At 48.7% G+C, this 57,671-nt stretch carries 56 protein-coding genes and 1 tRNA gene (1 of these 57 running past the window's edge); 9 read left to right on the top strand and 48 right to left on the bottom strand.

Annotated elements, in window-relative coordinates; translation table 11 throughout:
* From COV06_00285 to COV06_00255, 7 genes are all read right to left on the bottom strand, one after another.
* Positions 1-181: the 5' end (the start) of a DNA primase gene (locus tag COV06_00285; GenBank protein ID PIR47829.1), read on the bottom strand. 1,655 nt of this gene lie to the left of the window's left edge; the window shows 181 of its 1,836 coding nt (coding positions 1-181); its start codon is at positions 179-181; its stop codon lies off the left edge, out of view.
* 51 nt (positions 182-232) lie between these two features.
* On the bottom strand, positions 233-544 hold the full coding sequence (locus COV06_00280; GenBank protein PIR47828.1) for a hypothetical protein: 312 nt from the start codon (positions 542-544) through the stop codon (positions 233-235).
* Positions 541-741 carry a hypothetical protein gene (locus tag COV06_00275; GenBank protein PIR47827.1) on the bottom strand — a complete coding sequence of 67 codons (201 nt, stop codon included), beginning with the start codon at positions 739-741 and terminating at the stop codon, positions 541-543. Before COV06_00275 ends, COV06_00280 begins: the two co-directional genes overlap by 4 nt.
* 95 nt (positions 742-836) lie before the next feature.
* Positions 837-1,277, bottom strand: a complete 441-nt coding sequence (locus COV06_00270; GenBank protein PIR47826.1) for a hypothetical protein — start codon at positions 1,275-1,277, stop codon at positions 837-839.
* Positions 1,278-1,407: 130 nt separating this feature from the next.
* Positions 1,408-1,914 (bottom strand): hypothetical protein, encoded by a 507-nt coding sequence (locus COV06_00265; protein PIR47825.1) that lies wholly within the window; start codon positions 1,912-1,914, stop codon positions 1,408-1,410.
* Positions 1,915-2,082: 168 nt separating this feature from the next.
* Positions 2,083-3,168 (bottom strand): hypothetical protein, encoded by a 1,086-nt coding sequence (locus COV06_00260; protein ID PIR47824.1) that lies wholly within the window; start codon positions 3,166-3,168, stop codon positions 2,083-2,085.
* Positions 3,071-3,745 carry a DNA-binding response regulator gene (locus tag COV06_00255; protein PIR47823.1) on the bottom strand — a complete coding sequence of 225 codons (675 nt, stop codon included), beginning with the start codon at positions 3,743-3,745 and terminating at the stop codon, positions 3,071-3,073. Before COV06_00255 ends, COV06_00260 begins: the two co-directional genes overlap by 98 nt.
* A gap of 486 nt (positions 3,746-4,231) precedes the next feature.
* On the opposite strand from COV06_00255, the gene COV06_00250 reads away from it, so the two are divergent.
* Positions 4,232-4,495, top strand: coding sequence for a hypothetical protein (locus COV06_00250; GenBank protein PIR47822.1), 264 nt, complete (start codon positions 4,232-4,234; stop codon positions 4,493-4,495).
* Between the two features lie 180 nt (positions 4,496-4,675).
* Here COV06_00250 and COV06_00245 read toward each other — a convergent pair whose 3' ends face one another.
* The 25 genes from COV06_00245 to COV06_00125 all read right to left on the bottom strand — a co-directional run bounded on the left by COV06_00245 (position 4,676) and on the right by COV06_00125 (position 31,194).
* Positions 4,676-5,632: a hypothetical protein gene (locus tag COV06_00245; protein PIR47821.1), complete on the bottom strand. Its 957-nt coding sequence runs from the start codon at positions 5,630-5,632 to the stop codon at positions 4,676-4,678.
* 386 nt (positions 5,633-6,018) lie between these two features.
* Positions 6,019-6,106 (bottom strand) — tRNA-Ser (locus COV06_00240).
* An 84-nt stretch (positions 6,107-6,190) separates the two neighbouring features.
* The gene (locus tag COV06_00235) at positions 6,191-6,940 is read right to left on the bottom strand and encodes a disulfide bond formation protein DsbA (GenBank protein PIR47820.1); all 750 of its coding nucleotides are present in this window, start codon (positions 6,938-6,940) and stop codon (positions 6,191-6,193) included.
* A gap of 86 nt (positions 6,941-7,026) precedes the next feature.
* Positions 7,027-7,785, bottom strand: a complete 759-nt coding sequence (lgt, locus tag COV06_00230) for a prolipoprotein diacylglyceryl transferase (GenBank protein PIR47819.1) — start codon at positions 7,783-7,785, stop codon at positions 7,027-7,029.
* A gap of 35 nt (positions 7,786-7,820) precedes the next feature.
* The gene (locus tag COV06_00225; protein PIR47818.1) at positions 7,821-8,252 is read right to left on the bottom strand and encodes a hypothetical protein; all 432 of its coding nucleotides are present in this window, start codon (positions 8,250-8,252) and stop codon (positions 7,821-7,823) included.
* Positions 8,253-9,659, bottom strand: a complete 1,407-nt coding sequence (locus tag COV06_00220) for an Asp-tRNA(Asn)/Glu-tRNA(Gln) amidotransferase GatCAB subunit A (GenBank protein PIR47817.1) — start codon at positions 9,657-9,659, stop codon at positions 8,253-8,255. It lies immediately after the preceding gene.
* 1 nt (position 9,660) lies between these two features.
* Positions 9,661-9,954: a hypothetical protein gene (locus COV06_00215; GenBank protein PIR47816.1), complete on the bottom strand. Its 294-nt coding sequence runs from the start codon at positions 9,952-9,954 to the stop codon at positions 9,661-9,663.
* Between the two features lie 8 nt (positions 9,955-9,962).
* On the bottom strand, positions 9,963-11,996 hold the full coding sequence (locus tag COV06_00210) for a hypothetical protein (GenBank protein ID PIR47815.1): 2,034 nt from the start codon (positions 11,994-11,996) through the stop codon (positions 9,963-9,965).
* Positions 11,993-12,766, bottom strand: coding sequence for a hypothetical protein (locus tag COV06_00205; protein PIR47814.1), 774 nt, complete (start codon positions 12,764-12,766; stop codon positions 11,993-11,995). Before COV06_00205 ends, COV06_00210 begins: the two co-directional genes overlap by 4 nt.
* 89 nt (positions 12,767-12,855) lie before the next feature.
* Entirely contained in the window at positions 12,856-14,013 is a 1,158-nt protein-coding gene (locus COV06_00200) for a hypothetical protein (protein PIR47813.1), read from the bottom strand.
* Positions 14,014-14,376: 363 nt separating this feature from the next.
* Positions 14,377-14,868, bottom strand: a complete 492-nt coding sequence (locus COV06_00195; GenBank protein PIR47812.1) for a hypothetical protein — start codon at positions 14,866-14,868, stop codon at positions 14,377-14,379.
* A 23-nt stretch (positions 14,869-14,891) separates the two neighbouring features.
* On the bottom strand, positions 14,892-15,281 hold the full coding sequence (locus tag COV06_00190; protein ID PIR47811.1) for a hypothetical protein: 390 nt from the start codon (positions 15,279-15,281) through the stop codon (positions 14,892-14,894).
* A complete protein-coding gene (locus COV06_00185; GenBank protein ID PIR47810.1) occupies positions 15,278-15,622 on the bottom strand; it encodes a hypothetical protein in 345 nt (114 codons plus the stop codon). The genes COV06_00190 and COV06_00185 overlap by 4 nt, the downstream gene beginning before the upstream one ends.
* Position 15,623: 1 nt before the next feature.
* Positions 15,624-16,778: a hypothetical protein gene (locus COV06_00180; protein ID PIR47809.1), complete on the bottom strand. Its 1,155-nt coding sequence runs from the start codon at positions 16,776-16,778 to the stop codon at positions 15,624-15,626.
* An 81-nt stretch (positions 16,779-16,859) separates the two neighbouring features.
* A complete protein-coding gene (locus COV06_00175) occupies positions 16,860-17,264 on the bottom strand; it encodes a ribonuclease H (GenBank protein PIR47808.1) in 405 nt (134 codons plus the stop codon).
* A 41-nt stretch (positions 17,265-17,305) separates the two neighbouring features.
* Complete coding sequence (gene recJ / locus COV06_00170) at positions 17,306-19,048, bottom strand: single-stranded-DNA-specific exonuclease RecJ (protein PIR47807.1); 1,743 nt, start codon at positions 19,046-19,048, stop codon at positions 17,306-17,308.
* Positions 19,049-19,180: 132 nt separating this feature from the next.
* Positions 19,181-19,690: a hypothetical protein gene (locus COV06_00165; protein PIR47806.1), complete on the bottom strand. Its 510-nt coding sequence runs from the start codon at positions 19,688-19,690 to the stop codon at positions 19,181-19,183.
* 2 nt (positions 19,691-19,692) lie between these two features.
* Positions 19,693-21,486 carry an elongation factor 4 gene (locus tag COV06_00160; protein PIR47805.1) on the bottom strand — a complete coding sequence of 598 codons (1,794 nt, stop codon included), beginning with the start codon at positions 21,484-21,486 and terminating at the stop codon, positions 19,693-19,695.
* A 419-nt stretch (positions 21,487-21,905) separates the two neighbouring features.
* The gene (locus COV06_00155) at positions 21,906-22,988 is read right to left on the bottom strand and encodes a tRNA 2-thiouridine(34) synthase MnmA (GenBank protein ID PIR47804.1); all 1,083 of its coding nucleotides are present in this window, start codon (positions 22,986-22,988) and stop codon (positions 21,906-21,908) included.
* Between the two features lie 53 nt (positions 22,989-23,041).
* The gene (locus COV06_00150) at positions 23,042-25,129 is read right to left on the bottom strand and encodes a hypothetical protein (GenBank protein PIR47803.1); all 2,088 of its coding nucleotides are present in this window, start codon (positions 25,127-25,129) and stop codon (positions 23,042-23,044) included.
* Between the two features lie 33 nt (positions 25,130-25,162).
* Positions 25,163-26,704, bottom strand: a complete 1,542-nt coding sequence (locus tag COV06_00145; GenBank protein ID PIR47802.1) for a hypothetical protein — start codon at positions 26,702-26,704, stop codon at positions 25,163-25,165.
* Positions 26,705-26,815: 111 nt separating this feature from the next.
* Complete coding sequence (secF, locus tag COV06_00140) at positions 26,816-27,706, bottom strand: protein translocase subunit SecF (protein PIR47801.1); 891 nt, start codon at positions 27,704-27,706, stop codon at positions 26,816-26,818.
* 3 nt (positions 27,707-27,709) lie between these two features.
* Positions 27,710-29,194 carry a protein translocase subunit SecD gene (secD, locus tag COV06_00135; protein ID PIR47800.1) on the bottom strand — a complete coding sequence of 495 codons (1,485 nt, stop codon included), beginning with the start codon at positions 29,192-29,194 and terminating at the stop codon, positions 27,710-27,712.
* A gap of 94 nt (positions 29,195-29,288) precedes the next feature.
* Entirely contained in the window at positions 29,289-30,590 is a 1,302-nt protein-coding gene (locus tag COV06_00130; GenBank protein ID PIR47799.1) for a hypothetical protein, read from the bottom strand.
* Complete coding sequence (locus tag COV06_00125; GenBank protein PIR47798.1) at positions 30,565-31,194, bottom strand: hypothetical protein; 630 nt, start codon at positions 31,192-31,194, stop codon at positions 30,565-30,567. The genes COV06_00130 and COV06_00125 overlap by 26 nt, the downstream gene beginning before the upstream one ends.
* 111 nt (positions 31,195-31,305) lie before the next feature.
* Here COV06_00125 and COV06_00120 point away from each other — a divergent pair, with 111 nt between their 5' ends.
* Complete coding sequence (locus COV06_00120; protein ID PIR48093.1) at positions 31,306-31,362, top strand: hypothetical protein; 57 nt, start codon at positions 31,306-31,308, stop codon at positions 31,360-31,362.
* Between the two features lie 39 nt (positions 31,363-31,401).
* Here the strand turns inward: COV06_00120 and COV06_00115 are convergent, their stop codons facing one another.
* The 6 genes from COV06_00115 to murC form a co-directional block, all read right to left on the bottom strand.
* Positions 31,402-34,071, bottom strand: coding sequence for a preprotein translocase subunit SecA (locus COV06_00115; GenBank protein PIR47797.1), 2,670 nt, complete (start codon positions 34,069-34,071; stop codon positions 31,402-31,404).
* Between the two features lie 96 nt (positions 34,072-34,167).
* Positions 34,168-34,497 (bottom strand): hypothetical protein, encoded by a 330-nt coding sequence (locus COV06_00110; GenBank protein PIR47796.1) that lies wholly within the window; start codon positions 34,495-34,497, stop codon positions 34,168-34,170.
* A 213-nt stretch (positions 34,498-34,710) separates the two neighbouring features.
* A complete protein-coding gene (gene raiA / locus COV06_00105) occupies positions 34,711-35,163 on the bottom strand; it encodes a ribosomal subunit interface protein (GenBank protein PIR47795.1) in 453 nt (150 codons plus the stop codon).
* Positions 35,164-35,432: 269 nt separating this feature from the next.
* Positions 35,433-36,422 carry a UDP-N-acetylenolpyruvoylglucosamine reductase gene (locus tag COV06_00100; protein PIR47794.1) on the bottom strand — a complete coding sequence of 330 codons (990 nt, stop codon included), beginning with the start codon at positions 36,420-36,422 and terminating at the stop codon, positions 35,433-35,435.
* 68 nt (positions 36,423-36,490) lie between these two features.
* Positions 36,491-37,003 carry a hypothetical protein gene (locus tag COV06_00095; protein ID PIR47793.1) on the bottom strand — a complete coding sequence of 171 codons (513 nt, stop codon included), beginning with the start codon at positions 37,001-37,003 and terminating at the stop codon, positions 36,491-36,493.
* Between the two features lies 1 nt (position 37,004).
* A complete protein-coding gene (gene murC / locus COV06_00090) occupies positions 37,005-38,396 on the bottom strand; it encodes a UDP-N-acetylmuramate--L-alanine ligase (GenBank protein ID PIR47792.1) in 1,392 nt (463 codons plus the stop codon).
* Positions 38,397-38,562: 166 nt separating this feature from the next.
* On the opposite strand from murC, the gene COV06_00085 reads away from it, so the two are divergent.
* Positions 38,563-39,780, top strand: coding sequence for a serine hydroxymethyltransferase (locus COV06_00085; protein PIR47791.1), 1,218 nt, complete (start codon positions 38,563-38,565; stop codon positions 39,778-39,780).
* A complete protein-coding gene (locus COV06_00080; protein ID PIR47790.1) occupies positions 39,768-40,583 on the top strand; it encodes a bifunctional 5,10-methylene-tetrahydrofolate dehydrogenase/5,10-methylene-tetrahydrofolate cyclohydrolase in 816 nt (271 codons plus the stop codon). Before COV06_00085 ends, COV06_00080 begins: the two co-directional genes overlap by 13 nt.
* On the opposite strand, the gene COV06_00075 is transcribed toward COV06_00080, so the two are convergent.
* The 3 genes from COV06_00075 to COV06_00065 are packed head-to-tail and all read right to left on the bottom strand — an operon-like array spanning position 40,580 to position 42,431.
* Positions 40,580-41,005, bottom strand: a complete 426-nt coding sequence (locus COV06_00075; GenBank protein ID PIR47789.1) for a hypothetical protein — start codon at positions 41,003-41,005, stop codon at positions 40,580-40,582. The genes COV06_00080 and COV06_00075 overlap by 4 nt on opposite strands.
* Before the next feature lies 1 nt (position 41,006).
* Positions 41,007-42,164 carry a hypothetical protein gene (locus tag COV06_00070; protein PIR47788.1) on the bottom strand — a complete coding sequence of 386 codons (1,158 nt, stop codon included), beginning with the start codon at positions 42,162-42,164 and terminating at the stop codon, positions 41,007-41,009.
* Positions 42,165-42,209: 45 nt separating this feature from the next.
* Complete coding sequence (locus tag COV06_00065; GenBank protein ID PIR47787.1) at positions 42,210-42,431, bottom strand: hypothetical protein; 222 nt, start codon at positions 42,429-42,431, stop codon at positions 42,210-42,212.
* A 124-nt stretch (positions 42,432-42,555) separates the two neighbouring features.
* Here COV06_00065 and dnaB point away from each other — a divergent pair, with 124 nt between their 5' ends.
* The 4 genes from dnaB (at position 42,556) to rplU (ending at position 45,599) form a co-directional block, all read left to right on the top strand.
* Positions 42,556-43,977 (top strand): replicative DNA helicase, encoded by a 1,422-nt coding sequence (gene dnaB, locus COV06_00060; GenBank protein PIR47786.1) that lies wholly within the window; start codon positions 42,556-42,558, stop codon positions 43,975-43,977.
* A gap of 319 nt (positions 43,978-44,296) precedes the next feature.
* Positions 44,297-44,584, top strand: coding sequence for a hypothetical protein (locus COV06_00055; protein ID PIR47785.1), 288 nt, complete (start codon positions 44,297-44,299; stop codon positions 44,582-44,584).
* Positions 44,584-45,183 (top strand): recombination protein RecR, encoded by a 600-nt coding sequence (locus tag COV06_00050; GenBank protein PIR47784.1) that lies wholly within the window; start codon positions 44,584-44,586, stop codon positions 45,181-45,183. Before COV06_00055 ends, COV06_00050 begins: the two co-directional genes overlap by 1 nt.
* 110 nt (positions 45,184-45,293) lie before the next feature.
* Positions 45,294-45,599 (top strand): 50S ribosomal protein L21, encoded by a 306-nt coding sequence (rplU, locus tag COV06_00045; GenBank protein ID PIR47783.1) that lies wholly within the window; start codon positions 45,294-45,296, stop codon positions 45,597-45,599.
* A gap of 34 nt (positions 45,600-45,633) precedes the next feature.
* Here rplU and COV06_00040 read toward each other — a convergent pair whose 3' ends face one another.
* The 7 genes from COV06_00040 to COV06_00010 all read right to left on the bottom strand — a co-directional run bounded on the left by COV06_00040 (position 45,634) and on the right by COV06_00010 (position 56,416).
* Positions 45,634-46,518, bottom strand: a complete 885-nt coding sequence (locus tag COV06_00040) for a hypothetical protein (GenBank protein ID PIR47782.1) — start codon at positions 46,516-46,518, stop codon at positions 45,634-45,636.
* A 39-nt stretch (positions 46,519-46,557) separates the two neighbouring features.
* On the bottom strand, positions 46,558-47,022 hold the full coding sequence (locus COV06_00035) for a hypothetical protein (GenBank protein ID PIR47781.1): 465 nt from the start codon (positions 47,020-47,022) through the stop codon (positions 46,558-46,560).
* A gap of 26 nt (positions 47,023-47,048) precedes the next feature.
* Entirely contained in the window at positions 47,049-48,125 is a 1,077-nt protein-coding gene (locus COV06_00030) for a hypothetical protein (protein PIR47780.1), read from the bottom strand.
* On the bottom strand, positions 48,122-50,860 hold the full coding sequence (locus COV06_00025; GenBank protein ID PIR47779.1) for a hypothetical protein: 2,739 nt from the start codon (positions 50,858-50,860) through the stop codon (positions 48,122-48,124). Before COV06_00025 ends, COV06_00030 begins: the two co-directional genes overlap by 4 nt.
* Before the next feature lie 2 nt (positions 50,861-50,862).
* The gene (locus tag COV06_00020) at positions 50,863-51,240 is read right to left on the bottom strand and encodes a hypothetical protein (protein PIR47778.1); all 378 of its coding nucleotides are present in this window, start codon (positions 51,238-51,240) and stop codon (positions 50,863-50,865) included.
* A 70-nt stretch (positions 51,241-51,310) separates the two neighbouring features.
* Positions 51,311-55,219 (bottom strand): hypothetical protein, encoded by a 3,909-nt coding sequence (locus COV06_00015; GenBank protein PIR47777.1) that lies wholly within the window; start codon positions 55,217-55,219, stop codon positions 51,311-51,313.
* A gap of 72 nt (positions 55,220-55,291) precedes the next feature.
* Positions 55,292-56,416, bottom strand: a complete 1,125-nt coding sequence (locus COV06_00010; protein ID PIR47776.1) for a tRNA guanosine(34) transglycosylase Tgt — start codon at positions 56,414-56,416, stop codon at positions 55,292-55,294.
* A 163-nt stretch (positions 56,417-56,579) separates the two neighbouring features.
* Here COV06_00010 and COV06_00005 point away from each other — a divergent pair, with 163 nt between their 5' ends.
* Positions 56,580-57,485, top strand: coding sequence for a hypothetical protein (locus COV06_00005; GenBank protein ID PIR47775.1), 906 nt, complete (start codon positions 56,580-56,582; stop codon positions 57,483-57,485).
* The last annotated feature ends 186 nt before the right edge of the window (positions 57,486-57,671 follow it).

Here is a 57,671-nt window from a genome sequence, read left to right as displayed (position 1 = left end):
TGTCACACCCAAAACAATGCCAAATTTGCTTTTGACGATTCACATAAAACGACGGGGTCTTTTCTCCATGGAACGGGCAGCACGCCTTAAAACTGCCCTGTCCGGCGCCTTTGAGCGTGAGATACTCCCCTACCACGTCCACCACGTCCAACCGTTCTCGAATTTCTTCTTTGGGTTCCATGCCCCTATCTTATCACACCAAACAAAAAAGAAACGCTTCTGCATGCGATTATTATTGTAGCCATTTATCTAATAACGTTTTTCGATCAATCACGGCGCGTTTTATGGCTCGTGTCTGATCGTCAAAATAGGCAGTTCGTATTTCCTTCAAAACATCTTCCAACGTAAACCCTGCGCGGACAAAGAGCCCAGGATGTTCTGCTACTAATGCAGAGGTCGCCGAAACGATCCGTACCTCCGGGTCTTTATCAACAATTTGAGCAAGCTTTCGCATCTCATCCCGATAGAGAGAAAGCTTATTCTCTACGGTTTTACCTTGAGATGCATGTAGATGAATTTCTGGTCCGCTCCGCCCGTAGGTCATGAGACGATTAAAAACATAGGCGCCCGTGCCAGCTCCTCACGATCTTGGATGGTCCCGCAGGCCTGCATCGCCTGTTTTGTTTCCTCAATAACCGACTTAGGTAAAATCTCTCGGTCAATCCTATCAGCCGTCTTCTCTATTGCTGCGAGCGCTGTCGGAACAATCTGTGCTACGTCCTCCGATACCGAACAAAGCAAATTGACCGAGTCCTCAGCTTGCCTGTAAAACTCGGATCGTTTTTCTTGTTTTTGTATCCCCTCTTGCGAAGGCGATGACTCAAGAGACGTACAGGCTATCGCGTGACACTGATCACTGCATCCTGCTCTGTAAATTGTGCTTCGACGGTGATTCTCCCAGTATCAATCTTACTCATCATATATCCCGCTCCATTAGGATTCGTCTTCTGCGGCTCCTCAGGTATAGAGATTAGATATTCCTCTCGTAAAGTCAACGCACTTAAATCTATCAAATCCGTACAATCTCGGCCTTTTGCACAAATCTCTGTTGCTGTAGTTGTAATGTTTTTTGGCAATGAACCTTCGTGTTCAAGGGAATACTGATACACTGCGTTAGCAATCGTGCTCACATCGGTGCGGCGTTGAGTATTTCGTGTATCACTTAATTGTTTTTCCGGGTTAATGGCCAGAATCACAATTCCAACTATAATGCCTATTGCTACAACAACGAGAAAAATTTCGAGTAATGTAAGCCCATTTTGGAATCGAATATGCATAGACTCTCATTACAATATTTCTATAAGCTCATGCTATCAACTTCAACGTGTCCGGTAAAGACAAACCTGTGCACGAAAAACAAACACACAAGAACCTCGTGGCTCTTGTGTGCGATACATAAATGATTGATTAGTTGTTGATCGGAGCCTTGAATTGATGCGGACGTCCCATACCGCCGCGTCCTTCACGGGCTCGCATTCCCTCTAACGGAATGTTTGGAAGACCAAGCTCATCGGCAAAGGCCTTCATATCTTCTCGGTGACTCTCTATAGCATCCTTTCTCTCTTGCGGCGTTGCATCTTTAAGACTCTTTTGGAGTGCTTCCATCTCCTGATGTTTTGCCTGCAGCGCGTCAACTTGCTCCTGTGTGAGTTTGCCATCTGCGACAAGCGCATCTAGACGTTCCTGCGACTGTGCGCGCATCTCATCTTGCATCCTGGCATGCTGTTCTTGGAACACTTGCTGCACGTCGGCTACATCTACGTGAAACCGTTGTGCGATTGCCTCTTGAAGTCCGGCAAACCGATTTGCCGAATCCAGAGGCGCAGCAGCGAACGTAGATGCGACACCAATGGTGCCCATACCCATGACTGCCACCAACGCCGCTGCCATAAATAACGCATTTTTTTGCTTCATAATCGATGATCAAGAATTAGGGTGACATGTCATCTGCAGAGGTGTGCACAAGCAGGGTGAGAAGCAGAGCGTACGTTCTCCGCAAAAACCAATCCGTGCACCGTCCGTGTTCTGCACACTGTCGACGTATTCCTCACTTACAACTCTATCCAATCTCCCATGAAGAAATTATGAAGTCCTGTGGATAGGTAGAGACACGCGAACCGTGGTTCCTATTTGAGGTTTACTTTGTACTTCTATCCGCCCGCCATGAGCTAAAATCGTTCCACGTGCAATAGCCATCCCAAGGCCGCTTCCGCCCGTTTTACGCGATCGACTCTTCTCAGTTCGATAAAATCGATCAAACACATGCGCTACCTCTCGCTTGTTCATTCCCAATCCCGTGTCACACACTTCTACCACGCAGGATTGTTTCTCTTGCACGAGTCGCACCGTCACACTTCCCTCGTTTGCATTATAGGCAATCGCATTTTTGATAATATTTGTGAACACCTGCATGAGTCCCGCCTCGTCTCCCAACACAACGAGCGACGTATCGGCGCCCTCATCAAACGCTAGCTGGATGGATTTTTCGCGCGCAAGTGGCAAAAGGCGCGATACAGCCTTAGCGAGCAACGGTGCAAGCGCAACCTCTTCCTGTTTGAGCGATTCTGTATCCATCTCTTGCATCTTTGAAAGTCGGAGAAGATCATCCACAAGGCGTGTCATGCGATCCACCTCCTCCAAGTGGCTGTCAATAACAGCGTATACATCCGTCGAGTGCTTTTGTGTTCGTTGATTCTCCAACTCAACCTTGAGAATCGCCAGCGGTGTACGCAGCTCATGCGACGCATCACTCACAAACTGTTTTTGTTTGTCATATGCCTCTTGGATTGGTCGGAGTGTGATCCCTGCTAACCCGTAACTCAACAAGCCCGCTAACAACAGTAAAATGCCGTTGACCAGCACAATCGTGTCCTGAAAATCCGATTGAATCATCCGGTAATTAGGCGTAGGTGGTAGGCGACGTTGCACAACCACTTCTACTTGTTCTCCCTCTATGGCAAACCGCTGTTGCAGGCGACCAGAAAAAATAGACCGGCTCAGCCCACCGGAGATCAACAGAATCACCGCCAAAATAAGGACGTAGACCGCCGTGAGCGCAAACCGCGCGCGGCTAAACAGCGGGCTCAGCAATCCGATACCCCTTTCCCCAAACGGTTTCAATCCGTTTTGCATACGCTTTTGGTAATTTTTTGCGAAGGTTTTTAACATGGACGTCTACCACGTTACTAAATGAATCGAAGAAACGATCCCACACATGCGACAAAATGTCTTCACGCGTGACCACCAACCCCTTATTACGCAGGAGATATTCCAACACACCGTACTCGCGCAGCGTAAGGTCGATCTCCTTGTCTTTAATGCGCACTTTTTGTGATCGTGTGTCGACCTGTAAATCTTCCAACACAAGCACGTCCTGTGTGGCTTGCTTGGGTCGACGTAGCAAGGTGCGAACACGCGCCAGTAACTCTTCAAACGCAAAAGGTTTTGCTAAGTAGTCGTCTCCTCCCAAATCCAATCCCGCCACCTTATCTGGTACTGTGTCACGTGCCGTAAGGAATAAAATAGGCGTTTGGATGCCGTACCCGCGGAGATTTCTGCACACCTCTAACCCATCGCGACCGGGCAGCATGACGTCTAACACAATAAGATCATACCCCTCCACACGCGCGAGTTGCTCGCCCTCCACGCCGTCCATCGCCGATTCTACGGTATATCCCCGCGCCTGCAGACCCGTTACTAGGCCTTTATTGAGTTTTGGTTCGTCTTCCACCACTAAGAGTTTCATACCGTGTGAGTGTAGCGGAGAATTGATGAAGAAACAATGAAGCTCCGGTCACAAAGCTCATGCATTGACAAAAGGCTATATTCTTGAAAAAATTAGCACGCCAAACAAGCTCTGAATCCCCCAAAATAGTGGGATCGAAGGAGGAAGAGATGTCAGAAACAGTTGTTCGCATCGATTGCCACGGTTGCGATACCGATGGCGGAACAAAAGAAAAGGAATACATCAACTAACACTGCGTATGCGGTTACGGCTTGCTCCGTACCTCCGCATGCCTCCACCCATGTTTGCCAGTGGTAAGCACTTCGTGTACATTTTACCCTGTTTAGATATTGTATATGTTGGAATGTTAGCCAACATCGCTTTGCTCGTTGGCTAACGTGCCGCGGCACGTTGTGCGATGTAATGAAAAGTTTTTTAATTTTGCGGTAGCAAAATATCGCCAAATTAATTTTAATTTTTGGTTCTTGGTTTCAAGAATGTAAAACTATGTCAACAATAGAAATAGTAGGATTCTCGGCAGCGCTGCTTGGAGCCATTCACATGGTTCCTCAATTTATCAAGTCCATTACAACAAAAAGCGTAAAGGATGTTTCGTTCTTCATGATTGTTATCTATTTTTTTGCTACCGGCCTTTGGGCAATTTATGGTTATATGATAAATAGCCTCCCGGTGCTACTTGGGGATGGGTTTAATTTTTTAGTGACACTTGCTCAGTTGGTAGTAAAAATAAAATACGAAAAAAATGGATAAAAATTTCCGCGCCATCACACAATTGCGTGTATGCAGTTCCGCTACGCTTCACCAATATTTGCTACGCAAACATCGTATACTCGCACACGGTAAATGAAGTATACTTTTCCTTTTACGGGCAAAGTCCTTTGTTTTACAATAAAATGCAAATTGCATTTTCTTTTTTGATAGAGGGGAAAACTACTGAACCAAAATATTATCTAAAGCAGACAAAAAATCTTGCAGAACTTTCGGCTGTTCCATATCGATCCTAATATATTTATCATCAATATAAAGATCTGCCCCTGCCCGCAATTTAATACCTCTTTGCTCTAATCGTTGCTTGCAGTCAGAACCTGTTGTTGTCAGAAGCTCTATACAAGCAAAATTGGAATTAGATGGATGATAAACTGCAAAATCATTGCTCCAGGCATCTAAAATTTTTTGCGATGTTCTAATTTTTTCATGCGTCTCGCTTTCAGCGGTCACATCATTCATGCGAGCTATTGCTGTTTGCATACCATGTAGGTTTGTGGCATGAGCAAATGGATGTATTCGATCAGCAGTACTTTTTCTCAGAGCTACAATAGCCCAGCCACGATCTCTTACCAGTCCTCGCTTTTTTGACAAAGAATCAACAACAACTATATCTATTCTATCATCATGTTTATTTAATAGTTCTCTCGGTAAACAGTGAGAAGGGGTACCAATTAAAGTGATATCTATAAGAACTCTGGTTTTATCTGACACAGCCTCCAATATTTGGCCTAAATCAGCCTCAGATAATACTCGGCCTGAAGGATTATTGGGCACAGATAAATAAAATAAACTCGGTGCATTTCTTCTTAACGCTTCGACAACTTTATCAGTCGGGTAATTTATGCCATCAGAAGGAACGGATCTCAATCCAAAACCATATAACTTCAACATCCTCACAGCATCGAAATATTCCATGGAAGAAACCAATGCATCAGTTGGTTTTCCATCAGCATGAGCCAATGTACACGAAAACACGGCGTCCAATGCTCCTGTTGCACCATTTGTAGGAATAACTAAACCGGAATCAACCCGATAGTGATCAGAAAAAATCTCTCGAAGAGCTTTAAAACCACTCGTCAATTCAGCATAATCAGGGTGATATGTTAAATCAATCTTCATATTGCAGATTAGATGCAATATAAACACAAAGAACCAAACCAATCAAGCTTTTCACCATCCGTTCTTTATAAGGAGTTTTGACTCGCACAATTCACCTCTTTAGTTCTCCTCGTGTGCTCGCCAAAACAAATCCAATTTGCATTTATTATTGAAAAGCAGTTTTGCTATCGCAGAAAAAAGAAAAAAATATACATCGTACAACAAGGACTATGAGGTTCACTCACTTCACTTTGTTCCGTTTATTCTTACAAGTTTTGAACGTTAGCCAATATGTCCGTCAACAAGCGGCGATTGTCTTTGACCGTCTGAACCCGTCGCGCATGCCGCAGGGCATACGCTCTTACCCCTCACCAACCAAAAAAACGAGGCAAGCTCGTTCTTTTGGTTGGCGGAGAGGGGGGGATTCGAACCCCCGATACCTTGCGGTATACCACCTTTCCAAGATGGCGCACTAGGCCACTATGCGACCTCTCCAAATGCGTGGCGACTATAGCGTATTTCCACGCTCTTGTCCATAAAACCAAAACCCTGCGCCTAAACGCAGGGTTTTTAGAACTCTTAAAGCAATCCTTGAATAATGGATCGGATCTGATCTTCTGGAACCGCTCCTGGAATGAGCTGTCCGTTGATAAACGTTCCCGGTGTTCCGGTTACGCCAGACGCCGCTCCCCCGCTTTGTTCGTTGTTAATGCGATCGTTAAACTCTCCCGACACAAGACACGTGGAAAACTTCTTAGCATTAAGGCCAATGTCGGCTGCCAACTTCTCGTATGTAGCCTGTCCAAGCGTGGACTGATTCTCAAATAACGCATCGGTCATATCCCAAAACGCCTCGTTTCCACCAAGATCCCCCGCACACAACGCTGCCGTCGCCGCAGGCATCGCTTGTTGGTGAATACTTGTGAGTGGGAACTGTCGGTAGACCCATGCAACATCGTCGCCAAACTCATCCATCATCGCTTTGAGCGTTGGGTGGTGACGGCTGCAGAATGGACACTCGTAGTCCGAGTACTCAATCATCACGACCTTCGCCTTGCTCAAATCACCGCGAACGTAATCGTCCTTGGTAATATCAGGAACAGGTGCACCTGCAGGCGCGGCTCCGTTATTGGTTGGCTGTGCTACAAGAGGTGCGGCGTCTGCAGCACGTCCGCTTCCAGATGCTGCGAGCAACCCCGCTCCGCCCGTGCCTCCGGCGAGAACAAAGATAAATGCCGAGACAGCGATACCGCAAGCGATACCAAATGCGAACATGGTTTTTGGAGGACCATCCAGAAATCCTTGTTCTCGTGGGGTGTTTTCTTCCATAGGGATGTTTATTTATTCAGTTACGGGTGTATCTTATCACGCGCACGCCGTTGACTCAAGACATGGGAGACGCGCAATTCTCAAAGTTATCCACTTTTTTTACGCGTTGATTGCACACATTTCCAGATCCCCCACAGTCCAAGTCCAAACATGGCAACGGACACATATTGCGCTGGCGTGAGACCAAAATAGCGTGTGTCGATAGTCCGATAAAAATCCAGCCAAAATCGCACTGCTCCATACCAGACCCCAAACACGGCCAAGTACGCGCCCACCGGTAGCCTGCGTCGACTCATCCACCAAAACACGAGCGCCATCGCAAATCCATTCAACGAGAGATACAGACCGTGATCGTGCCGCGCCACGCCGTCGGGATATTGCACAGCAAGAATAAAATCCGACGCCGTCCCGGGATGGTCATGGATCAAAAAGCATCCAATACGCCCAATTCCTAACCCAATAGGCAGGCCAAAAATCGTGGCATCTGCATAGCGCCACACGTCCACATGATGCTTACGCAAATACCAGTAACTCATTAAACAGGCGCCAATAAATCCACCCATGACAGAAAACCCTCCATGCCACACACGGAAAAATTCCAACGGATCCTGCAGCGTCGCCCCAATCTCATACACAAACGAATGCACTACACGCGCGCCCACCATGGCAGCAATTACGGCATAGGTTCCAAGATCGTAGACAATTTTTTTGTTAAGCCCGAGCTTCTCGGCGCGCTTTCCCGACACCCAAAGTCCCACAGCAATACCCAGTGCAACCATGGTGCCCCAAACTTGGATTGGGAGCGGACCCAGGTGAATCACAGTTTGTGTAAAATATGGAATCATAGTGTTTCTTACTGTCTTAATCGGATCGTCACGTATCAATTCAACACACCCAGTCGTTTGAGAGCTCGATGATAGGTTTCCACGGTGCGTCCGGCCGTTTGTGCATCAATCGGGGTCGAGGGTTGCTCCTGCAGTCGTTGCGCAAAACTCGAGGCCTCGGGAATCCCTTCAAAACGCGTTTCATACTCCCGCACGCTTTCCAAATGATCCTCAATTGGCTGTCCCTCGTACAACATTTCTTTCACCACAAAATGCAAAAGCTTATCTGCCTCAATCACCGCAAATCGTAATTGATCACTCGCAAGCATACGATCCACCTCGTGCAGTTTCTTTTTGACCGCCTCGCAATCCACCGCATCTAATCGCAATTGATCATCCATGCCTTGCAGATGTGACTGAAACCCAATCGCCACCCCAATAACAATGAGGATCATGGCAAGCAATACGATTGCGGCGATAAGAAGCATTTAGACGTTGTTTTGATACCAATAGCCCATGTCCAACACGGTGGCGTCTGCGTTTCTAGGACCCATGATCTGCAATCCAACCGGCAGATCATCCACGTTACCGCAGGGGACAGATAATCCAGGGATGCCCGCCAAATTGGCGACAACTGTGTAAATGTCCGCCAGGTACATGGTCACCGGGTCGTCCATCTTCTCCCCTAGCGGCCAGGCAACCACCGGACTCGTTGGCCCCATAATCACATCTACCTCCTCCCAGGCATTGTCCATCGCGTCACACAGCGTCTGCCGTGCCGCAATGGCTTTTTTGTAATAGGCGTCCACATGACCCGCTGAGAGCACATACGTTCCAAGCAGAATGCGACGTTTAACCTCTGTTCCAAATCCCGCCGTACGTGTTGTGGCGACTTGCTCCTCGATTGTCTCTCCCGCAACCACAGATCCATATTGCAATCCATCGTATCGATTGAGATTGCTGGATAACTCTGCTGTGGCAATGATGTAATACATGGCAAGTGCGTACTCCAAAATTGGAAGGTTGAGCTCCACAATCGTCGCCCCACCCTCCTCAAACACCGCAATCGCCTCTCGCACACGTTTTACAAGCGCCGGATCTAAATTTTCATCAAAAAACTGCTTTGGAACGCCAATACGTTTACCCTTGACGCCATCAGAAAACTCCGGAAAGGCAATCTCTCCCTCCACGGTCGTAGCGTCCTTATCATCCTTACCGGCAATTACGCGCATAACCTCCGCAACATCCTCCACGTTGTTTGCAAACGTTCCAATATGATCAAGACTCGAGGCATAGGCCATCAACCCATAGCGAGAGATGTACCCATACGTTGGCTTAAACCCGACCACACCGCACATTGCCGCCGGTTGTCGTGTAGACCCACCTGTCTCGCTTCCAAGAGCCGCTGGCACAAACTCGGCCTTAACAGCAGCAGCTGACCCACCGGAGGAACCACCTGCGATACGCGTAAGGTCAATCGGATTCTTAGTCACTCCATACGCACTTGATTCCGTAGACGATCCGCACCCAAACTCATCACAATTGGTACGCCCCATCAAAATGGCATCCGCGGCCTTGAGCCGTGCAATCGCCGTTGCGTCATAGGCCGCTGTGTAGGATTCCAAAATAGCAGATCCTCCTGTGGCCGTTTTGCCCTGCATAAGAATATTGTCCTTAACGGCAATCGGAATCCCTGCAAGGGACCCTAGCGACTCCCCGCGTGCACGACGTGCGTCAATCTCATCCGCTTGCAACCGTGCATCCGCACCAAACACTTCTAAAAACGCACCAACGTTGTGATCCTGCGCCTCAATACGCTCCAAATAGCTGTCTACCACCTGTCGCGCCGTCATGGTCCCCTGCTCCATGTTTAATCTCAATTCTGCAATGGTCATACTAAGTGCGATCAATCACGGCGTGTGCCTCGAGTAAGTTATCGGACGTGGTGCTTGGGAAATTTTCTATCACCATTTTTCTCTCTGCAGGCGCTGCAGGAATGATTATATCCTCCCTGTACGATTCTGCGGCAACCACAGTGCGCGCAAACTCAACAGAATCCAATTTTAATCCTTGGAGCTTGTCGACATAGGATAGAATGCTCCCAATATCGTCCTGCAATCTCTCGCGTTCACTTGCATCCACGTGGAGCGAGGCGAGTTGTAAAAGTGTGTCAAACTGTTTGGTATCCATAGCTGTAATTACGTAGACAATGAGGCCAGCATAGCCGAAAATTGCTTCTCATTCAACACGGCCACACCAAGTTGCTGCGCTTTGGCGAGTTTAGATCCCGGATTCTCACCTGCAACAACGGCGGTCGTTGCCTTACTCACCGAGCCTGTTACCTTCCCGCCAAGCTGTTCAATAGATTCCTTGGCCTGCGTGCGTGTCATGGTCTCAAGCGTTCCTGTGAGCACAAACGTTTTATCTGTGAGTGCTCCGCGTTCTCTTCTTTTGGCCGGTACAATCACCCCACCATGTTCTCTAAACGTGTTCACCAAAGTTTGATTGTCTTGCCGGGCAAAGAATTCCACAATCGCATCGGCCACCGTCTCTCCCACATCCTCTACCGCCAGCAGTTCCTCTCGCGTTGCCTGCTGCAATCGATCAAACGTTAAGAACGTCTGTGCCAGCCTGCGCGCCGTCTCCCCCCCAACGTGCTTAATTCCAAGTGCCGTAATAAAACGATGTAAGGGAACCGTTTTCGCCACATAAATTGCCTGGATGGCATTCTCTGCACTCACCTCCGCAAACCCCTCCAACGTCAATAATTCATCTTTTGACATTCCGTATAGATCGGCAAAATTCGCTATTATCCCTCGCTCCAAGAGTTGCGCAATGGTTTTCTCCCCCAATCCATCTATGTCCAACACCTGCTTGCCCACCGCATAGGCTATTGCCTGCAGGCGTCGATCAAATGCATGAGGGTCCGCACAGTACAGCGCCACCTCTCCAGGTTTTTTATATACCGCTGATCCGTTGATCTGCGTCGGAGCCTTAATCTGCATCTCCTTGCCGGTTCGCATCTTGGTCAAAACGGCCACAACTTTTGGAATAATATCGCCCGCTTTTTTAATCACGACCGTGTCGCCGATTTTAAGACCTAGTCGCTCAATCTCATCCATATTATGAAGCGACGCGTGCTGTACCGTGGTACCCGCCACAAACACAGGTTCTAATTCCGCAACAGGTGTTACCGCTCCCGTGCGCCCTACAGACCAGACCACATCCAACAAACGAGTGGTTGCCTCCTCCGCGGGAAACTTCCATGCCACGAGCCCACGAGGTGTTTTGCCAATCACGCCAAGCTCACTATAGACATCGTTATTATTGACGCGTATCACCATCCCATCGATCCAAAACGGCATCCGCGCACGCCCCTTTTGTAAGGTTGCAAACATCCGTTCCACACCCGTGCGATCCGCAACTCGTTCACTATAAGGAGTCGTTGCAAACCCAAGTGCATTCAATAACGCCATCTCCTCCTCGTGCGTTGTCTGCCCCATGTCTGTAATTAAATCCCACGCCACAAATCGCAATGGACGTGAGGCGGCAATCGTTGCATCCAATTGGCGAATGCTCCCAGCTGCCACGTTACGCGGATTGGCAAACAGTGCCTCTCCCGTTTGTTCTCGTTCTTTGTTGAGTTGATTAAAGGCCTTTACGGGCATAAACACCTCCCCGCGCACAATGAGCGTCTGCGGTAAGTTTTTGAGGATTGGGTGTGCTTTTTTTTGTGCATCAATCGGTGTTCGCAACGATAATGGAATAGATTCAATGGTGCGAATATTATGCGTCACATCCTCTCCAACACGGCCATCACCACGAGTTGCGCCAAGGACGAGTTGTCCATTTTTGTATTCAAGCGAGACGGCGAGTCCGTCGAGTTTTGGCATGCAGTACAAATCGAGCTGGTTTGTATCGACACGCTCGCACACACGTGTATACCAAGCAGAAAATTCCTCAGTAGAGAACACATCTTCCATGGAAAGCATGCGTGCCGCATGTTCCACTTTTTGAAAGATATTTAACGCCTCCCCGCCCACCCGCTGTGTGGGAGAATCTGGCGTAATTAAGTCGGGATACGTTTGCTCCAACGTGTAAAGCTCATGCTTGAGACTATCCAGGGCGGCGTCAGAAATTCCCGGTGTATCTAACACATGATAGAGATAGCGCTCGTGCGCAATCTCCTCTCGTAATTTTTGTATTCGTGTCTGAGCCTCTTTGTGCGTCATACTAACAGTTGTAATAATAGATCACCCCAGACCAGCATAATAAATGTTGCAATCGCTAGGAACGTTCCAAATGGTACTTGATCGTTAAACGTGTGACGTCGCGTGAGCAATAAACCAATCCCTACAATCGCTCCAAGAATATAGGCCAATAACACCGCACCGATTCCGTGTGTAAATCCAAGCATCGCCCCAATCACCAGCCCCATACGTACATCGCCCGCGCCCAGTATGCGCCCCTTAGAAAAAACGTATTGAATTAAAAAGAACAGAAACAATACAAGCATAGCAAGACACAATTCGTATCCAGAACTGCCGAGGCTAATATTTGCAATTAATGCAAACACCATGGCGGGCAACGTGTAACGATCCAAAATCAACTCGTACTTAAAATCGTAAACAAAGACAATGAGAAGAAAAAGGGAGAAAATGATGTCTCGCACGGCATAGACCCAGGTAATATTCGTGGCGATATCGGGAGTCCATGTACCCGTTACATAGCGCCATACGTGAAACAGCACAAGCAGAACGATCGACACCTCAATCAAGGGATACTGCCACGCCACATAGGCACGGCAAGATCGGCAGCGATATTGCATACGTAAATCACCGACGATTGGTATGAGATCACCAGGTGTTCTTGGAACCTCACACACCACACAGGCTTTTTTTGGTCGCATCCACACCCATTCACTGTGTGCCCGAAAAATGAACGCCGACAGGAGACCTGCGAGAAGAATACCCACCAATAAGGCTATTATGTACACAATCATAGGGGTAGTTTAGCAAAGTTTGAGCGGTTAGGATAGACGCTTTTTAACAAAATGAATGAGGGGCCGGAGCCCCTCGACGTTGATTCCCCTTAGGGGATAGGAAACTCGAACTCATTGGAGATCACGAAGATCTCGAGCCGGAGACGGATGTTTTCTTCTTGCAGCGCCCGCGCCTTGGCCAGGAGGATGTTGAAGTGAACACGCATACGATCATCGTGATCGTGCACGAACACCGCCTTGGCACCCTTGGTGTCGTCTGCCTTCAGACACATGGACGCGCTTCGGCACAGGTTGTGCACCTCATCCAGAGTTCGTCCATTGAAGGCCGAGGCCATCAACTTGGTGGACATCCACCGATCGAACCGCTCGCGCTTTACAGGGTCATCGTCCCACGCATCGGCAAACAGGAGACCGTATTCCACCACCCGCTGTGCATCTGCGCGCGCCTCCGTGAAGGCACACCACAGTTGAATGGCGAGCGTGATGATCTCCTCCCTGTCGGTGGGCAGAGACAGGCCCCGCCACCGATAGAACGCGCCCACGTACCAGAGCAAGACGTGCATGGACATGGCACCGGATGCCATCGCGGGCGGGATGTCGAGCCCCGGCACTTCTTCCTCGCTCAGACGCATGAACAGTCCGTCGCGCACGTCGCGCCAACGCGTGGCCGCCTGACCAACCAAGACCGCACGGAATTCATCGCCGCCGGTCCGTGTGAGTGAACACAGCCACAGAGGGTCGCGAACACTGGTTCTCCGCTGCATCCCGTAGGAGGAGAGGAACTCGTCCAACACCGTCGCCGCCGTCTGTGCACACAGCGTCAGCATCTCGCTGCCCGCGGCATAGCCTAGCAGCGCGTTGGTATAGTCCAACGCACGAACGTCAAACGTCGCAAGGACGACACTTCTGACCACATCCTTTAACCCCACCATCCGGGCCGCCGCAAGCGGGAACATACCATCGAGGATGGGCACGATCGCCGCTTCTCCCAATGCCTGCCTGAGCGCCATGGCGAGTTGCTGACGCCATTGGTCAGATCTCAGCAGTCCCGTAACCGAATCGGTGGTGGCGTGCTCCAGCGCAGCAAGTAACTGGCCACGCTCGACCGCCAATTCGTCCACAGTATCCACAAACGCCCTCAACGACGTTGCCACGGAAATCTTGTCTGCAACACCCGCGTTTCTCAGCGCTGCTTCCAGTGCCTCATACAACTTCTGCAAGTTTACATCTGCAATGTCCGACTTCATCTTCCGCTCTTTCTGCGTTGCGCATGAACGTACGAGGCCGGCGTCCTGAGGTTCCAGGCGCCGGTCGTAGAAGTGCAGCCCGAAGACCGCGTGGGGGGGTAGAGCGAGCTCAGGCCGTCGCCGGCTTGAGCTCACCCCCGTTGGAGGGAACCTCCACGGGCAGGTCGAGGACCTGCCCGTGACGAGGACGAGGGTAGTCGCGCACGCTCGCGCGCGACTCGGGGCCGTCCACCTTGGGGGGCGGCGTGTAGGGGTTCAGGGCCATGCCAGTCTCCTCGTGCAACGGATTGTCGCCCACCAAACATACAACAAAAAAACAGGCCTGTCAAGCCTGTCTCTTACGATCAGTTGAGCACAAATTGCCTAAAGCGCGCACACGCCGCTTGCCGACGCCTGAATAGGCGACCCAGGACGCGCGCACACCAACCCTTTCTCAATAGCCACCTGAGGAATCGCCCGCTCGATCACCAAAGAAATCACGTAATTCTCTCCATCACTCTCATACGCATAGACCTGCAAGTCCGATCCCCCCAACCCGATGCCCGTCTGACTTGGCACAGGATTTAAAAACACACGACCCGTAGACGAGCACGTTGGCTGGAACCCAGAGCTACTCAAACAGAGCGCCCCACCGTTTCCAAGAGCAATCTTCCCTTCCGTCTTTGGATACTGATTTTGTTCATTGTAGTACAGCTCCAATGCCGCCTGTACGCGCGAAACATCGGAAATACGCTTATAATCACGCACACGCTCACGCGCCGCCGACAACGAGATTCCTGTTGCAAACAACAAAATACAGAAGATCCCTCCAATAATGAGGCCCTCCACTAATGTGATTCCTGATGGTTTTTCCATAGACGGTTGCTTGAATGCATTGATTATACCACTCCGCTGTCTAAAATGCGCTGTACCTTCTCCACAACCTCGTTGGGTACAAAGTGACCTTTAAATAAATAAGCGTCCACACCGATTTTCATCATCTTCTGTACGGTCTCTCGGTCCTTTACCTTTGTTAATATAACAATCGGGAGTGACCGATACGCACTCGCGGGCGCCTTCAACCGCTCCACGAGGTCCTTTGCAGAGTAATCATCTCCCTCAATATCGATAATAAACAGGTCCACACCCTCGTCCTCCAAGCATTTAGACAAATCGTCCGCATGCTCAATGACGGTTGTTTTCCATCCACGCGACTCAAACTTACGCGCGTACAGGCCCGCAAAAAATGGATCGTTCTCCAAGATACAAATATGTTGTTTTGCGCTCATGCCAACTCGTACAAAAGATGTTGAGACCAAGCACCACCATCCCACACAGCAACCGGTAATCGTGCAATGTGCCCTGGCGCCGCCCGTAAGAGTCGATGTGCCGTATGCATAATGTCATCTTCATCATTCAAATAACATCCCACGCGTCTACCAATAACCAAACAACTTACGAGTGTCCGAACGGGTATGTTTGGATGCATTTGGACCACAAGTGGCATTCCCTGCCCACGCACAACAAATCGATGCGCGCGATCTCCAATTACCGTATGCAACAACGGAAACTCCGGCGCCCCAACAAAAAGGCCGATCGGCTCGGATCGTTGTTGCCACGCCTCGATCATACTACTGTTTCTTTGATTTGGAATCCTTCTTGACCTCTACCGGAGCGCCCTTTGCCGCATGCATCGCCAACCCAAGCGCCACAGAGAATCGCGGACCAATCTCCTCGAGCATTGGCCGCATCGCCTCATTGATCTGTACGCGCGCCCATGGGTCTCCTACAAACGTTCGCACGTTCAATTTCTCCGTCAAAAATGTATCCAATCCCAACAACAACGCAGACCCACCTGTGAGAATCACCTTTTCCACGCGATCTTTATCCGACAACTTAGATTTTGCAAACAACTCCATGGCATAGGAAATCTCATTCACGATTGGCTGAAATAAATCCACCACCGCCTTTGGAACATCGCCGTTCTCTGTATGTAGGTCTTGCTTCATCTGCTCGGCCTCCTCCACGGCAATCCCCATTTGTTTGGCAATCTCGCGTGTGACCATGGCGCCACCTACTTTAATACTACGATTCAAAAAGGGAATCCCTTCCTCTACGATCGTCATATTTGTTCTAAACGCCCCCACATCCAAGACCATAATAGGACTCTTGTCATTACCGATCAATGAGCGGATAAGCGCAAACGGTTCTGTCTCTAAACTAGCCAAATCTAATCCTGCATCTTGGAAAATCTGTGTATAGGTCTGCACCATTTTTTTCTCGGCACCCGTAATAAGGACACGCACATTTTTATCAGCAATGGATGATGTGGTGATCTTTGCCTGTTTAGACGCCGCGACGTCTGCATCGAGAATAGAAGTATTCTCTCGCCCAACACGATCCAGTATTTGAAAATCGATCACCATTTGATCCACCGGCAATGGCATTAACTTACCCGCCTGACGTTCCACGAGTGCCCGCGTCTCCACGGGATTTTTGACATCTGGAATGGCAATAATAGAGCTAAACACCGAGTGAACCGGCAACGACGCAATCACGTGCGTCGATTCAACACCTGCCTGTTTAATGAGTTCTTTAATATGATCCACCGCCTCCTTTGGAACATCCGTAAGTGCCGTGTCGACGACATCTGCCATTCGCGAAGTAGAACCATACGTCATCAATTTATAGGCACCATGTTCATACAACAATTCAACGAGCTTAATCCCGCCCGCTCCAATATCGATTCCTACAAATCGTTCTTCTTTTTTTGCAAACAAACTCATACACACGTTTGATATTCACTGAGGATACGAACGTCAACATTTCCTTACACGTCGCCTATGTAACCCTCTCATTCTATCAAATTATCGCGTGTGTTGGTCTAGGACCTTGTTGACAAGTGCATCGGCGTGCGTATTCTGCTCGCGCCGCACATGGGTAAATCGAACGCGTTCAAACTTAGACGCCAACTCGCGTACCTGAATCCACAATTTTGCAAGACCTGGATTTTTGACGCGATACTGACCATTTAATTGTTTGACGGCAAGCTCTGAGTCCATATAGGAATCGAGCGTCGTTACGCCGTGCGCGAGTGCCAACTCTAATCCAATAATAATCGCCGTGTATTCTGCAACGTTATTGGTCTCCGTTCCTAAATACAACATCGCCTCGTCTATCACCTCTTTGTTCTCATCAAACAAAACAGCACCAGACCCAGCTGGTCCTGGGTTTCCACGTGATCCTCCATCAGTGAACAATAATGCATGCATACAAACGTTTACCAATGATCAAAATTATTGGATCAACAACCTCATGACACCTTTTGAATGTCCACGATCTGTAGTTGAATCTCTCGATTCCCATTCCATTCATTGACGCCAATCTCATAAACCAAGTCTATTGTATCACCCATCGTCAGGTCTTCCGCCAACCATCCCCATCCAAACCCAATACAGGACCTAATACTGCGAGTGCTTGTGGCGACACTTAATCGTAAATGTGATTGTGTTTTACCGACCGTTTCTGCCGCGATCACCTGCACACCAGAAGCCAAAAACGTTGGCGTTGGATTGCCCATACCGTGTGGTTCCATGGCAGACACACGCTCAACAAGTTCCCAGGTAACATCCGATAGCTCCAACTCTGCGTCCACGTCCAAGATTGTTTTCCCTGCGTCGTCCGTTGCATGTTCGGCTGCAAATATGTTCATCGCCTTCACCCACGCGGAAATCTGCGGTTCCAAAAGCGTAAATCCACACGCCTCCGGATGTCCTCCACCCCCTACCATGAGTTCTCGACACGTATCCATCGCCTGCACAAATTGGAACCCCGAGGGCGCACGACCCGATCCCACCACATGCACACCTACGCGTGTCATGACCACCGACGGCTTTCCAAGCTGTTGCGCAAGCTTTCCAGCGACAAGTCCTGCAACGCCTACGCGTGTTTCATGATCCACAACCGCAATAAATGCGGCCTCGGTGTCCACCATCTCCAAGGCACGCTTTGTGGACTGTTCTGTAAGCTTTTGTCGCTCGGTATTGATTTGATTCAGCTGTTCTGCCAATGCGTCTGCACGCGACTCGTCTTCCTCGAGCATAAGTTCCAATGCCACGTCTGCCTTTGCAATTCTGCCAGCTGCATTAAGTCTTGGCCCAATTCTAAATCCAATATCCGTGGTCGTAAGCTTCCCCTGTGTCAGCCCTGCGGCGTTCATGAGCGCAAGCAATCCAACACGTTTACTTTTATTTAGCACCATTAATCCATACGTCTCCAATAAACGATTTTCGCCCGTCAATGGAACCATATCTGTGACCGTTGCGATGGACACAAGATCCAGCAACCATTTTTCTAACCCCAAAGGAATTGGCGCCTTCCTGGATCTTCCGTGCGCATAAAGTGCGCAGGCAACCTTAAAGGCCACGCCCACCGCCGCGAGTTTCTTGAATGGATAAGTTTCTCCTGGCACCAACGGGTGCACCGTGAGCGCAAGCTCAGAACAGGTTTGCGGTAACTGGTGATGATCCACCACAATCACCTCCATTCCAAAGGCATACGCAAGCGCAATCTCATCCACGTTTGCAATCCCGCAATCAACCGTAATAATAAGGTTCACCTCCATCTCCTTAAACGTCTCTACCGCTGCGTAGCTCATTCCGTACCCATCTCCTTCTCGCGATGGTAGATACCAACGTACCCGCTCCTCCTCAAATGCCTTTATACCCGTACGACGACAAATTTCTTTAATGGCTGTCACGAGTACGGCCGTTCCACAGATCCCGTCTGCATCATAATCTCCGTGAATCACAATCGTTTCCCCTTTCTCCAACGCCTGGTAAATACGCTTTACGACACTCTTCATTTGTCGAAACAAAAACGGATCATGGAGATCGGTTCCATAATCAGGATTAAAAAACGCATAAATTTCCTCTTGTGATCGGATACCACGATTCCACAATAATTGCATCAACACGGGATCCAATTCTGGAAATTGTCGCAAGGCATCTTCCTCCACCGGCGTATGAAGATTCCACGTCGCTGTTTGTTTCTTCATACAAAATCATTCACAACTAAGCCACACCCACCCTACTAAAATCCAATCGCGATGGTAAATCCAACCATGCTTAAAATCACAACAAAAGAGATGATAGCAAACACGCGCTTAAGCCACTTGCTTTTGTACATATTACAATGAGGTTATTATAGGATTATACATAATGTATTCTTCTACTTGCGTTCCGTGGTCCCATTGATCCAATAATTGACCCATTTTACCCTCAACCTGATAGCGGTCACCAATTTGATAGGCGCAATTTGTAGTCTCATACTCCATTTGTACACCTTCTTCTGTACGTACCAATACTTCCTGTCCAGAGCAACTCACTCCGTCCAAATCAACCACGCGACCCGTAGACTCCTCTAACCCAAGATGCACAACACCCGTATTGCAAGAACGGCGTGTTCCCACTGGGTCCGACTCTGCAAGATCACATCCAATTTCTGTTCCACTAAAGCCAATGTTCACCAGAACACCCGTTATTTGATCAGAAGTTCCTTGTAGAGGGGGATCCGTAATCACCGATAGATCCGTGAGATCATTGCCCGTATCCACAACTTGGAACACACAACCAATACCCAGCACGACAAGCAAAATAACGATCGAATATAGAAATGATCGACTTATCCAATAAGACATACTTATCGCTTTAATACTTTTAAATAGGCACTGGCGGGGATTTCCACTTTTCCATGTCCCAAGGCAGCCATTTTCTTCTTTCCCTTTTTTTGTTTCTCGAGCAATTTACGTTTTCGCGTGACGTCTCCGCCATAAAGCTTGGCCGTCACGTCTTTACGCATGGCCGAAATACGATCCCCTGCAATAATGGCACCTCCTATCATCGCCTGCAATTTTATCACAAACTGCTGACGTGGTATCTCATTTTTAAGTGTATGAATAATTTTCTTTCCAACCTCATGCGCTTGATCTCGATACACTAGTGTGGAAAGCGCCTCCACAGGGTCTTCCGCCACAAAAATATCCATACGCACCACATCTGCCGGACGCTCGTCAAACGCCTCGTAGCTCATGGATCCGTAGCCACTCGTTGCCGTTTTAAGCGCATCATAAAAATCTACAATCACCGCCGACAACGCCATTTCGTAATGCAAAAGCGCTCGGTGCTGATCCAGGTATTCCGTGGTTTTGTAAATTCCACGTCTGTCCTGCACAAGCGCCATGACGGCTCCAATGCGCTCCGTTGGCACCACAATATCCACACGCGCCCAAGGCTCAAAAACCTGTGCAATCTGACTTGGATCCGGAAGATCGAGCGGACTCTTAATAATCAGTTCCTCACCATTGGATTTTTGCACACGGTATCGCACACTCGGCGTTGTAACCACCACGTCCACATCCGACTCCCGCATGAGGCGTTCCTGCACAATTTCCAAATGCAACATGCCAAGCAAACCACAACGGAATCCAACACCAAGCGCCCCAGATTGCTCCGGCTCCACTGTAAGAGACGCATCGGACAACTGCAACTTTTCCATACCCTCACGCAATTCCGTAACATCACCTCCATCGCGCGGAAAAATACCAGCAAACACCATTGGTCGCACCTCTTTGTAACCCGGCAACGGCGTTACGTGCGTACCCGGCAAGGTGATCGTATCTCCAACGCGACAGCTCACAATATCTTTTAACCCAGTTACTATATAGCCAATTTGCCCCGTCGTGAGGTCGGCGTCAGGGATACGTTGTGGAGAAATGTGTCCAAGCTCTGCAATCGGCGTCACAACTTCTGTGGCAACCATCTTCATTTGCTGTCCTTTTTTAAAGGCGCCATCCACCACACGCACGTAGGCCACCACGCCTTGATAATCGTCGTAGAACGAATCAAAAATCATCGCGCGTGGTTCGGCGTTTGTGTCACCTTTGGGCATAGGCACCTTCTCCACCAGGCGATCCAACAGCGCTGCAACGCCCTCACCTGTTTTTCCGGAGACTGTCAAAATATCTTCTCGTGTGCAGCCAATGAGTTGTTTCAGTTCCTCGCTACGACTTGCCACGTCTGCCGCCGGCAAGTCGATTTTATTGAGCACCGGAATCACCTCCAACCCCGCCTCAATTGCCATATATAAGTTTGCAAGTGTTTGCGCCTGCACACCCTGTGTGGCATCGACCAACAAAATACATCCCTCCACAGCGGCAAGCGATCGAGAAACCTCGTAAGCAAAATCCACATGCCCCGGTGTGTCAATGAGATTCAACGTGTACTCCACACCATCTTTGGTGTGCTTCATCCGAGCCGGTTGTAACTTAATGGTAATCCCCCGCTCTCGCTCCAAGTCCATGGTGTCCAGGGTCTGTTCTTTGAGCTGTCGTTTGTCCAATGTGCCCGTTAACTCTAAAAGCCGATCCGCGAGGGTCGACTTTCCGTGGTCAATATGGGCGATAATGCAAAAGTTGCGGATGTGTGATTGATCCATAGAATAACCCGATACTAGCGCTATTTCCCCTATTTGTCGAGTATTTACCCTGTACTTCATTCTCTTCCTTTTCCAATTTCCTCCAAAGAGGCAAACTATTGACAATATGAGGACTTTTTGATAGTCTTTCTTCGTGGAACGCTCGTGGTGGTCTTGGAACAACCACCCTCGCACCTGTCTTCCCGAGCTTTGGCGCGTTTGTGCCCGCTCGGCAATTGTCTCCATGTCCCCAAGGGGCCAGCGAGAGACGGACATATAAATTGACAAAATCACATAGGGTACCCGGCCCAATATACCGGGATAAGTGCTTTTTTGGTGATAGTTTAGCAGGTGACGAGCGTTCCACACCTCCTCTTGAGCGGGCCTTCGGGTGCCGCTCTTGGTGTTTTTATTTCCTATCTCGTGTAATTGTACTGTTATTACACAGCCACCGCGCTGCCAATGAGGACGTCTTGGTGGTAAAAAACAACAAACTGCCCCGGTGCCACAGCCCGCTGTGCTTGATCAAATTGAATGTTTAACGTCGCCTGCCGATCCACATTCCCCTTCTCATCTACGTAATCTCCTTGTATCGGCGTAACCGTGCACAACTGATCCTCTTGCCGATAGCGAATTTTTGCCTGGCAGATAACTGGAAACACCGGCTCTGCCCCAGAAACCCAATGGACATCCATCGCATGAATCTCTCGTGCGAGCAACGCCGGATCGTCCTCATGTCCCACTACCAATTCATTCGTCTCCAATCGTCGATCCACCACATACCACGGCTCACCGCCACCAACACCCAATCCATGTCGCTGCCCAATCGTATAGTATTGAATCCCTTCATGTTCTCCAATCACCTCTCCGTCTGTGGTCACAATCGGTCCCGTCTGCGTAGGGATTCGCTCCTTTAAAAACGTTTGCATATCCACCATCCCAACAAAACAAAGCCCCTGGCTATCTTTTTTCTCCGCAGTTGCAAGGTGATATTTCTGCGCAATGCGGCGCACCTCCGATTTGGTGAGCTCGCCCACAGGGAATACGGCTCGACGCAATTCCTTCTGACCCAACCGACATAAAAAATACGATTGATCTTTATTGGAATCAACACCCTTTAATAATTCAATAGTCTCCCCCTCCGTGCGAATGCGTGCATAATGGCCAGTTGCCAGCTGACTACATCCCAACGCGTCTGCCACATTCATAAGTAAGTCAAACTTTACCTCACGGTTACACATCACATCCGGATTTGGTGTGCGGCCTGCCGCATACTCGGCAATCATGTATTCATACACACGCTCCCGGTATTCTTTCTCAAAGTCGTAGACATAAAAATCAATTCCCAGACCTGCCGCCACACGCTGTGCATCTCGTTTGTCCGTCTCCCAATCACATCCGCTCCAATTTTTCATAAACGCCCCCACCACCTCATGCCCCTGTTCCAAAAGCAACGCAGCGGCCACCGACGAATCGACGCCACCGCTCATTGCCACTAAGATTTTCCTGGGGGAGTCCTGCATATCGTTGCCAACCTAGCACGGTTACCCTTATGAATCAAGGTGCAACCGACGAGTTATTCCTCCCCAAACGTGATCATCTCACCAGGTTTAATAGGCCTTGCCTTTGTATCTGGCTCTGTTTTTGGTTGAACATCTGCAGCCGGCTGTCGTATGACGGGTTGCTGATCTCTGGGTGTGTCTGTCGACCTCGATGGATTGGAACGTGATCGAGAACCTCCACGATCGCCTCCTCCATCTTGTGTTGGCTTTTTCCTTCTGCGTTTACGCTTCTCGCCCTCACGCCGCTCACCTTCTTGCTTGAGAACATTCAACGAGGCCCCAACGACAGACTTTACCTCTTCCTGTAGGCGCGGTGCAGGACGCTCCACTTTTGGAGACTCTACGTTTGCAGGTTTTGGAGTCGGTGCTACCTCTACACTCGCCGCTGGTGCTCCAGACTCCTTCATTTCCTCACGCGCCTTAGCAAGTTTTACTTCTAACTCCTGTTTTTCGGTCTCCTTAGCCGCCCTACGATCGCGTTTTGTACTATCCTCATCTTTGCGACCAATAATGTCCCCTTCCTCATTGCGTACCGCCCACAAACCATCCGTTCCCAATTCTGCAACCGATCCGATGGGCTCCAGAGTATCACTGTAAATAATATCCTTGCGAGGATCGTATGTACCGTCCTTCTTGGCCGCTCGCACCATCTCTTTTCCTTCCTCACTGTAAATTGGCCGTCCGCGATCCAACTTCACTGGAATCGAAAACTCTTTTCCTGTCCAAGAACATTTGTATTTATGTTTGACCTTCGCCTGATTTCCGGACCCTTTTGCCTTTGCCTGGTCCATGAGTTGATCAATATCTGCATCCTCCAAACCAGTCCATTTAATCACACCAGCCTCCACCTCAGACCGATCAGCCGAATAACGCTCACGACTCATCCGTATAACTTTTGCTTCTGATCCCGTATTCTGTGCGATCGGCGGAAGCGTGGTCGCAGAGAATGGAGGAGACGCCATTCCGTCGATCATCAATTTTAAATACACTTGGTATTTTGGCAGGTTAATAATATCCTCCGGCGTAAATCGTGGCATGAATTCTGTCTCTAGCTCCTGCGCGTCTGGTGCACCCACACGAAACACCGTCATCGTGCCAACGTTACCCAACACGGCATCTCGTACCTCCTCCGTTAACTGTGCAATATATTGGTGTGCGACGATTAGATTGAGTCGATATTTACGCGCCTCGGACAAAATTCCGGCGAATGATTCCGTTGCAAAGTTTTGAAACTCATCTACGTACAAATAGAAATCTTTTCGATCTTTCTCTGGCATGTCCACACGTTCCATGGCCGCTAGCTGTACCTTATTGATCAACATTCCGCCAAGCAAACGCGAATTATCCTCTCCAATACGCCCCTTAGACAAGTTGACCAGCAAAATTTTCTGCGAATCCATGATTTCTCGCACGTCAATCGTCGATTTAACCTGTGCAACGATATTGCGAATCACGTCGGACGACAAAAACTGACCTACCTTGTTTTGCACGGCCGCCACCGCCTCTGTTGCAAATTTCTCTGAATATGCCGCATACTCCATGACCCAGAACTGTTTGACCACAGGGTCCTTGATATTTTCAATAATGGACCTTCGATAGTCCGGATCGGAATACATACGGTTAATACCCAACAACGTAGAGCCTGGGGTATCCAACAAGGCTAAAATCGTATTGCCCAGAATATACTCCATACGAGCCGACCACATGTTCTCCCAAATCTTCTTAAACACACTCATCAAACCAGAGGCGACAAGATGTTTGTGGCTTCCAGACACTTCATCTAACACGTTAAACCCAACCGGAAAATCCAAATCCGCCGGGTTAAAGTACACAACATCATTCAAACGCCAGCTTGGAATAAAATCAAGAATACGCTCCACCGTATCTCCATGCGGATCCACATAGCAAATCCCGTGCCCGTTATAAATGTCTTGCAACACCATGTTCTCCAAAAGTGTTGTTTTACCAGCACCGGTTTTTCCAACAATATACATGTGCCGGCGTCGATCGTCCGTTTTAATCCCAAACTTCTGACCACCTTGTCGAAAGTTGGTTTTAGCGAAGTAGGTGATTTCATTTTCATGGTCGTGGATACGAGCCATAGAGGTAGACGGTTAAGGACGTGCGGTCAATAATTACACAGGAAGGTTGGGCGGGATAAACGGTTGCTCCTCTCCATAGGTCTCATCCGTGTCGCGAGGTTGATTCTCATCTCCAGGTTCAATCATGGGCTCGGTGGGCAAAATATCCGCAAGATCGTTATTGTAAATTGCGCCGACATCAACAGGTCTTGCAACGGGTCTTCCTTGCTCATCAACCTCGATCAACTCCTCAGATGGCAAATCTTCCGATTCCCCAACGCCAGGTTTTGGCAAATAGGTTGGCGCCTCGGATCGTTTAGACTCCGTACGCGCCATAAGAGGTGCATGTGATTCGATTGTTGGGAAGTGCCACAGGGTCGCTAATTCCTCCACATTCAAATACATTGGCGTACTTCCATGACCCCAGCTACGACCCTTTAGGGCTTCCATGAGTTCTCGTTGCTTACGTCGATACTCCCAAATCATCCAAAAATAATCGTCACGTGGCATGGTGTCTGCATCGTATTTAAACTTATTCATCGCTGGATGCGTAAACAATGCGAGGTACCCTTTCCAAAGCGTGTTACGACCACCCTTATTGTACGTCTCGTGCCGTGACACATAGGCCCAACGAATCTTACATTCATACCCTGGTTTTGCGAGTTTTTTGGTCACACCATCAAGCTGGGTTTTTTCTGTGTTCGTCGGCACAAAAAACATTGGACGTTCAGGCTTTGCAGCCTCTCCCGCTTCAAAAACGCCTGCGCCTAGTTGTGTTGCCGCTTCTTTGATGATCCAACCAAATGGCGAGAACAACAACTTTAACAATACAGAGCCCGTGGAGACCGCTTCCGGCTTATCTCGTCCATAGGTTTTTAAAATAAAATCTTCTCCCTTTTTAGACCACCCGCCGTCGCCACCTGGGTGCACAATCAGATGAACCCAGAACTGCTCTCCTGGTCGCAACTTTCCCATGAACTCAAACATTTGATTGAGTGGATCCTTGAGTTTTTCATCCTTGCTCGCCATGTGCTCAAAATCTTCGTAAGTACGAATCGGCAAATAGCTCGGCTCCTCCAAAATAATCTCCCCTCCAAACATTTCATGTGTCTCGTTTGGAAAATCACCTGGAATATTCTTTGTATAATCCTCCACCTCGGAAATCTCCGCCTCCGGATATTGCGAGTAAATTCCGGCTTCCAAATGATCACGGAACCGCGCCTGCGTGCGCAAAAAGAATTGTGTATAGCCATCGATACTCACGATTTCAAAACTTGTCGCCGTGAGAAATTTCCCATGCAGCCACTCCTCTTTCTTTGTAACCACGGACTTTGTTCCCTTAACAATCGCAAAGATGTTTTCCACCGCTTTTGGCGACTGCATGTTCATTGGAATGTCGATTGCCAAAACAGACCACTTAAGTCCGGCGGCGTATTCTCCTCCTTTTTTATCCAAATACAATTGCTTAATCACCCATACAATCGTCGTTAAAATAAGTAACGCGCCAATTGGCATCAGGATATACAAAAGTAGCACGTCGGGCCGCGTCACCGCCATGCGTTGCAAAGACGAAAAATCAGTCACAATTTCAAACATAGATGAGACCAGTATACCACGTTGTCTTTCCCTGTCTGCTGCTTCTAATCCTACTTACACACACCACAAAACAAAACGAGGTCTCTGCGACCTCGTTCATCTACACACGCACTAAGAACGCTTTCTATCCATCCACTTTTGCCACGTTACCAGTAACGGTGACGCAATGAAGATCGACGAATAGGCTCCCACAAAGATTCCCACCATGAGAATTAAGGCAAAATCTTTTGTTGTTTCCCCACCAAATAGGTACACCGCGAACAACGCGAGTAGGGTGGTTAAGCTTGTATTGATCGAACGGGCGATCGTCTCATTCACAGACTGATCCACAACGGCTTCGAACGTGTGATGATCTTTCATGAGGTTCTCGCGGATTCGATCAAATACCACAATTGTATCGTTTACCGAGTATCCAAGAATCGTCAACAACGCCGCCACAAACGCCGTCCCAATCGAGAAATCCATAAAATGACCAAGAAGCGCCGCGACACCCAATGCGATAAGCACATCATGGAGTGCTGCAACAATCGTCAAAAATCCATACTTCCAACTTTTTACTTTGCTTCCCACCTTACGGAATGACCAAGCCACATAGGCCACAATCGCCACGAAAATGAGAACGAGTGCCCACAGGGATTTTTGCTTCAACTCCTGTCCAATAACAGGGCCAATAGAGTCAAATCGCAATTCATCCAATTCTCCAAATGTCAACAATGTCCCCATGAGTACCTGATGTTGATCTTCCGTGAGCGGAGGTTGACGCACAAGTAATCCGCGTTCATTACTTGGCTGTACCTGGCCGCTTGTAAAACCAGCAGTTTCGACAGCTGTACGAATATCCGTAATATCTGCCCGATCCTGTGCATATTCCACTTCCAGTAGGCTTCCTCCTGTAAAATCGATTCCAAGATTAAGCCCAAATATCACGAGGAACGCGATACTGGCAAGAATCAATCCTCCGCTAATACTGAACCAAACGGTTCGTTGTTGAATGATCTTCATAGGTTATTCTCGCATCTTTTTTACCCCGTACAAAAACGGTTTATTGAGGAGTGGCCAACGTGCTGCCAGCGCCAAAAATGCGCGTGTCACCACCACGGCTGTCAACATACTTGCCACAACTCCAATCCCCAAGGTCAACGCAAATCCCTTAATAAAACTCGAACTGAAGCCAAAAAGGATCACACACGCAATAAGGGTCGTAATATTTCCGTCGCGGATAGAAGACCAGGCACGTTTTACTGCTTCGTCGATCGATCGATCAAGCGGCCGACCAGACGCTAATTCTTCTTTTAATCGCTCAAAAATGAGTACGTTTGCATCCACCGCCATTCCAATCGAAAGGATAAGACCAGCGATTCCTGCAAGTGTTAATGTCACAGATCCCATTTTAAAGACAGACAGAACAAGAACTCCATAAACAACAAGTGCGGCGATCGCAAGAAGCCCCGGTAACCGATAGTAGAGCAGCATAAAGAGAGCGATCAAGACAAGTCCAATGGCGCCCGCCATGAGGCTACGCTCCAATGAGATAGCACCTAGTGTTGGACCTACCGTTTGTTGAGAGATCAATTCGATAGGTACCGGCAACGCACCTGCATTAAGCCGTTGCGCGAGTGTTCGCGCCTCCTCGATAGAATCACTTCCCGTAATCTGCGCCTGACCGCCGTAAATAGCATCCTGAACAACCGGCGCAGAAATAACCGAACCGTCCAAGAAAATGGCGATCTTTTGTCCAATCAATTCTTCTGTCAACTTCCCAAACATTTCTCCGCCCTCGGAATCGAACGTGAGCGATACCAACGGTGTGCCTGTGTTTGAATCAAACTCCACGGATGCGTGTTTAAGATGTGCACCGCTTAACTCCGTATTTTCCCACTGATTATTCCCTTGCAATGCAGCGAATATTTCACTTGTCAGCTCGACAGGCTCGCCGTCGGTGCCCACCAGCGTCGCATTCCCGTCTGCATCTGTTGATACCGTAATTCCCTCCATTGGATCTGGTGCATCTGGGTCCACGGCAGCTGGCCGTTTGAATTCCAAAATCGGTGTCTCTCCAATTTGGTTAATCGCTTCATTCACGTCCTGAATTCCAGCGAGCTCAACAATAATACGTGTATCCCCCGTTAATTGAACAACCGGCTCGGCAACACCAAAGGCATTGACACGACGTTCAATAACGTCTCGTACACCACGCAATGCATCTGCACGTTCCGACTCGCCCACCTGAGACAAATCTGCCTCATACACAAGATGCGCACCCCCCAACAAATCAAGACCTAGATGGAACGGCGTTCCCTTAAATTCCAAACCAGTCTTCCCAACGGTCGCATTCCACTGTGCTGGGAACATGTACCCAAGTCCAATAACGGAAAGGAGAATGATCCCAATGACACCCACAGGTAATCGCCATTTTGATGGTACAGAAGCATTGATTTGCTTATGTTTACCAGCCTCCTTTTGCTGTTTTCGAAACTGTTTGTAAGCCATGTAATCAGAATAAAAAAATGAAATGAGGGGATTGAAGGCGGTTCTACCCGCCAATACAGCTCGGGCGCCATTGTAACGCCCCTGGTGAGATTAATCAACCAACGACAGTCTTTTTGTGTGTAAATAACTTGTCCCAAACCAGAAAACACCCATATTGCACCAGAAGAGGAAGATATTTAAATTTCAGCACGGTCCAGGCGAGACTGCGGTGTGTATCTTTACTGTCACAGAATTGTTCCACGAACGTCTCCTGCTCCCGCGCGATAATGGCAAACATTGCCTTAAATGACCTGTCACGCCTCATTTGATCCCAGATCCACCGGTAACGCATCTGTCGACGATAATAATCTATAAGATTAAATTCTGTGTTCATACGCTCCGGCAGTTCTACCAGTGCCTGTGTTTCTCCATCCAAAAATCGTGGAATCAGCCGCGCAACAATTTTTGCCGATGCCAACGACCCCTTAATACCATCTGCAGCAAACGCCCCGCAATACCCTGCTGCATCTCCAATGAGCACACGATTTTTGTGCGTCACACGTTTTACAACCCCACCAATGGGAATCAAGCTCCCAAACGCATATTCCGACGTCTCAATAGACCCTTCGAGCGTGATCGTGCCGTTGTCGACAAGTCGCTGCGTAAACGTCTTGAGCAACTGACTCGCCGCACCTCGATCACTCATCAGCTTTGCAAGGCCAATACGATACGCCGAGCGTCCGTTTACAACCGTTGGCGAAAGCCACCCGCCATACCCCAAAGAAAATTCACCAAACCAATAGTGATAAATTGTCTGCTGCGGAATCGGTCCCAGATTCACCTCTCCAAAATACACACGTTCAAAGCCAAAAAGAAACGATTTGTTCTGATCGAGCTCCGGTGTCACCTGTGCAACCTTGGAATGAGAACCATCGGCGCCCACAAGCACTCGACACCTCAATTGGTGAGAAGGCTCTCCTTGAGCTTGCAGTGAAATAATAACGTGATCATCCTCATCCACCGCGTTCATGAATACCGTTTTTGTCTTAACGGTTACGTTTGATGGAACGGTATCGGCCATGGCACGCACGAGAGCCTTTGTATCGGTTTGATAAATCCAAGGTTCCGACGTTTGCGACACAAAGTAATCCTTAAAATCCGGCGCTACCACACAAATCGCCGAAATGGGATTGGTGATGTAGTCGTCAATGGGGAAAAACGTTTTAAACAAATCGTAGGTCTTTGAAGTAATGAGCCCCGTGGATTCAACACTAGATCCGGCCGCCGGTTTTGCATCCACAACAAGAACCCGCAGGTGACCTGGCAGATGATGCGCCAATGTTAAACCTGCAAAACTCGCGCCAACAATGACGACGTCGTATTGATCCATATTACAAAAGAATCTTGGTAAGTTCATCGATCGTATCCACAATACACAACGGCGCCCCGAGTGCGAGGATATCCCGTGTGTGGACGCCCCACGTAACTCCAATAGATGCCGTACCAACCTCTTGCGCCTCTTTTACATCGCCAAGAGTGTCTGTAATGAATCGCGCTTCATCAGGAGTCACTTGATACTGATCGAGAAGTCGCTGTATTTTAACCGTTTTCTTTTTGTGAATATCCGCGCCCCAAACTTCCTGAAAATACGAACGCAGGCCATGCCGCTCTAAAAAGGTCTGAATAATGTCGCTAAACCCGGAAGAGACAATCGTAAGCGTGTGCGTCTGTGCAAGGTTGTGGACGAGTTCCTTGAGCCCCGGTACAGGATCCATCGTCTCAATAATCGGTTTGTAGAGTTTAAAAAAGGGTTTTTCCTCAGAAACAACCGGGTCATCAGAATAATGTATGTTCACCTGCTCAGAGTCAAACGCGTTTCCGTAAAAATACGTCCGCCAAACTTCCCGCGTCAGTTGATCTCCCTCTAATTGTTGGTGGATCGCAAAACACGGCTCCGCAGAGGCCACTATCACCCCATCAAAATCAAACATCAGTAGCTTCATAGATGCACAACCTATCATCTTCTGTTATCCTCCGCAATGTTTGAATATCTATACCTATGCTACTACAATAGATCTACTCTTAATTCATGATCTGTCGAACTTCCAGAAAATAATTATGATTCATCCGGCATCTCATCAGTAGTGGAAAACGGTGTCCTTAAAATCAGTATTCCAAAACTCACCTAGTTCCTATTAAAAAACCTCCCTGCATTGGGAGGTTTTTGGTTATTCCATTCCATGGCACTTTTTGTACTTCTTCCCCGATCCACACGGACACGCGTCGTTACGTCCTGGTTTTTGATGATTACTCACGCCTGCCTTTATAGCCTCGCTAATCTTTGCGCGCTCTGCCAAGGACGGCGTATGGGCAATCCGCATGGCATCCTTTACCTTAAAAATGGAGTACACCACCTGTTTTTGCACCTCTGACAGCATCACCTGGTACATAGCAAAGCTCTCACGCTTGTACTCCACCAACGGATCACGCTGTGCATAGCCACTCAACCCAACACCACTGCGCAATTTACGCATCGCGGTTAGATGTTCCACCCACAACATGTCGATCGATCGCAATAACAACTGCTTCTCCACCGTTGCAAGTTGGGAACGCTCCGCAAACAATCCCTCGAGATCCTTGTACGCTATCTGCGCCTGGCCCTCCAATGTTTCAATCAACTCCGTGCGCACCACTGCGGCCTGCGCAGCCTTCGGTGCACCAATACCATTATATGCCGTAAAACGTTCCTTTAACTCCTCCGGAACCGGCACAATGGTCTGCATGGTTTCAAAAATCTCCTTTACATTCCAATCCGTTCCGTCTGCCGTATGGAACGACACAACATTCTCGATCTCTTCCGTAATGTGATCCAAAATCATCGGACGTGCCGCCTCTGGCTCCTCCGTTGTATTAATGTCTACAATCTCGTTACGAATTTCATAGGTCACAGAACGCTGTTTATTGAGGATATCGTCGTAATCCAACAAACGTTTGCGAATGTCAAAGTTGTGACCCTCCACCTTCTTTTGTGCCCCTTCCAACGCTTTTGTAATAACTTTATTCTCAATCGGCATATCCTCAGGGACGCCCAATCGCTCCATCATGTTCTTCATGCGATCAGATCCAAACACACGCATAAGGTCGTCCTCGGTCGATACAAAGAACTGCGTTTCTCCAACATCGCCCTGACGGCCAGATCGTCCACGGAGCTGATTGTCAATCCGACGTGCCTCGTGACGCTCCGTTCCCACCACATACAAACCACCTAACGCGAGAACTTCCTCATATTCTTGCTTTGTTGCCGGAACGCCTCCCAACTTTATATCCACACCACGACCCGCCATGTTGGTGGCCACCGTCACGGAACCTTTGCGCCCTGCTTGTGCAACAATCGACCCTTCTCGTTCGTGGTTTTTTGCGTTCAACGCCTCATGCGGCACACCCGCCTTGGAAAGTGCCTGCGACATCTCTTCGTTCTTCTCAATAGAAATGGTACCAATGAGCACTGGCTGCCCCAGGGCCTGCCGCGTTTTAACGTCCTTTACAATAGCCTGAATCTTACCAGCCTCTGACTTGTAAATTTTGTCTTCATGGTCATTACGGGCTATGACCTTATTGGTTGGTATCACGATCACGTTCAAATCATAAATCTTTTGAAACTCTTCCTCCTCTGTCTTGGCCGTTCCCGTCATGCCCGCCAATCGCGAATACATGCGGAAATAGTTTTGGAACGTAATGGTGGCCAATGTCTGACTTTCTTGTTGTACCTCCACACCTTCTTTCGCCTCGATCGCCTGATGGAGTCCTTCCGAAAAACGACGTCCCTCCATCATACGACCCGTAAATTCATCCACAATCACAATCTCTCCTTCGCGTACCACGTATTCTTTATCACGCTTATACAACACCTCCGCCCGCAGCGCCTGCTCCAAATGATGCACCAAGTGCACACCACCGTCGGCATAGAGGTTTGCAAGACCAAGAGCTTTCTCCACTTTCTCAATTCCAGCCTCCGTAAGTGTAGAGACTTTCATTTTCTCGTCAATATTATAATCCACGTCCAACTTTAACAATCGCACCACCTGTGCAAATTGTTGGTACATGGCACTGGACGTTTGAGACGGCGCAGAGATAATCAATGGCGTGCGTGCCTCGTCAATCAAAATAGAGTCCACCTCGTCAATCAAACAATAGTTAAGGGGACGTTGCACGCGCTGATCCGGATTCTGCACCATGTTGTCGCGCAGATAGTCAAATCCGAACTCATTGTTGGTGCCGTAGGTGATGTCCGCCGCATAGGCATCTGCACGCGCCACAGGTCGCAAATAATCATGGTGAACTTTAAAACTTCCCGTAACATCTCGATCGGCGTCTTCCACTACTTCATCCTGCACGATCGATTTGTCGTACACAAAGCCACCTTCGTGAGAAATGACTCCCACGGACAATCCCAGGAAATCAAACACTTCACCCATCCATGCAGCATCTCGCATGGACAGGTAGTCGTTAACGGTTGCCACGTGCACACCTTTTCCCTCCAATGCATTCAAATAAACTGGGAGTGTTGAGGTAAGTGTCTTTCCTTCTCCTGTGCGCATCTCGGCAATGTTGTGATGATGCAGCGCCATCCCTCCCAACAACTGCACATCGTAATGATATTGTCCCAAGGTTCGCTGTGCCGCTTCACGGGCTGTGGCAAACGCCTCTACGAGCAAATCGTCAATCAAAACGCCTTCCGCCAAGCGCGCTTTAAAACTCACGGTTTTCTCCTTTAACTCTGCATCCGATAACCCACGGTAGCTGTCTGCAAGCGCATTGACTGCATCCACACTCTGTTGATAGTACTTGAGTGTTTTCTTACTGGAATCCGTTAAAAATCGATCTAAAAAGTGTGCCATAATGCCGAGATTGTAGGTCAAAGGAGCATTTTGGTCAATAACACAAAGGCCGCCTGTAGGCAGACGACCTTTGCGGTCGCGCCTTCAGGCGGCAGTTCAGCGGACGCCGAGGACGGCGGCCAGGCTCTCGATCGCCACCTTGCAGCGAACCTGCCACTCCGGCTGGGTCTCCGGGATTTCATCCGGCTCCTCGTGATCTAGCCACTTCATGACACCCACGTCGGACACGGCGGAGTTGATGCAGCCGGTAGGTCCCGTGTCCGTGTAAGTGCCCTTCCCCTCCCAAACGGAGAGCCTACCCGGGAGACTCCACATCCGATAGGCACGTCCGGCGTACGTAAAGCGCACGCGGACGGAATCGGGGTCCCCGGTGTTGTAGTCGTCCCTCAGCGTGTCCCCACGAGTACGCCGTACAGACCTTGGCATAAACGAAGCCCTTCTGTAGAGCGAAGCCGTGTAGCCAATTGAAGATTCAACATGAATCGCCACAATTGGCACACATCTTTGGCGAAACAAAAAGGAGGGAGAAAGAATAAATAGATTGCTTCGTGAAACGCGCAATGACGACCAGGAGAGCTTGCAGGCAAGCCTGTAAAACAAAAACACCCATCCACAGACGGGTGTTTTAAATCATCAATCCTAGTCTTGCTCGCGTCCAAATCGCAGAAACTTCTTAAACGATCGGCCTGCGCGGGTGCCAACAGATTTTTGCTTCTTGCGCCAATCAACAATCTGACGTTTGAACTCTTTTTGCACTTTGTCGATAGCAGCATACAAATCCTCTGCCTCGGCAGTCGCATGAAACACCTCGCCTTGGATATCCGCGTTAAACTCCGCGTAAAACACATTTCCTTTATTGTGATGCTCCGACGGCTTTCCCACCTCCACTGCCACGCTTGCCGGCTGTAATCGTTTTACAAGCTTGGAAAGTGGTGCAATACGTTTGTTGATATGTGCTTCGATCGCGGGGGTAAGATCGATATTCGTGCCTAAAATTTTCTCAATTTTCATAACAGATCGGTTATGACTTACACCGTTAGTATACCCTCGTCCGCAGGTGTGGGCAACGACCGATAATAGTCCGCAATCCATTCACCGAGTGTGTCCCCTTCCACACCCGCAAGATCACAGTAACGCATAAGATTGAGCAACATCGCCCCCAAATGCGCTCGAGCAACTTCTGTGTCCACCACCTCCGTTCTCCCCGTCTTCTTTTCCAATTCTGCCAGTGCTGCAAGTTCCTCCAATATCTTCTCGATCGGCTCCCCACGCAGAGCAGATGCATCCATCGTTTGCTGTTTTGCGTGTGCCCGCCAGTTGATCGAGATAAACAAGGCTAATTCCGAAAGTGGTCCCATAGATTATGTATCAAACCCAATGAATTGAACCTCCTCGTGTAATTGAATCCCGTACGCATCTCGCACTTTGGATTTAACCAGTGCAATGAGCTGCATCAGTTGATCCGCCGTCGCTGTGCCATCGCTTGTAATAAAGTTTCCGTGAAGCTCACTAATCGCCGCCCCTCCAACGCGCGTGCCCTTAAGACCGAGACGATCCACCAACCAGCCGGCGGGAATACGCTTATTTGTAAGAAACGCTTCCGGGATATCATGAACCCTATCTTTTAACTTAGCGATATCCTCGTCTGCCACAAAATCGACATTCTTAAACGCACAGCCGGCGCATTTGACGTTCTTTGGTTGAGAATCCATGCGACAGCGAAGCACCTCATTGATCGCCTCACGGTTGAGGTCCACCTCACGTGGCTCAAATAAAAACGTAGCGCGCAGCACAATCCACGGAACGTCCTTTATTTTGCTGTGACGATACCCCATAACAAGGTCTTCTTTTGCAATCGTCTGTACTTCTCCCGTTTCTGTGTTAAGGATATCGACCGAGACCAACTTATCTTTTGTCTCTCCGCCAAAGCAACCCGCATTTCCGCGCACGGCACCACCAATCGTCCCTGGTAGTCCAATCCCCCATTCAAATCCTGTAAGTCCGGCTTCTCCCGTTTGACGTGCAAGGCTTGATGAGAGCAACCCAGCATCTGCCACCACCTCTCCTGTCTCGTGGTTAATGCGAATGGAACGGTTACCCATCTTGATTACGAGCCCGTTGAATCCCTTATCACTCACAAGAATATTTGTGCCGCCGCCGATCACCACCCATGGCACGTTCTCATCTTTAGCTAATTGCACAAGACTCGTCACCTCCTCTGCTGTCTTTGCTAACACAAAATAAGAGGCAGGTCCTCCAACGCCATAATGCGAATGCGCCGCCAGAGGTTCACCCCGTTTGAGTCGATCACCCAAGAGCGCTTCTACTTGTTGTTCAAATTGTGTGTTCATACGTTTTCCGTATTGATCGTTACGTGTTCAATCATACCAGATATCAACACATCGCATTGACGTCTATGTTATTTTCTTCCTTTTTTTGGATCATAAACTTGTAAAACACCTGCAAAGACGATCGTGCCAAACACCATAATCATCGTGGCGAGCTGTTCTAGGCTAAGAATAACGGCAATCAACTCTCGCTGACTTACTCGTTCCTCCACAGTAAATGACCGTGACCAATACCGAAATCCTATCATCCCTACCCATCCCAAGACAACAACGGCGTACCCCGCCCAAACCTTCCAGGATGATTTGCGGTAGATAAATCTCATCGGCCAAACAACGAACGTTCCCACTACCAATAGAACCGATCCAAGAAGAAACGATAAGATAAGCCAATATTGAATTACGATTGCAAGGGTCGAAAACGTTGGAACTTGATCCAATCCAAACGTCTCACCAGGCGACAAGGGAGCAAACATCATGAGCCAAACAAGAAAACCAGCAAAAGAGAGTGCCATGAGCCCCAACCCAACAAGCGGCATCCACATTCCCCAACGTGAATCAAAGAATTTTCTTAATGAGAACTTCATACTACTTAATCAATGTCCGTGCGAGACGATCAATGTCTCCCGCACCCACCATAAGTAAAACATCTCCCGGACGAACAATCTTTTCTAATTGAAATTTTACCGCCTCTGCATCTTGCGCATAAATAACATCTCGGTCAACCCCACGCGTTGTGTCTGACTCATGAATCGCCTCCACCAACTCCGCACTCGATGTTGCATGGTCCTGCTCGTTACGGCCGGCGACATCATAAATCTCTTGGAGCACCACGACGTCTGCTTCCTCCATACTCTGCACAAACTCATTGAACAATCCACGTGTTCGTGCGTGTTGATGTGGCTGAAAACACAGAACGATTCGCTTGCCCGGCAAAAATGATTTTACGCCTTCCAACAAGCTCGCGACCGCCGTTGGGTGATGTCCGTAATCGGAATACACATCGGCTCCTTTCCATAGACCAAGATGTTCAAATCTGCGCCAAAGCCCTGGGAATGATTCCAAGGCTTGCTTAATCTTATCCCCTCGCACATGCAACGCCGATGCCGCCAGCGCCGCCATCATGGCATTGTGCACGTTATAGTCGCCAGGATAACGTAGATCAGCCTCAAACACTTCCGCATCTTCCTTAAAGAGATGAACCCGTTGGATTCCCACCTCACGTTCTACCTCCGCATGTGCTGCCGCGTCCTGTCCGTAAGCAATTAACTGAATATCGGATCGACTCAACGCAATCTCTTTGATCAATAATTGCGATTGCGCATCATCTGCGTTCCACACAAGCGTTCCACCTTGCGGTAACTTTTCTACAAACTGCTTCATAGCCGCACGCACGTCTTCTACCGATCCATAAAAATCCGGGTGATCAAATTCTATGTTGGTGAGCACAATCATCTGCGGATCCATATGTAGCATGTGTGCCATATGCTCACACGCCTCGGCGACAAACACATCGCTCATTCCAACGCGCAAATTTCCATAGGGGAACGACGTTACTTTTGACCCAACAACAACCGTTGGGTCTAATCCTGCTACCGTGAGGATATGGCCAAGCATAGCGGTGGTTGTGGATTTCCCGTGTGTGCCTGTAACCGCAATGAGATTTGACCCCTGACTCACCTCACCCAAAAACGCGTTGTAGGTGATTTCTGGTATATCGAGGTGTCTGCCACGAATACGTTCCTCATCATCCAAGGGAACCGCGCTTGAATACACAATGAGTTCAACATCCTTTCCAATAAGTTCCGGCTTGCTGCCAATGCCAATTTGCACGCTCATATGGCGTAATTCCCTGATCGTCTCCGAATCCTGGACATCTGAACCCGAAACATAGGTACCGCATACCTTTAAGAGTTTGGCCATCGCGCTCATACCAATTCCTCCAATGCCAATAAAGTGGACCCGTTTGTACGTTTTCATGTCTCTATTCTAGCCTATTTCCGCGCCTTCTACAAGAAATAAGCGTTGCAGGATACGCAGGAGAAACACATGCTTGTTTAGATCAACTAATTTGCATCGCATTTAATGCTCCCACCAACCCTCCTATCCTCTTGAAACTTCCCAAAAAAACAGCTATCCTCCCTGCATGAAAACATCCATCTCACAACTCCTTGAGCAAGAAGAAGCCCGCCAACGCGGCGGATTAGAGCTCATTCCCTCGGAGAACTTTGTCTCCAACGACGTGCTTGCGGCACTAGGCTCCGTGGCCACCAACAAGTACGCGGAAGGCTACCCCGGTAGGCGTTATTACGGCGGTTGCAGCGTGGTGGACCAAATTGAACAACTTGCCATTGACCGTGCCAAGGAACTCTTTGGCGCCGAGCACGTCAACGTTCAGCCCCTCTCAGGTGCACCTGCCAACCTCGCCATTTATTCCGCCCTCTTGGAACCCGGCGACACCGTACTTGGGATGGACTTGAGCCACGGTGGACACCTCACCCACGGTCACCCGGTCACGTTTTCTGCAAAAATCTGGAACTTCGTACGTTATAATACAACCCCAACGGGCGAGATCGACTACGCGCAGCTCAAAGAACTTGCGCACGAACATAAACCAAAACTCATCCTCGTGGGGTACAGCTCCTATTCACGCGACATTGACTACGCCGCGATTCAAGCAATTGCGGACGAGGTTGGTGCACTTACCATGGCCGACATCTCTCACTTTGCCGCAATGGTAGCAACGGGACTCATGAACAATCCGGTACCCCTATTTGACGTGGTTATGACCACCACACACAAAACGCTCCGTGGCCCGCGCGGTGCCATGATCCTTTGTAAGGAAAAACACGCAAAGGCAATTGATAAATCTGTCTTCCCAGGATTGCAGGGCGGTCCGCATATGAACAATATTGCAGGCCTCGCCGTTGCCCTAGAAGAAGCATTGGACCCAAGTTTTAGGGACTACGCACAGCAAATTCTTCTCAACGCAAAGACACTCGAGGTGGAACTCAAACAGCGTGACTACACGATCTGTTTTGGCAAAACGGAGAATCATCTCCTCCTCATTGACCTCACCAATAAAGGCCTTGCAGGGAAGGACGCGCAACTTGCCCTAGACGCCGCCGGAATCACCGTCAACAAAAACGTGATTCCAGACGATCCGCGATCTCCCATGGACCCGTCCGGCATTCGCCTCGGAACGCCAGCACTTACCACACGCGGGATGAAGGAAGAAGAGATGAAACGTGTCGCCGATTTTATTGATCGCGCTATCCTCGCCCGACATGATGCAGATACGCTCGCCGAAATTCGCGAGGAGGTTAAACAATTCACTACACCGTTTCCCCTATGGGACAGATAATCAATGGTCGCAAGATAGCAAAAAAGATTCGCAATGAACTCGGCCATAAGATTCTCTCAGAGGGAATCGACGTAGGGCTTGCCGCAATTCTCGTTGGAAGCGATCCTGCCTCCCAAACCTACGTTAAACTCAAAGCCCACGCCGCCGACAAAATTGGCATGCGTTTTGATACACATGAGCTCGCAGAAGACACGACCACAGATCAACTCCTGACGCTTATTGATTCACTCAACGCAGACACGCACGTCCACGGCATCCTCGTGCAACTTCCCTTACCCAAGCACATTGACACTAATCGCGTAATTGCGGCAATCGATCCAACCAAGGACGCGGACGGATTCCAAGAACACAGCCCGCTCACGCCTGTCATGGCGCAAGTCGTCGAGACACTCTTGCTCTCCACGCTCGAACCACTGCAAGAGAAGCGCGCGCTCATCCTTGCAAATACACCAGACGTATTTGCACCACCCATCGCTCAAATCCTCTCGCAACACGGCGTAGAGACAGCAGCAGCAGAGCCCGACGACGCAGAGGTGTCCGCCGAACTCAAAGCAAGCGATATTGTGATTATTGCGATCGGCCGGCCGCACTGGCTCACCCCCGACAATATTAAGGAAGACGCGATCCTCATTGATATCGGCATCACAAAACAAGGGGATGAGATTCTAGGAGACGTCGACCCCACCTGCGACGCCGTAGCTTCCTGGCGCACGCGGGTTCCGGGAGGTGTAGGACCCGTCACTGTTGCGCTCCTACTCAAAAATGTCCTCGCCTGTTACGCATTACAAAAAGACGTCTCTTAGGAGGCGTCTTTGTTTTGACTCATGGCCAGGTTTGGGCTCGACAATCGCGGGTGATCGCCTCCAGACGTCAGGTACGCCGCAACAAATAGCGTCATAATTTCTAACAAATACGACCAAAGAGAGAAATACGAAAGTTGTGAAATGGATCCTCCTTGAATAAATACTAACGTAGCAATATCTAACAAAAAGACGAGACCAAACCACACAATGATCACCTCATACCGCTGACGCCAGGTAAGCGCAGGTACGCCTCTAAAATACAGCCAGCTAAATAGAAGTGTAAAGATAATCGAGAAGATCAATCCTCCAAACACCACATTCCCCTGTTGCAGATAGTGCGCCGAAAATATAAAGAAATAGACCATCGCAAGTCCGAGCAGATAATGTGTAACAAAGAAGAGGATGAATCGTAGCGGTTTCATATTACCGAGTAAAGGAGAATACTAATTCTATCATCGCACCAAGTAAAAACAGTAGAAGAATTAACCAGCAAAACCATGTTGGAATCGCGAAACATTTATTGGGTTCTGTACAATACCGATTACGAACACGAATATAGAGTGCAACGGTAATAATCCCAATCAACCCCCCAAAAACACCTCCGGTAAAACTCATCACCTCAATAAAATCGCGTGCGCCGGCCAACATAACGATTGCCGGGACACTCAAGGTTGCAAACCACGCAAACAACCGCGTAAATTTGTAGTCGTATTCGAGTAAATCTTGGACGGATATTGCCTGAATAAGAAAGCTTGTAGTCACCGCCAAAAATCCAAACACCGATCCCAAGATGAGAATCCAAGGACCCAACGCTTCCCCAAGTCCAACAACCGACGCCTCCGTCGTCGCCTCACCCGTCACACCCACTACAGCCGTCACAAATAATCCATAGAGAACAACAACCAAGATCACACTCCATGGAACCACCACACGCATGGACGTCTTATAACGACCGAGCATGCCCTTTATTTCTGGAATAATCGTAATACCACCTAGGGAGAACAACACAACCCCATACGGCAAAAAGATATCAAACCCATCCAACGTCATAAGGTTTGCGACCTCCACGCTAAACAGGCCACGCACAATAATCACCACAAGAGCCACAAGGAGTGCACCCACAAGATAGATTTCTGTACGTGCAACGAGTTTTAATCCCCTCAATGCAATCAAAAAACCAGCGATTAAAAAACCTGCTTGATAGAGCACAACATCCCCTCCAATTATTGGAGATAAAAGTGCATGTAAGAATTCTGCCCCCACGAGCACGTAGGCGACAATTGCTCCCCATGCCATGGCAATCATAACAAACGCGGACAACATGCCCCATTTTTTCCCAAAATATCGTTTAACGTAGCCGGCAAGTTGGTGATGTCCTGGTGTTTGCAACGAGACTTCCGCCATCATCATCTGTAACGTCATGGTCACAAATCCAAGCACGACGAGATACGTCATGCCAACAAAAAAACCCGCCTTTACAAACGCAAACGGCAGACCAAAAACACCAACACCGATCATGGCGCCAACAAGAGACTCTCCGGCGCTTAATTGCGCCTTTCTCACCGCGGATAAATGGAACATGTTTATTTTCACTCCTGAATGTGTGCAGTATAGCACACGCGACAACTAAATTTCTTCACCCTTTACGTCACGCGATGCATTTTTTCGCGCCTTGAGTGCAACCCACGCCTCATAGGTGAGCCACGCAAGTCCAAGCTCATCCACAAACGGAAGCGCGTCGGGCATCAGCCAATCAATGATCGTCACCACCAGCAATCCTTTAAACACCCAGCGTAATTGCTGCGTTGTGAGTTTTTGAAACGCAATATCTTGTAGCCATTGTTGCATAGGCCCTCAGTATAACAGAATTACCCCTGCTTTTCTTCTTATCTCGCCTCTGTGGACAATCTGCGCACAAGCTGTTGAGTCCGCGCATTGCCGCGAAGGTGCCTATGCGGTAAGATCTTGCTACATGGCCAGCGAGATCAACAAAGTTCCTCCGCATAACGAAGAAGCCGAACAATCGTTTTTGGGCGCGCTTTTGATTGATCCAGAGGCGATTATTAAGGTTGCTGATCACGTGGATCCCGAGCAATTCTATTTTGAAAAGCACCGCAAAATCTACGGTGGAATGATTGACCTCTACGCAAAGCATGAGCCGATTGATCTTCTCTCGCTTGGTAACCGACTGGATGAGATGGGAAGCCTCGCTAACCTGGGTGGCAGGTCTTACTTGGCCGAACTCACTAACATCGTTCCAACGGCGAGTAACGTGGTGCACTACGGCGACATCATTCAAAAAAAAGCCACGCTCCGACGGCTTATCTCGGCGGCGTCTAAAATCTCACAACTTGGATTTGATGAATCCACGGACGATATTGCCAGCGTGCTGGATCAAGCAGAGTCCACCATGTTTGGCGTGGCATCCACACACCTCAAACAATCGTTTACACATATCCGTTCCATTTTGGCTGACGCGTTTGAGCGCATTGACACCCTTCACAAGGAACGTGGAAAATTGCGCGGTGTGCCGTCTGGATACGTAGCGTTAGACAATCTACTCGCCGGATTTCAAAAAGCGGACCTTATTATTCTTGCCGCACGTCCGTCTGTGGGAAAGACCGCCTTTGCCCTCTCGCTCGCACGTCACGCATCTGTAAAACTCAAAATTCCCGTGGGGCTGTTTAGTCTGGAAATGAGCAAGGAGCAGCTGGTGGATCGACTCATTTGTGCGGAGGCAGACATTGACCTGTGGAAACTGCGCACAGGCAAACTCTCTGATCGCGACGACGACTTTCCACGTATTGGGCAAGCGCTTGGTGTTTTGTCCGAGGCGCCGCTCTATATTGACGACTCCGCATCGGCCAACATCATGGAAATCCGTGCTAAGTGCCGCCGTCTTAAGTCAGAACACGGACTTGGGATGGTGATCATTGACTACTTGCAGCTCATGGAATCGCGCGGTGCTAAGGAAAACCGTGTGCAGGAGGTGGCCGAGATCTCTCGTGGTCTTAAGCAAATCGCCCGCGAGCTAGAGATTCCAATTATCGCCCTCTCACAGCTCTCGCGTACCGTGGAAATGAGTAAACCGGCGATTCCAAAGCTTTCCCACCTGCGTGAATCTGGGTCCATTGAACAAGATGCCGACGTGGTGATGTTTATCTACCGTAAAGCAGCCGATAAGAACTATCAGCCAGACGAGCTGTCGCCAGAGGAGAAGAACCTCGCAGAGGTCCACATCTCCAAGCATCGTAATGGGCCGACCGGTATCGTAAAGCTCTTCTTTGACGCCACGCGTGCCAACTTCAAAAACTTGGAACGCAGAATGGAACCTCCAATTGCTTCTGCACCAAAACCTGTGGAGTCGCCGCCCCTTCCCCGTTCTCATGGGTAAAATGAAGGTTATTCTTTCCTCGGCGATTCTTTGCGTGAGTCCATCACGAGTACGACAATAAGACCCCGGCATAAACGCAGGGTTTCCGTAGAGCGAAGCCGTGTAGCCGATCGAAGATTCAGAATGAATCGCCACGATCGGCACACATCTGCAGCGACGCGGAGTATTGACGGAAGGTCTTATGGCACACGCAATGCGGACACACGCAAAGAATCAGAGAAAAGAATTTCGTCACGTATCCATAGGTTTGCCACAAACCACGCTCCATACGGTATACTCAGACCGTCCCTCATTCATTCGCAATTTGTAACCAATCCCTATGTTCAACAAAATTAAAGCCCTTAAAGACGTTCGTTCCCAAGCCAAGGTTCTAGAAAAAGCTCTCGAAGGCGTATCTGCCACAGGAAGCTCGCGCGGATTAGAAATCACCATGAATGGCAAACAAGAGATCCTCAACGTCTCCATCCCAGAAGATATGGAACGATCAGACATCGAGAAGAACATCAAAGTCGCCTTTGCAGAGGCCGTAAAGGACATCCAAAAACTCGTACAAAAAGTGATGCAAGAAACAGGCGGACTCCCAGATTTGAGCCAATTCGGTTTGTAATGCGCGAGTACCCAAAACCAATCCAAACCGTGGTGAACGCGTTCACCTATTTACCCGGAGTGGGGCCCAAAACCGCACTCCGGTTTGTGTTTTATTTACTCAAACAGCCCAAGGGGACCATCGAGGGAATGATTCGCGCGCTGCAAGAGCTCCAATCGTCCATTCAATCCTGTACCATTTGTAAAACCTACACAACGTCCGAGATGTGTGAAACGTGTCTGGATCCACGACGCGACAAAACAATTATCTGCGTTGTAGCACAGCCGCGTGACATTGGCACCATCGACGCGGCAGGATTTAACGGCCGCTACCACGTACTTGGTGGGACACTTTCGCCCATTGAGGGAATTACGCCCGACACGCTTGAGATTGCTTCACTCCTTGAGCGCCTCAACGATGAACCCGCCGTCGCAGAGCTCGTGCTCGCGTTTAACCCAGATATTGAAGGTGAATCAACCATTATGTATCTCTCAAAAGTCCTCAAAGATCGGCCGCTGCGCCTGACGCGTCTGGCTCGTGGACTCCCAGTTGGGTCGGATCTTGAATTTGCCGACGAGGTGACGCTTGGCGATGCCCTGCGCCGCCGATGGGATATTTAACCCCAAAGAGTTGACAAAAAACAGCCCGAATGATACATTGCGCCCGTAATTACTCGCCTCAAACCCGCGGTTACGCTGGGTACAGGCCCCTAAAGAAGTTTATCTATTGTATGTTCGCTATTATCAAAACAGGAGGAAAGCAGCAGGTGGTTGAGGAAGGAAAATGGATCCTCACCGAAAAGATCGAGCAGGAAGATGGGTCAAAGATCGAGTTTGAGCCATTGCTCGTCTCTAACGACCGAGAAACCAAAGTGGGAACGCCTACCGTTGCCGGAATGAAGGTGACGGGTACCATTATGGAACAAGGTCGTTCCGAGAAAGTAAGTATTGTTAAATACAAGCCAAAGAGCAACTACCGACGCCGCACAGGACATCGTCAGCCATTTACCAAGGTGATGATCGATACCATCGCGTAACACAAAACACCCCGTAAGGGGTGTTTTAAATCCTTTAGTAGAGCCCGCCTTCATCAAATATTTGAGGATTTCCGTATAGCATCATTCCCGCTTCTGTAATGGTGGGCCATTTAACACCAATAGATGTCATGACGCCCTCCGACACCTCCAGAGCAAACACCTCTACTCGGTGCACATTCCCATCGCGGTACGATCGTAATTGATCCGCAGAAATTGGAACATTGTACCCATGACGAGACCCCACGTTTGCGATGCGACCTTTGTATGCATTCTCCACATCCACACGCACAAGATCCGCAACGTCTGCCGCCACAAAGTCTCCATCCACGTATACGGCAACAGGGATATTTGAGCTATCCAGCCAGAGATCATCTAAATCAATCGCCCAACCAGCAATATTATTTGCTCCGATACTATCAAGCGAGCCAACAACACCCGAATCCACAACGGGCAATACAATAGCCCCAATGTAATCCCAAGCATTTTGCTGCGCATCACCGGCAAAAAAGTACACCGTGTGGTCTAATCCGTCGTAATAACGAGAAGGCACAAACCAGTGGAACCCAGGCTTCTCACTTGCGTTTGGGAACGTTTGTAACACGTCGAGTCGTCCAATATCTGGAACAAACTCCTCAATGACGTCCAATCCAGCCAAATCGTTCGTCGCACGCACGGTCGTTACGTTCTGCTTATTATTTTTATCAAATGCCCAACCAGACACCCGGATCCGTTGTGCAATGATCTGGTTTGTGTCGACCACCGCCGCGTCGACGGATCCCATGTGCTCTGCTGTCTCTTGGTTGTACTCAATAGACAAGCTCGATGCCGATACCATCATAAACCCTAACCCCACACTCACAAGCGCGCCAAATGCGATCATGGTGTATTTTGCGTAAGAATGTTGTAGAAGTGTTTTCATAGTTTTGTTTTGTTTAGTATAGCGCGTTTAATGATTTTCTTATCCACACGCGCTCACCGTGTCCTCCAACATCACGCCAGGCTCTAGTCCAAACCCCTCAGCCGCGCCCGCTGGCAATTCCAAGACCATATTCACAGGTTCATTACTTGAACGGCGCGCCCAGTCATCCTTCTCTCGCACAGGTACGTTTGCAGACACACCACGCACTTCTCCGCCATGAATCCACACCATGTCGATCGGCATCTTCATCCCCAGCATCCAAAAATTCTGTTGCTTTGTTATATCCATACAAAAGAGCATCCCGCCCTTAAGCGATGTGCGCTCCGACAAACCTTCTGCCTGCTCACTCGGCGTTCTTGCAACTTCCACTTGAATCGTTTTTCCGTTTGGCAAATGGATGATTGCCCGATTCCCTTCGGCGACAGATGAATCCGCGCCAGAGCATCCAGCCCCCAAAAGAGTTAAAGCGATAAAGATTCCTCCAATGCGTTGATGTATGTTCATAGAAATAGTTATAGATTAAGCCGATCTTACCGTCTTTCCCCCTCAACAATCAAGAGCGCGTACGCGCCAATCAATGTAAAAAACATGAGGCAAACCAGGGCGATCAATTTTGCAAAGCTCGGTAACACAAGTGTCAACGATCCAAATCCCAGAGCAAGGAGCGTGTAGAGACCTACCACCTGCCTCTGACTCAATCCGAAATCGTACAGACGGTGATGCAAATGAAGTCGATCCCCTTTACTCACGTCTTTCCCCGAGCGAAGACGACGAAACATCACCCACGCAACATCGAGTATCGGAATCCCCATGACCAGCAAGAGTGTTGCAATCTTCCCACCCGAGATAATCGCCAGTGCCCCAAGAAAAAATCCAACGAGCAAGGCCCCACCCTCACCCAGAAACAGTTGCGCAGGATGCACATTCCAAACAAGAAACCCCAAAAATGCACCAAGAATAATCGCCGACAGCACCACGACGTCTGGTTGAAAATACGCCGTCGTACCTGCGAGCAAGAGCACCATCAACACACCTACCGATCCGATACTTGTTGCAAGTCCATCCAATCCATCCAGTAGTTTGACGGTAAACATCATGCCAAGCAGCCACAAAAAAACAAACACATCCCCAGGCCAACTCACGGCTACCATGTGCGGACCAAGCGCAAACAGATTCCACGTAACGGTCTCAAACCAGACAAATCCGCCAAAGGGGTTCGTGATCTTCTCAATTCCAAGTCCGCCTGCAATAGCCACCAGCGCCGCCGCAACCGGAAACAGTAGCTGAATTTTTGGCGACAGATTATATTTATCATCCAAAACGCCGCCGATCATCAACACGCATCCAGCAAGCAATAGACCAACGTAATGTGCCGTTGTCACACGGCCGCTCGTTAATAGGTCTGAACGTATGAGGACAATCAGAACGGTCATAATCGTAGCCACCAGCACGGCAACACCCCCCATGAGCGGCGTTGTACGACGGTGCACCTTGCGACCTCGTTCTTTGACGTGATCAACAATCCCCCATCGCGTTGCCAAAGCACCCACCATTGGTGCTAAGCTTGCAGCAAGCAGAAAACTCGCACCACCTACGAGCCAGGTCATAGCGCCGGTGCTTTATCGACACGCATTTCCCCACCTGCATCCAATACCACTGTATCGCGTCTCCCTACCTTCCCTTCCAATAACAAGGTTGCAAGTGGGTCTTCGACTTTTTCTTGAATCACACGGCGCAGAGGACGTGCCCCAAACTGCGGATCATAACCGGCCACCGCAAGCTCTTTAAGTGCCGCATCAGACACCGTAAACACAATCCCCTTGTCATCCAATCGCTTTCGGACGCCACCGAGCATAAGCCCTGCAATAGCCATCACATCCTCCATGGTCAGCGGCGTAAAGACCACCACGCCATCAAACCGGTTCAAAAACTCTGGTCGATAATACTGCGATAACTCCTCTTCCATGAGGTGCGTCTTAATTTGATCCATCGGCGTTCCTTGTTTAACCTGTTCCTGAATATACTGAGACCCCGCATTGGACGTGGCGACAATAATTGTTTGCGTAAAATCGACCGTTCGGCCCGCTGCATCTGTAAGCCGTCCATCGTCAAATACCTGCAAAAAAACATTCAAAATTTCTGGATGCGCCTTTTCCAACTCATCTAACAAAATGAGTCCAAACGGTTGCTTGCGCACCGCCTCGGTAAACAATCCGCCTTGTCGCGAACCTGGTACGCCAATGAGTCTGTGGATACTCGATGAATCCTGATACTCCGACATATCCAAACGCACCATAGCCTCCTCATTACCAAAGTAGGTTGCCGCGATGGCTTTTGAAAGCTCTGTTTTACCGACTCCCGTTGGACCCAAAAACAAGAAGTTAGCAATTGGACGTCGGCCAGAGCGCATTTCCGCACGCGCACGACGCAACGCCGCCGACACCATGTTCACTGCCTCTGATTGACCAATCACTCGCGTATGTAGATTTACCTCTAGGGCGAGGAGTTTTTCTTTTTCATCCTGAGAAACCGCGGTTAATGGAACCTTGGCAGCTACCGACACAATTTGGGCAACATCTTGCTTGGTAATCGTTGCACCTAATCCTCGACTCTGCTTTACCATGAGGGCTGTCTCCTCCATGAGGCGTATGGCCTTATCCGGCAAGAATTGGTCATGCAAATACCGCGCGGTTAGATCCACAAGCGCCTCAACCGCCTCATACGAGAACAATACCCCCTGCTCTGCCTCAGGCTTTCCAACCTTTGCCTCAATAATCTGAATCGCCTCATTTTTATTTGGCTCGTCCAAATCTACCTTCGTAAGGCTACTGGCCAAGGCAGAACCTTCAATGGCATCTCTGTACGCCGCTGGTGTCGTAGTGGCAATGAGTACAAAATATCCTTTCTCCAATTCCTGTGCGAGCAACGAGGACAAATCAAGGCTTTGCGCACTGCCCGCCGTAATACCTACCAAATCGTCGATATTGGGAATCGCAAGCGCAATGTTTCCGGAACGTCCAACTTCATTTAACGCCAACAATAAACGCTCCTCCGCCTGCGCTGGCGTGGCACCCGCCACAAGCCGTCCTACGTCAATACTTACGAGCCGTCGATCCTTTAGTAAATCGGGAACGTCTTCTTTTACCATCCGTTCCGCGATTCCGTCTATGATTGCTTGTTTGCCGATTCCCGGTTGTCCCACCAGCACGACGCTCCGTCCACCACTTTCAAAAACTCGTAACACACGCTCCATCTCTGTCTCACGACCGATCAACATAGGTAACCCCGCTCGCGCCGCCTGCGACGTAAGATCCGTACTGACACGATCAAGCAAGGGGGTCGCCACGGCCGTCATGGATCGGTTCATGTTCCCCGTCGGTTTAAGAAAACTTGCCTTTCTAAACATCTGCCACCGCGCACGAAGATTTTCTCGTATTTGTAACCACGCCAGCACGTTCTCCATCGCCTCCTCTTTGATATCCACACCATAGAATAACTCCTGCAAAAATGGCGAGTTACGGTAGGTACTCACAAATACATCCACCGGAGTAATAACGGTCCGCCCGTGCATCGCCGCGTGTACGGCTGCACCCAAGATGGCACGCTGACCCAAGGGATCCAAACGATCCGCCATTGCCTCGCCAGGTTGTGCTTTTGGATACTCCGCGAGTTTATGGGTAAGCGAATCCTTAATTTGATCAAAGTTTATTCCAAGACGTGCGAATAAATGACCAACGCTTGGTTGCGAAAGCTGGCCTGCAAACACATGCAAAAGCCCCACGTAGCGATGGCTAAGACGCTCTGCCAGTAACGCAGCGTCCTCTAACCCCTTCCATGCCTCTTGTGTACAACGAGATCCAATATCCACCCATGGTTTATCCTGCATCTCCTTTGCCGCCTCCCAAGTGGTTTGTAGTGGGTGAAGCGATACATCAACACGTGCGCCAGATTCCTGAGGCTCACGTTTTGCCAGAGCTCGGCGATAAGCCACATACATAACTCCTGCAACCGTCAGCCACAATAACAATTGCACCGAGGAAGGATCCGTCCAAAACGGCAGTGCCTGCCAAACACTTGGAGGCAACAAAACAAACGTTGATACCAAAAAGAGTGCAAAACAGATGCCTGTCACAAGAATCGCTATAAACGTAATAAACGCATCAACGGACCGTTTTGCCTTTCGAAGTTTTCTGGAGCCAATGTCTAATCGATCATTCCAAACAAAGAACGTATTGTCCACGAGGACACCAAAATCATGCGGGCGGTCTTCACTTGCCGAGATAAACGGAAGATTTACCAGTAAGTCCGTCTCATTTGGTTGTACATCTTTTTGTTCTTCCATACCTAGAGAAACAGTCCGTAAGCGTTATAGACAATTGCAACAACAACGATCGGAGGTAGAATGAAGTAGATGCAGTATATGATGATCATCAGACAACTCACTAAAAGCAGTAGCAGGGAGCGCAAAACAATCATCACGGTACGCATAAAAAAACTAATCAAACGACCGGGGATATCATAAGACCCGTACATGGGAACAAACCAGTTCTTCACCCACACATCCACGGCCAATGTTGCACGATAGGTCTCATACCAATCCCACATAAAACGCGACCAGCGCACAACCCCTTTGGAATACCACCAAACCGGAAACCCTAAAACGCCGCCCACGAGGTCGACCAAAAAAAGCTTTGCTGCTTGTACCACCAGTGGCTGCGCCATACGATTGATTTGCAATAGGTACAGTATACCAAAACCCCCGAACACTGCAGCAACGGGGGTGTGGGTAGTCTTATGTTGTTAGTGCATCTCCACGTGGATAATCGAACCAGAACGTCACATTTATATCGGTAATCTGTTTGTTCCACGTGTCCCCGTAAAGGCTTCTTGCCGTTGCCTCGTCTGGGATGTGACGGATCGTGCCGTCTTCCTGCACTTGATACACATGGTTATCCGATTGAATTTTGATCATCCGCCCGGGCGCCATGGTTACGCGTCCACCAATATCCAACGCCTTTAACTGACTATCCTTCACCATCACAATGTTGCTAAATGAGTCGTAATAAGAGAAGTAGACGGACTCAGATGGGAACACGTAACGCTTCCCGTTGCGCACCAAGTACACACCAGATAACGTCTCTCCGCGGAATAGGTTTCCTGCACGTAATTCTACAAACGTTCCATCAATACGCTGCATAATTGCAACAGGTGTCGACGTATCAACTGGTACACTTGGAATATCATCCACATTTTCTATTGGTGTATCCGCACTTGCTATGACGGAAAAGTTTGCGTTTGAGCCATCGCTTACCAACTCCCCTCCTGTTGTCGTGATTCCTGATACCCTTGCATATACGGCAGCTGCTGTAATGTTTGGAACGGTCCAACGATATTCTCCATCGTTCTCCTCGTTCTCCGCGATTAATTTGTAGGTTCGACCCTGGTCTAGGGTGTAGGTGAGTTTAATCGTTGTGAGTTTATCACCCGACGCCGACCAAGAAATAGTTACAATCTGCCCGCCCACAAGTTGCTCTCCTCCATTTGGTGCTATCAGTTGTGCCGTTGTTACCGTGGCATCCGGACCTGCACCCGGTGTTGGTGTCCCACCCGTGTTACGTGCGACTGTAAAGGTAAATGGATCCGTAGCACCAGAGCCCGCTCCGCCAAACGCGTTTCCTGTTGTGTCTGCAGATGTCGTTATGTCGATCGTAATTGTGTTTCCTCCTGTCCAATTAGCGGTTGGGGTAACGGTATAGACCGTATTAGACACTGTCCACACTCCGGAACGTCCAGGGTCTGTTCCTACTCCACAACACGAATAGGCAAACGTTCCCGTATTTATTGGTTCAGAAAACGTAAGCGCGATCGTTGCATTGTTTGCGACACTTGTGTCTGCGTCTGCTGGGTTAGAAGATACAAGAATAGGTGATGCGCCGTCCGCGGCGTTTGTCGCACCAAACGTGAGAATAAGGTCACCGCTTGCATCCGCAATGTAATTCGTTCCATCTGTTGAGTTATCGCTATAAGCAAGTGTTGGTTGTGTTGTGTGGCTCGTATCATCTGTTTCTGAACCTGTGATTGTAATAACAACGTCTCCACTAACAACGGAAGCGTTTCCTGTCAATGATCCACCAAAACCATTCGCTCCTGTTGAACTCACCCAAGTAAAGCGTGTATTAGAAAGTGTGCCCACAATCGAAACAGCCGAACCAAAATCAATAATGACACGGTCCACAACCCCGTCTACGTCCGTGTCTTGATACGTCACAGAGGAAGGTGTTGCAGAAGAAGCAAACATCCATCCTGTGTTCCCGGTTCCCTTCACACAACCCACCACACAATTAATCGTGGAGCCTGTATTGTTATTGTCTGACACGTTGAGATACTGCGCCGTTACCGTGCCGGCCGCAGACATATTAATGGCCGTGGTCGGCGTACTCGAAACAAGTGATAAGACTTGTCCGGACGCTCCTTGAAGATCAAGGTTATTCGACACGGTAAACGTTTGCCCCGCAGTAAACGTCAATGTTGCCGCCGAGCTAACATTCTTTGTGAGATTATAAAACGTTGTGGAGCCAGATAGGGTCTGATTTGTCCCATCCAAGGTGAGTGTCCCGCTCGATTGTGTAAACGTTGCCGCGTTCGTAAAATTACCCGCCAACGTAACTGCATAACCTCCCGTATTAAAGGTTCCCGATGTAACCGTAAGTGACCCATTAATATCAACGGGAGCGGCCGCCGTCCAACTACCACTCGGATTTACAAAGGCAAGATTATAATACGAATTCCCTCCTTTTAAGCTTGCAGCCGTTACAGCCCCCTTGTATTCAACCGTTCCAGAATCTGTATCGTTTGTATAGGAGACGGTTGTCTCATCACCACTCAAAATAAGGGTATCGTCGTTAGAAAAGGTTCCCGTGACCGTTAGGTTGTCTCCATTGAGGTAGAACGATCCATTTGTAATCGTAAGATTAGCGACTGTTTCACCTCCAACGGTCATAATAAACACCCCACCAACTCCATCAAACGCCAATGTTGAAGCACTGTAATCGTAGTCCTTAATCGTTCGAGCACCGGAAGTTGCAACATAGGTTACGATACTGCCAGAAGCCAGCGTGGGTGCTGGAGCAGATTCGTCTCCCGTCATGGCGTAGTCTCCACCACTCTCCACGGACAACGTGCCCCCAACGGACAAGGTCTGACCATTCACATTGAATCGCCCCTCTTGAATGGTGAGGTTATTGTTACTCGCCGCATTCAATGTGAGCCCCGTTAGCAACGAGACAGACCCGCCCGACTTGTTCACAAAGATATTCGTATCCCAAGAAGCAGGATCTGCAAAATCGAGTGTCTGCGTTCCCGAACCTGTCACGAGAAGAGTCGAGGTTCCATTTGTTTCAACAGCATCAAAATCCAAATTTCCTTCTATTTGCAAAGGATACGTTGCCGAAGATGATTCACTCAAACGTCCCGCCGTTCGTGTAAGAGTTCCTTGCACGACCAACGTTGAGCTCCCGTTTACACTCAAACTATATCCTCCAGCTTTGTTAAGCGTTAAGTTATAGACTGTAATCGTTCCGACCCCTCCTTCTACCTCAATATTCAAGTGAGTTGATGTCGTTGATGTAATCGTTCCATTGTTGTGGTTAAACGTCGCCCCTGCACTCGCAACGTGCAGTGTTGAAGAGAGAGCTAGATTTCCCGTTGGAGCCGTAAAGGTTCCACTATCTATTTCCAATTCTCCACCGGAAGCAAAATTAACATCACCGGATCCTCCCGTAAACGTTCCTCCATTCACCTGCAGGGCATTCGTCGTCCCCTTTGTTGTTAACGTCCCAGATCCATGAATAAAGGTTCCACCGTTAATATAAAGATTATATACATCCGTCATGGAGGAGGTAGACATGTCTACGGTACCCGCTGTTACCGTGAACGTCATGCTTGCTCCAGTAAAATCAAACGCACTATTCAGCGTTAGCGTTCCACTTGTTTTATTGACCTCAACAGGGGCCCCGAAGGTGTCCGTGGTGTCTGTTGTAGTAAATGACTGATTATTAGAACCCGTAAATTGAATCAGTCCCGTTCCATTATTGATTTGGTAAGTATCCGCAAGTTTCGCAACAGTAAAATCACCTTCAACCCGTAATGTCCCCGTCTGCCAAATACCTCCAGAGCTACTTCCATCGCCGTGCGTTAATGTTCCTGTAACCTTTACGGTAAACGTATTCATTCTATTTCCGTAATTGGCGCCATTTAAGCTCACTAAATTATAAAGAATTGCGTTGCTATTAAAATCAAAATATGCACCACTGCCAGTCCGAATTTGAACGGTTCCATTGTTATGCACAAAGGCACCAGCTGCATCACTAAAACTCACCATAAGGATAAGTGTTCCAGCAGGAGCCGTAACCGTTCCACCGTACGCGGCTTGAATATCTAAACCGCTCAACGTTGTTGCATCCAGGCTCACCGCCTGTGCACTTCCACCATCAAAAATTGCAATGTCGCTGGAACCCGGAACAGACGCTCCGCTTGCGCCACCGCTTGATGTTGACCAGTTGCCCGTCGTGTTGAAAGTCGTAGAAGCTCCCACCCAATATCTATTTGCGGCGGAGGCGTCTAAGACCCCAAAAAACAATCCAAAAAATAACAAAATGAGACAAGCAACTAAATACTTCGGGAACGATCGAATGATGAACATAGAGAGATTAAGTATGCCGACAGTATAGCAAAAACAACCCTGTAAAGAAAAAGAGTTTTCCACAGAAACACCCTACAAAACCCCTTCTTCAATTCCCTGTCTGATTACCTCCATTAATTGCATGTAAAAACGCACATTATGCTCCGTCGCCAATTGCGTACCAAGTGCCTCTTTGAGTCCAAACAAGTGTCGCAAATACCCACGTGTGTAGGCTTGTGAGGCGTCGCAATTATTCCATGAATCAATCGGATCATCGCTGTTGCGATACTCGGCATTCACGATATTAATTTTTGTATAAAAATCTCCGCTCGCGATTAACTCCGGTGTCGGATTCCCATTCCACACAAAAAGTGACCCATGCCGTGCGTGGCGCGTTGGAATCACGCAATCAAACATGTCGATCCCCATGCGCACATAGGCAACAATCTCCTCGGGCATTCCACCACCCATAAAATATCGCACCTTGTCTTGCGGTAAGAGGCTTGCCGTAAACGCCGCAATACGCAAATTGTCTTCCTTGGATTCGCCCACAGAGAGGCCTCCAATGGCGTACCCGTCAAGATCCAACGCCGTGAGACCCGCAACGGATCGTGTGCGCAGCGCTTCATCTACGCCACCTTGCACAATTCCAAAGAGTTTTTGATCCGCTGTAACGGATTGATCCCGATGTGCATATAAATAGTCCTTGCAACGCTTGGCCCATCGAATGGATCGCTCCATGGCATAGGCACGACGTTTATCGCTCACCGTCGGTGGTTCAACAACATCAAGCTGCATGATCATATCCGATCCAATCGCTTGCTGCATGGCAATCGACTCCTCGGGTGTGAGGGAGATTTTACTTCCATCAATGTGTGATCGAAACGTCACACCTTCCTCTGTCACCTTGCGTCGATGTCCCAAACTAAACACTTGGTACCCACCACTGTCAGTGAGCATGGGACCGTCCCAGTGCATCCATTTGTGCAATCCTCCACGTTCGCGCAAGGCGTCCATACCTGGTCGCACAAGCAAGTGATACGTGTTTGCAAGAACTATGGGAACATGAATGCGTTTGAGATCTCGCACGTTCATGGCACGCACCGCACCCTTGGTGGCTATCGTCATAAAAAACGGCGTCTGTAGAGTGCCGTGTGTGGTCGCGAGTTCCCCGCGTCGCGCCTTGGAGATAGTGGATTGTTTGATGCGTGTAAACATGGGGCGAGTATGGCAGAAAATGAAAAAATGTCAATTGCGCATATCCAACGCATTCGATACACTTATTCACAGTTAGTTCAGATAATAACCAGTTATATGTAATTTGAGTCAGGAACAAAGAAAGAATAATGTAGGGGCAAAAATTTATATAGATCACTAATTCATCAATATTATGGACAAAAAAATTCTGAATCATTATTTACAATTTGGCACATTTACTAATCCGGGCTGTTATAAAGAATTTCTTCAAAATCTCCCAGATGACGTCAAAGAACTGGGCAATTTAATCAGTCATCAAATCATTCATCGCGTAACCTTAAAAGAAGGCAACACAAATGCCAACAGAGATTTACGTTATGGAGATATGGAAAAATATCCTTGGCATAAATTGAGATGTGACGATGATGTGTTGCCTACTGCTGTTTCAATGATTGCGGAATTATTAAGATTTGATGACAGAGGTTTTTTGCCCGACAGAAAAGTTGAAAATAAAATTGTTGTCACTTGCCGTTTTGTGGCAATTCTTATGGCATCTATATTGAAATCAAAAAATATTCCTTGCAGGGTTCGTTCTGGTTTTGCGCCCTATTTTAATAATTATAGCGGTGACCACTGGATAAATCAGTATTGGGACAATAAAAAAGAAAAGTGGGTCACTTTTGACGCTGACGGATTTTTTGATAAGTCCATTGGATTTGATCAATATAATATGCCTGAAAATAAATTTGATTGGGCGGCAAATACTTGGCTTGGAATTAGAAACGGCAAGTTAGATGCCAACAATTTTAGAAATGCAGATGGTTCTGTCGGGCTGATGCCAGTTCTTTGGGCAATATTTTACGATTTTCATAGTTTGATGAACAATGAAATTCTTTACAATCAACAGCCCAGCTATATTTACTTCAAATTTGATAAATTAACTGAAAAAGATTTTGAAGAAATAGATGAATTAGCCAAATTAATGTTAGAACCAGATAAAAACTTTGATGAATTAGTCAAAATTTGGAATACAAATAAGAAATCCAGAATTTTGAATGGTCCACTTATTGGCGATAATGATCACTTTTAGTGGAAATAAATTTTTGCCCCTTTCTTTAATAAAATGTTCCTGACTCAAACTCACTCCGCTTCGCTCCGTGCCACGCTGCGCTCTCCCTACACTTCGTTTCAGTCGGGACATATAACAAGGGATATACGGTTCAGCCCTCGGCTCGGGCTTCACCCAAATTTTTCTTCCACTTCGTTCCAGAAAAAC

This window comes from Candidatus Uhrbacteria bacterium CG10_big_fil_rev_8_21_14_0_10_50_16, assembly GCA_002774875.1.
In the GTDB taxonomy this organism is placed as follows: domain Bacteria; phylum Patescibacteriota; class Patescibacteriia; order UBA9934; family UBA11717; genus UBA11717.
The sequence above is the reverse complement of the archived record's forward strand: the minus strand, read 5'-3'. Positions and strand labels throughout refer to the sequence as shown.

What these genes read in the sequence shown, in the direction of transcription:
- COV06_00280 (PIR47828.1), bottom strand. Translation starts at nt 544, where the DNA reads ATGACCTACGGGCGGAGCGGACCAGAAATTCATCTACATGCATCTCAA.
- COV06_00270 (PIR47826.1), bottom strand. Translation starts at nt 1,277, where the DNA reads ATGCATATTCGATTCCAAAATGGGCTTACATTACTCGAAATTTTTCTC.
- COV06_00265 (PIR47825.1), bottom strand. Translation starts at nt 1,914, where the DNA reads ATGAAGCAAAAAAATGCGTTATTTATGGCAGCGGCGTTGGTGGCAGTC.
- COV06_00260 (PIR47824.1), bottom strand. Translation starts at nt 3,168, where the DNA reads ATGTTAAAAACCTTCGCAAAAAATTACCAAAAGCGTATGCAAAACGGA.
- COV06_00255 (PIR47823.1), bottom strand. Translation starts at nt 3,745, where the DNA reads ATGAAACTCTTAGTGGTGGAAGACGAACCAAAACTCAATAAAGGCCTA.
- COV06_00250 (PIR47822.1), top strand. Translation starts at nt 4,232, where the DNA reads ATGTCAACAATAGAAATAGTAGGATTCTCGGCAGCGCTGCTTGGAGCC.
- COV06_00245 (PIR47821.1), bottom strand. Translation starts at nt 5,632, where the DNA reads ATGAAGATTGATTTAACATATCACCCTGATTATGCTGAATTGACGAGT.
- COV06_00235 (PIR47820.1), bottom strand. Translation starts at nt 6,940, where the DNA reads ATGGAAGAAAACACCCCACGAGAACAAGGATTTCTGGATGGTCCTCCA.
- lgt (PIR47819.1), bottom strand. Translation starts at nt 7,785, where the DNA reads ATGATTCCATATTTTACACAAACTGTGATTCACCTGGGTCCGCTCCCA.
- COV06_00225 (PIR47818.1), bottom strand. Translation starts at nt 8,252, where the DNA reads ATGCTTCTTATCGCCGCAATCGTATTGCTTGCCATGATCCTCATTGTT.
- COV06_00220 (PIR47817.1), bottom strand. Translation starts at nt 9,659, where the DNA reads ATGACCATTGCAGAATTGAGATTAAACATGGAGCAGGGGACCATGACG.
- COV06_00215 (PIR47816.1), bottom strand. Translation starts at nt 9,954, where the DNA reads ATGGATACCAAACAGTTTGACACACTTTTACAACTCGCCTCGCTCCAC.
- COV06_00210 (PIR47815.1), bottom strand. Translation starts at nt 11,996, where the DNA reads ATGACGCACAAAGAGGCTCAGACACGAATACAAAAATTACGAGAGGAG.
- COV06_00205 (PIR47814.1), bottom strand. Translation starts at nt 12,766, where the DNA reads ATGATTGTGTACATAATAGCCTTATTGGTGGGTATTCTTCTCGCAGGT.
- COV06_00200 (PIR47813.1), bottom strand. Translation starts at nt 14,013, where the DNA reads ATGAAGTCGGACATTGCAGATGTAAACTTGCAGAAGTTGTATGAGGCA.
- COV06_00195 (PIR47812.1), bottom strand. Translation starts at nt 14,868, where the DNA reads ATGGAAAAACCATCAGGAATCACATTAGTGGAGGGCCTCATTATTGGA.
- COV06_00190 (PIR47811.1), bottom strand. Translation starts at nt 15,281, where the DNA reads ATGAGCGCAAAACAACATATTTGTATCTTGGAGAACGATCCATTTTTT.
- COV06_00185 (PIR47810.1), bottom strand. Translation starts at nt 15,622, where the DNA reads ATGATCGAGGCGTGGCAACAACGATCCGAGCCGATCGGCCTTTTTGTT.
- COV06_00180 (PIR47809.1), bottom strand. Translation starts at nt 16,778, where the DNA reads ATGAGTTTGTTTGCAAAAAAAGAAGAACGATTTGTAGGAATCGATATT.
- COV06_00175 (PIR47808.1), bottom strand. Translation starts at nt 17,264, where the DNA reads ATGCATGCATTATTGTTCACTGATGGAGGATCACGTGGAAACCCAGGA.
- recJ (PIR47807.1), bottom strand. Translation starts at nt 19,048, where the DNA reads ATGAAGAAACAAACAGCGACGTGGAATCTTCATACGCCGGTGGAGGAA.
- COV06_00165 (PIR47806.1), bottom strand. Translation starts at nt 19,690, where the DNA reads ATGTCTTATTGGATAAGTCGATCATTTCTATATTCGATCGTTATTTTG.
- COV06_00160 (PIR47805.1), bottom strand. Translation starts at nt 21,486, where the DNA reads ATGGATCAATCACACATCCGCAACTTTTGCATTATCGCCCATATTGAC.
- COV06_00155 (PIR47804.1), bottom strand. Translation starts at nt 22,988, where the DNA reads ATGCAGGACTCCCCCAGGAAAATCTTAGTGGCAATGAGCGGTGGCGTC.
- COV06_00150 (PIR47803.1), bottom strand. Translation starts at nt 25,129, where the DNA reads ATGGCTCGTATCCACGACCATGAAAATGAAATCACCTACTTCGCTAAA.
- COV06_00145 (PIR47802.1), bottom strand. Translation starts at nt 26,704, where the DNA reads ATGTTTGAAATTGTGACTGATTTTTCGTCTTTGCAACGCATGGCGGTG.
- secF (PIR47801.1), bottom strand. Translation starts at nt 27,706, where the DNA reads ATGAAGATCATTCAACAACGAACCGTTTGGTTCAGTATTAGCGGAGGA.
- secD (PIR47800.1), bottom strand. Translation starts at nt 29,194, where the DNA reads ATGGCTTACAAACAGTTTCGAAAACAGCAAAAGGAGGCTGGTAAACAT.
- COV06_00130 (PIR47799.1), bottom strand. Translation starts at nt 30,590, where the DNA reads ATGAACTTACCAAGATTCTTTTGTAATATGGATCAATACGACGTCGTC.
- COV06_00125 (PIR47798.1), bottom strand. Translation starts at nt 31,194, where the DNA reads ATGATAGGTTGTGCATCTATGAAGCTACTGATGTTTGATTTTGATGGG.
- COV06_00115 (PIR47797.1), bottom strand. Translation starts at nt 34,071, where the DNA reads ATGGCACACTTTTTAGATCGATTTTTAACGGATTCCAGTAAGAAAACA.
- COV06_00110 (PIR47796.1), bottom strand. Translation starts at nt 34,497, where the DNA reads ATGCCAAGGTCTGTACGGCGTACTCGTGGGGACACGCTGAGGGACGAC.
- raiA (PIR47795.1), bottom strand. Translation starts at nt 35,163, where the DNA reads ATGGATTGCGGACTATTATCGGTCGTTGCCCACACCTGCGGACGAGGG.
- COV06_00100 (PIR47794.1), bottom strand. Translation starts at nt 36,422, where the DNA reads ATGAACACACAATTTGAACAACAAGTAGAAGCGCTCTTGGGTGATCGA.
- COV06_00095 (PIR47793.1), bottom strand. Translation starts at nt 37,003, where the DNA reads ATGAAGTTCTCATTAAGAAAATTCTTTGATTCACGTTGGGGAATGTGG.
- murC (PIR47792.1), bottom strand. Translation starts at nt 38,396, where the DNA reads ATGAAAACGTACAAACGGGTCCACTTTATTGGCATTGGAGGAATTGGT.
- COV06_00085 (PIR47791.1), top strand. Translation starts at nt 38,563, where the DNA reads ATGAAAACATCCATCTCACAACTCCTTGAGCAAGAAGAAGCCCGCCAA.
- COV06_00080 (PIR47790.1), top strand. Translation starts at nt 39,768, where the DNA reads ATGGGACAGATAATCAATGGTCGCAAGATAGCAAAAAAGATTCGCAAT.
- COV06_00075 (PIR47789.1), bottom strand. Translation starts at nt 41,005, where the DNA reads ATGAAACCGCTACGATTCATCCTCTTCTTTGTTACACATTATCTGCTC.
- COV06_00070 (PIR47788.1), bottom strand. Translation starts at nt 42,164, where the DNA reads ATGTTCCATTTATCCGCGGTGAGAAAGGCGCAATTAAGCGCCGGAGAG.
- COV06_00065 (PIR47787.1), bottom strand. Translation starts at nt 42,431, where the DNA reads ATGCAACAATGGCTACAAGATATTGCGTTTCAAAAACTCACAACGCAG.
- dnaB (PIR47786.1), top strand. Translation starts at nt 42,556, where the DNA reads ATGGCCAGCGAGATCAACAAAGTTCCTCCGCATAACGAAGAAGCCGAA.
- COV06_00055 (PIR47785.1), top strand. Translation starts at nt 44,297, where the DNA reads ATGTTCAACAAAATTAAAGCCCTTAAAGACGTTCGTTCCCAAGCCAAG.
- COV06_00050 (PIR47784.1), top strand. Translation starts at nt 44,584, where the DNA reads ATGCGCGAGTACCCAAAACCAATCCAAACCGTGGTGAACGCGTTCACC.
- rplU (PIR47783.1), top strand. Translation starts at nt 45,294, where the DNA reads ATGTTCGCTATTATCAAAACAGGAGGAAAGCAGCAGGTGGTTGAGGAA.
- COV06_00040 (PIR47782.1), bottom strand. Translation starts at nt 46,518, where the DNA reads ATGAAAACACTTCTACAACATTCTTACGCAAAATACACCATGATCGCA.
- COV06_00035 (PIR47781.1), bottom strand. Translation starts at nt 47,022, where the DNA reads ATGAACATACATCAACGCATTGGAGGAATCTTTATCGCTTTAACTCTT.
- COV06_00030 (PIR47780.1), bottom strand. Translation starts at nt 48,125, where the DNA reads ATGACCTGGCTCGTAGGTGGTGCGAGTTTTCTGCTTGCTGCAAGCTTA.
- COV06_00025 (PIR47779.1), bottom strand. Translation starts at nt 50,860, where the DNA reads ATGGAAGAACAAAAAGATGTACAACCAAATGAGACGGACTTACTGGTA.
- COV06_00020 (PIR47778.1), bottom strand. Translation starts at nt 51,240, where the DNA reads ATGGCGCAGCCACTGGTGGTACAAGCAGCAAAGCTTTTTTTGGTCGAC.
- COV06_00015 (PIR47777.1), bottom strand. Translation starts at nt 55,219, where the DNA reads ATGTTCATCATTCGATCGTTCCCGAAGTATTTAGTTGCTTGTCTCATT.
- COV06_00010 (PIR47776.1), bottom strand. Translation starts at nt 56,416, where the DNA reads ATGTTTACACGCATCAAACAATCCACTATCTCCAAGGCGCGACGCGGG.